General features: G+C 44.8%; 54 protein-coding genes (2 of these 54 running past the window's edge). 14 read left to right on the top strand and 40 right to left on the bottom strand.

The genetic code is table 11. The features are described 5' to 3' along the window. A protein-coding gene (locus MHB63_12970) for a hypothetical protein (protein ID MEK3807449.1) crosses the window boundary here: on the bottom strand, positions 1-34 show its 5' portion. The gene continues 185 nt to the left of window position 1, outside the view; 34 of the gene's 219 nt are visible here — the first part of the coding sequence; the start codon lies at positions 32-34; its stop codon lies beyond the left edge, outside the window. A 250-nt stretch (positions 35-284) separates the two neighbouring features. Here MHB63_12970 and MHB63_12965 point away from each other — a divergent pair, with 250 nt between their 5' ends. Next, positions 285-689 (top strand): hypothetical protein, encoded by a 405-nt coding sequence (locus tag MHB63_12965; GenBank protein MEK3807448.1) that lies wholly within the window; start codon positions 285-287, stop codon positions 687-689. Positions 690-817: 128 nt separating this feature from the next. Here the strand turns inward: MHB63_12965 and MHB63_12960 are convergent, their stop codons facing one another. Both MHB63_12960 and MHB63_12955 read right to left on the bottom strand, forming a co-directional pair. Next, on the bottom strand, positions 818-1,288 hold the full coding sequence (locus tag MHB63_12960) for a CBO0543 family protein (protein MEK3807447.1): 471 nt from the start codon (positions 1,286-1,288) through the stop codon (positions 818-820). After that, positions 1,281-1,823, bottom strand: coding sequence for a CBO0543 family protein (locus tag MHB63_12955; protein MEK3807446.1), 543 nt, complete (start codon positions 1,821-1,823; stop codon positions 1,281-1,283). Before MHB63_12955 ends, MHB63_12960 begins: the two co-directional genes overlap by 8 nt. 153 nt (positions 1,824-1,976) lie before the next feature. On the opposite strand from MHB63_12955, the gene MHB63_12950 reads away from it, so the two are divergent. Next, complete coding sequence (locus MHB63_12950) at positions 1,977-2,804, top strand: STAS domain-containing protein (GenBank protein ID MEK3807445.1); 828 nt, start codon at positions 1,977-1,979, stop codon at positions 2,802-2,804. A gap of 106 nt (positions 2,805-2,910) precedes the next feature. After that, positions 2,911-3,801 carry an exonuclease domain-containing protein gene (locus tag MHB63_12945; GenBank protein ID MEK3807444.1) on the top strand — a complete coding sequence of 297 codons (891 nt, stop codon included), beginning with the start codon at positions 2,911-2,913 and terminating at the stop codon, positions 3,799-3,801. A gap of 682 nt (positions 3,802-4,483) precedes the next feature. Here the strand turns inward: MHB63_12945 and MHB63_12940 are convergent. The 4 genes from MHB63_12940 to MHB63_12925 all read right to left on the bottom strand — a co-directional run bounded on the left by MHB63_12940 (position 4,484) and on the right by MHB63_12925 (position 10,038). Then, on the bottom strand, positions 4,484-4,849 hold the full coding sequence (locus tag MHB63_12940; GenBank protein ID MEK3807443.1) for a helix-turn-helix domain-containing protein: 366 nt from the start codon (positions 4,847-4,849) through the stop codon (positions 4,484-4,486). A gap of 18 nt (positions 4,850-4,867) precedes the next feature. Continuing rightward, entirely contained in the window at positions 4,868-5,857 is a 990-nt protein-coding gene (locus MHB63_12935) for a Gfo/Idh/MocA family oxidoreductase (protein ID MEK3807442.1), read from the bottom strand. Positions 5,858-5,932: 75 nt separating this feature from the next. Further along, positions 5,933-6,619 (bottom strand): MgtC/SapB family protein, encoded by a 687-nt coding sequence (locus tag MHB63_12930; GenBank protein MEK3807441.1) that lies wholly within the window; start codon positions 6,617-6,619, stop codon positions 5,933-5,935. 170 nt (positions 6,620-6,789) lie between these two features. Continuing rightward, positions 6,790-10,038, bottom strand: coding sequence for an efflux RND transporter permease subunit (locus MHB63_12925; GenBank protein MEK3807440.1), 3,249 nt, complete (start codon positions 10,036-10,038; stop codon positions 6,790-6,792). A gap of 304 nt (positions 10,039-10,342) precedes the next feature. Between MHB63_12925 and MHB63_12920 the strand changes: the two genes are divergently transcribed. Further along, on the top strand, positions 10,343-11,185 hold the full coding sequence (locus MHB63_12920) for a TetR/AcrR family transcriptional regulator (protein MEK3807439.1): 843 nt from the start codon (positions 10,343-10,345) through the stop codon (positions 11,183-11,185). A gap of 41 nt (positions 11,186-11,226) precedes the next feature. On the opposite strand, the gene MHB63_12915 is transcribed toward MHB63_12920, so the two are convergent. The 7 genes from MHB63_12915 to MHB63_12885 form a co-directional block, all read right to left on the bottom strand. Continuing rightward, positions 11,227-11,841, bottom strand: a complete 615-nt coding sequence (locus MHB63_12915) for a protein kinase family protein (GenBank protein MEK3807438.1) — start codon at positions 11,839-11,841, stop codon at positions 11,227-11,229. 36 nt (positions 11,842-11,877) lie between these two features. Then, positions 11,878-12,315, bottom strand: a complete 438-nt coding sequence (locus MHB63_12910; protein ID MEK3807437.1) for a DUF6376 family protein — start codon at positions 12,313-12,315, stop codon at positions 11,878-11,880. Between the two features lie 286 nt (positions 12,316-12,601). Then, positions 12,602-12,904 carry a hypothetical protein gene (locus tag MHB63_12905; GenBank protein ID MEK3807436.1) on the bottom strand — a complete coding sequence of 101 codons (303 nt, stop codon included), beginning with the start codon at positions 12,902-12,904 and terminating at the stop codon, positions 12,602-12,604. A 100-nt stretch (positions 12,905-13,004) separates the two neighbouring features. Further along, positions 13,005-14,873: a fructose-specific PTS transporter subunit EIIC gene (locus MHB63_12900; protein ID MEK3807435.1), complete on the bottom strand. Its 1,869-nt coding sequence runs from the start codon at positions 14,871-14,873 to the stop codon at positions 13,005-13,007. 21 nt (positions 14,874-14,894) lie between these two features. Then, a complete protein-coding gene (pfkB, locus tag MHB63_12895) occupies positions 14,895-15,806 on the bottom strand; it encodes a 1-phosphofructokinase (GenBank protein MEK3807434.1) in 912 nt (303 codons plus the stop codon). Then, a complete protein-coding gene (locus tag MHB63_12890; protein ID MEK3807433.1) occupies positions 15,803-16,555 on the bottom strand; it encodes a DeoR/GlpR family DNA-binding transcription regulator in 753 nt (250 codons plus the stop codon). The genes pfkB and MHB63_12890 overlap by 4 nt, the downstream gene beginning before the upstream one ends. 147 nt (positions 16,556-16,702) lie before the next feature. Continuing rightward, positions 16,703-18,463, bottom strand: coding sequence for an ABC transporter ATP-binding protein (locus MHB63_12885; GenBank protein MEK3807432.1), 1,761 nt, complete (start codon positions 18,461-18,463; stop codon positions 16,703-16,705). A 150-nt stretch (positions 18,464-18,613) separates the two neighbouring features. Here MHB63_12885 and MHB63_12880 point away from each other — a divergent pair, with 150 nt between their 5' ends. Continuing rightward, the gene (locus MHB63_12880) at positions 18,614-19,393 is read left to right on the top strand and encodes a hypothetical protein (protein MEK3807431.1); all 780 of its coding nucleotides are present in this window, start codon (positions 18,614-18,616) and stop codon (positions 19,391-19,393) included. A gap of 13 nt (positions 19,394-19,406) precedes the next feature. Continuing rightward, the gene (locus MHB63_12875) at positions 19,407-19,871 is read left to right on the top strand and encodes a hypothetical protein (protein ID MEK3807430.1); all 465 of its coding nucleotides are present in this window, start codon (positions 19,407-19,409) and stop codon (positions 19,869-19,871) included. A 65-nt stretch (positions 19,872-19,936) separates the two neighbouring features. Here the strand turns inward: MHB63_12875 and MHB63_12870 are convergent, their stop codons facing one another. Then, complete coding sequence (locus tag MHB63_12870; GenBank protein ID MEK3807429.1) at positions 19,937-21,328, bottom strand: L-cystine transporter; 1,392 nt, start codon at positions 21,326-21,328, stop codon at positions 19,937-19,939. Between the two features lie 195 nt (positions 21,329-21,523). On the opposite strand from MHB63_12870, the gene MHB63_12865 reads away from it, so the two are divergent. Continuing rightward, the gene (locus MHB63_12865; GenBank protein MEK3807428.1) at positions 21,524-22,351 is read left to right on the top strand and encodes a protein-glutamine gamma-glutamyltransferase; all 828 of its coding nucleotides are present in this window, start codon (positions 21,524-21,526) and stop codon (positions 22,349-22,351) included. A 25-nt stretch (positions 22,352-22,376) separates the two neighbouring features. On the opposite strand, the gene MHB63_12860 is transcribed toward MHB63_12865, so the two are convergent. Genes MHB63_12860 through MHB63_12845 form a run of 4 tightly spaced genes read right to left on the bottom strand, consistent with a single transcriptional unit; the run spans position 22,377 to position 25,656 of the window. Beyond that, positions 22,377-22,637 carry a hypothetical protein gene (locus MHB63_12860; protein ID MEK3807427.1) on the bottom strand — a complete coding sequence of 87 codons (261 nt, stop codon included), beginning with the start codon at positions 22,635-22,637 and terminating at the stop codon, positions 22,377-22,379. A 49-nt stretch (positions 22,638-22,686) separates the two neighbouring features. Continuing rightward, positions 22,687-23,316 (bottom strand): arylformamidase, encoded by a 630-nt coding sequence (gene kynB / locus MHB63_12855; protein MEK3807426.1) that lies wholly within the window; start codon positions 23,314-23,316, stop codon positions 22,687-22,689. Continuing rightward, complete coding sequence (gene kynU / locus MHB63_12850; protein ID MEK3807425.1) at positions 23,313-24,581, bottom strand: kynureninase; 1,269 nt, start codon at positions 24,579-24,581, stop codon at positions 23,313-23,315. Before kynU ends, kynB begins: the two co-directional genes overlap by 4 nt. Continuing rightward, complete coding sequence (locus tag MHB63_12845) at positions 24,568-25,656, bottom strand: nitronate monooxygenase (protein MEK3807424.1); 1,089 nt, start codon at positions 25,654-25,656, stop codon at positions 24,568-24,570. Before MHB63_12845 ends, kynU begins: the two co-directional genes overlap by 14 nt. Before the next feature lie 200 nt (positions 25,657-25,856). Here MHB63_12845 and MHB63_12840 point away from each other — a divergent pair, with 200 nt between their 5' ends. Continuing rightward, on the top strand, positions 25,857-26,228 hold the full coding sequence (locus tag MHB63_12840) for an HIT family protein (protein MEK3807423.1): 372 nt from the start codon (positions 25,857-25,859) through the stop codon (positions 26,226-26,228). A 56-nt stretch (positions 26,229-26,284) separates the two neighbouring features. After that, entirely contained in the window at positions 26,285-26,617 is a 333-nt protein-coding gene (locus MHB63_12835) for a DUF948 domain-containing protein (GenBank protein ID MEK3807422.1), read from the top strand. A gap of 942 nt (positions 26,618-27,559) precedes the next feature. On the opposite strand, the gene MHB63_12830 is transcribed toward MHB63_12835, so the two are convergent. From MHB63_12830 to MHB63_12775, 12 genes are all read right to left on the bottom strand, one after another. Then, entirely contained in the window at positions 27,560-28,477 is a 918-nt protein-coding gene (locus MHB63_12830) for an MBL fold metallo-hydrolase (GenBank protein ID MEK3807421.1), read from the bottom strand. Beyond that, the gene (locus MHB63_12825; GenBank protein ID MEK3807420.1) at positions 28,458-28,874 is read right to left on the bottom strand and encodes a secondary thiamine-phosphate synthase enzyme YjbQ; all 417 of its coding nucleotides are present in this window, start codon (positions 28,872-28,874) and stop codon (positions 28,458-28,460) included. Before MHB63_12825 ends, MHB63_12830 begins: the two co-directional genes overlap by 20 nt. 84 nt (positions 28,875-28,958) lie before the next feature. Further along, a complete protein-coding gene (locus MHB63_12820) occupies positions 28,959-31,817 on the bottom strand; it encodes an ATP-binding protein (GenBank protein MEK3807419.1) in 2,859 nt (952 codons plus the stop codon). Next, entirely contained in the window at positions 31,810-32,178 is a 369-nt protein-coding gene (locus MHB63_12815; GenBank protein MEK3807418.1) for a response regulator, read from the bottom strand. Before MHB63_12815 ends, MHB63_12820 begins: the two co-directional genes overlap by 8 nt. 23 nt (positions 32,179-32,201) lie before the next feature. Further along, positions 32,202-35,417, bottom strand: coding sequence for a hypothetical protein (locus MHB63_12810; GenBank protein ID MEK3807417.1), 3,216 nt, complete (start codon positions 35,415-35,417; stop codon positions 32,202-32,204). After that, positions 35,410-36,762, bottom strand: coding sequence for a glycosyltransferase (locus MHB63_12805; protein ID MEK3807416.1), 1,353 nt, complete (start codon positions 36,760-36,762; stop codon positions 35,410-35,412). The genes MHB63_12810 and MHB63_12805 overlap by 8 nt, the downstream gene beginning before the upstream one ends. A gap of 28 nt (positions 36,763-36,790) precedes the next feature. Next, the gene (locus tag MHB63_12800) at positions 36,791-37,843 is read right to left on the bottom strand and encodes a HEAT repeat domain-containing protein (protein MEK3807415.1); all 1,053 of its coding nucleotides are present in this window, start codon (positions 37,841-37,843) and stop codon (positions 36,791-36,793) included. Further along, a complete protein-coding gene (locus MHB63_12795) occupies positions 37,843-39,468 on the bottom strand; it encodes a diguanylate cyclase (protein MEK3807414.1) in 1,626 nt (541 codons plus the stop codon). Before MHB63_12795 ends, MHB63_12800 begins: the two co-directional genes overlap by 1 nt. 196 nt (positions 39,469-39,664) lie before the next feature. Next, complete coding sequence (locus MHB63_12790; GenBank protein ID MEK3807413.1) at positions 39,665-41,326, bottom strand: alpha-glucosidase; 1,662 nt, start codon at positions 41,324-41,326, stop codon at positions 39,665-39,667. Between the two features lie 245 nt (positions 41,327-41,571). Further along, on the bottom strand, positions 41,572-42,807 hold the full coding sequence (locus MHB63_12785; protein MEK3807412.1) for a dicarboxylate/amino acid:cation symporter: 1,236 nt from the start codon (positions 42,805-42,807) through the stop codon (positions 41,572-41,574). A gap of 108 nt (positions 42,808-42,915) precedes the next feature. After that, positions 42,916-44,229, bottom strand: coding sequence for a hemolysin family protein (locus tag MHB63_12780; GenBank protein MEK3807411.1), 1,314 nt, complete (start codon positions 44,227-44,229; stop codon positions 42,916-42,918). 112 nt (positions 44,230-44,341) lie between these two features. Continuing rightward, a complete protein-coding gene (locus MHB63_12775; protein ID MEK3807410.1) occupies positions 44,342-45,586 on the bottom strand; it encodes a glycosyltransferase family 2 protein in 1,245 nt (414 codons plus the stop codon). 201 nt (positions 45,587-45,787) lie between these two features. On the opposite strand from MHB63_12775, the gene MHB63_12770 reads away from it, so the two are divergent. Then, a complete protein-coding gene (locus MHB63_12770; protein MEK3807409.1) occupies positions 45,788-46,030 on the top strand; it encodes an atypical membrane-integrating protein (Mistic protein) in 243 nt (80 codons plus the stop codon). A gap of 14 nt (positions 46,031-46,044) precedes the next feature. Beyond that, entirely contained in the window at positions 46,045-47,037 is a 993-nt protein-coding gene (locus tag MHB63_12765; protein MEK3807408.1) for a potassium channel protein, read from the top strand. Here the strand turns inward: MHB63_12765 and MHB63_12760 are convergent. The 3 genes from MHB63_12760 to MHB63_12750 form a co-directional block, all read right to left on the bottom strand. Next, positions 47,034-47,438, bottom strand: coding sequence for a YugN-like family protein (locus MHB63_12760; protein ID MEK3807407.1), 405 nt, complete (start codon positions 47,436-47,438; stop codon positions 47,034-47,036). The genes MHB63_12765 and MHB63_12760 overlap by 4 nt on opposite strands. A gap of 379 nt (positions 47,439-47,817) precedes the next feature. Further along, the gene (locus MHB63_12755) at positions 47,818-49,167 is read right to left on the bottom strand and encodes a glucose-6-phosphate isomerase (protein ID MEK3807406.1); all 1,350 of its coding nucleotides are present in this window, start codon (positions 49,165-49,167) and stop codon (positions 47,818-47,820) included. A gap of 143 nt (positions 49,168-49,310) precedes the next feature. Beyond that, positions 49,311-50,474 carry an iron-containing alcohol dehydrogenase gene (locus MHB63_12750; GenBank protein ID MEK3807405.1) on the bottom strand — a complete coding sequence of 388 codons (1,164 nt, stop codon included), beginning with the start codon at positions 50,472-50,474 and terminating at the stop codon, positions 49,311-49,313. Positions 50,475-50,633: 159 nt separating this feature from the next. Between MHB63_12750 and MHB63_12745 the strand changes: the two genes are divergently transcribed. Next, positions 50,634-50,867, top strand: a complete 234-nt coding sequence (locus MHB63_12745; GenBank protein ID MEK3807404.1) for a DUF378 domain-containing protein — start codon at positions 50,634-50,636, stop codon at positions 50,865-50,867. Between the two features lie 259 nt (positions 50,868-51,126). Here MHB63_12745 and yugI read toward each other — a convergent pair whose 3' ends face one another. The 5 genes from yugI to MHB63_12720 all read right to left on the bottom strand — a co-directional run bounded on the left by yugI (position 51,127) and on the right by MHB63_12720 (position 55,782). Further along, complete coding sequence (gene yugI / locus MHB63_12740; protein ID MEK3807403.1) at positions 51,127-51,525, bottom strand: S1 domain-containing post-transcriptional regulator GSP13; 399 nt, start codon at positions 51,523-51,525, stop codon at positions 51,127-51,129. Between the two features lie 203 nt (positions 51,526-51,728). Further along, positions 51,729-53,369, bottom strand: a complete 1,641-nt coding sequence (locus tag MHB63_12735; protein ID MEK3807402.1) for a hypothetical protein — start codon at positions 53,367-53,369, stop codon at positions 51,729-51,731. Next, positions 53,362-53,919: an RNA polymerase sigma factor gene (locus tag MHB63_12730; GenBank protein MEK3807401.1), complete on the bottom strand. Its 558-nt coding sequence runs from the start codon at positions 53,917-53,919 to the stop codon at positions 53,362-53,364. Before MHB63_12730 ends, MHB63_12735 begins: the two co-directional genes overlap by 8 nt. Before the next feature lie 196 nt (positions 53,920-54,115). Next, complete coding sequence (locus tag MHB63_12725; protein ID MEK3807400.1) at positions 54,116-55,285, bottom strand: aminotransferase; 1,170 nt, start codon at positions 55,283-55,285, stop codon at positions 54,116-54,118. Beyond that, complete coding sequence (locus MHB63_12720; protein ID MEK3807399.1) at positions 55,282-55,782, bottom strand: Lrp/AsnC family transcriptional regulator; 501 nt, start codon at positions 55,780-55,782, stop codon at positions 55,282-55,284. The genes MHB63_12725 and MHB63_12720 overlap by 4 nt, the downstream gene beginning before the upstream one ends. Positions 55,783-56,017: 235 nt before the next feature. Here MHB63_12720 and MHB63_12715 point away from each other — a divergent pair, with 235 nt between their 5' ends. Beyond that, a complete protein-coding gene (locus MHB63_12715) occupies positions 56,018-56,845 on the top strand; it encodes an alpha/beta hydrolase (protein MEK3807398.1) in 828 nt (275 codons plus the stop codon). A 37-nt stretch (positions 56,846-56,882) separates the two neighbouring features. On the opposite strand, the gene MHB63_12710 is transcribed toward MHB63_12715, so the two are convergent. Beyond that, a complete protein-coding gene (locus MHB63_12710; GenBank protein MEK3807397.1) occupies positions 56,883-57,137 on the bottom strand; it encodes a DUF1871 family protein in 255 nt (84 codons plus the stop codon). 112 nt (positions 57,138-57,249) lie between these two features. Between MHB63_12710 and MHB63_12705 the strand changes: the two genes are divergently transcribed. Beyond that, positions 57,250-57,671 carry the start of a MalY/PatB family protein gene (locus MHB63_12705; protein ID MEK3807396.1) on the top strand. 745 nt of this gene lie beyond the right edge of the window, so only the first 422 of its 1,167 coding nucleotides appear in the window; the start codon lies at positions 57,250-57,252; its stop codon lies beyond the right edge, outside the window.

Raw genomic sequence — 57,671 nt, 5'->3', positions numbered from 1 at the left:
TCAATTCATTTGACTCTTTTTTCGTATATCTCACAGTTCTCCATTCCCTTCTGATAATAGTGCTATTTCATCTATTTTACTTTGAATGGCGCCTTAAATCTACAACGTTTTAAACCACTAAAGCGTCAAATGGATTATTTACTATACTCCTATATTTTCTGGAGGCAGCCCTTTATGGAAAAAATTAATAAGCTAATGCTATGAACAGATTTGACAGAATCAGGTATAATAGGTTCATCACAAACAGAAATGGGTGACAGATTCTGAAAGAATTTATTCTTCTCATGGCAGAAGCTGTGAATAATATACACGACCTTATCAATTCAATGGCCTATCAGACGTTTGGATTAAATGTGACGGACAAAGACCTTCACTTCTGGATTATGGGCTTCATTGGAATGGCTGTGTTTCTCTTTGTCTACCTTCTTTCGAAATGGCTGTCAAAGCTTCCTTTTGGAATAACAGCTCTTTCCTTTCTATACACTATGACGTTTATGTTCGTTCTTGTTTTTGGCATAGAAATTCAGCAGGCTCTTACAAGACGCGGGAACATGGAATTTATTGATGCCATTGTCGGACTGTGGGGCTTTGTCGCACTATTTTTAGTTTATATAGCGCTGATCCTTGTTGTGTTGGTGATTAGAAGTCTTTTCAGAAAAATAACCAGTAAAGAAGATATAGACGTATAATCAGGAGCTCTCTAATGAGGGCTCTTTTTGTATGGAGATTTATCCGAATACTCACAAAGAGAACCACACGGAGTTTGACAAACTGAAAGAAAAAGGCGCATCTATGCCGGTCCTGCCTGAGCAAAGCACTACTTCTTTGTCAGGCCCTTTCGGAACCAGACATGGAATATGCGGATAATGATGATGATGGAAAGGTTAATGAAGAAGGTCAGGAACCAATGATACTTCCTGTACTCCATTAAATCTGTATACTCTGCAATAAGCCAGGCCATGAGCTGGATGCCGAATGCACTGGCAATGAAATAAGCTGCTTTCAGCAGAAGCCTTTTTTGTTCCGGATAGTTCAGGTTAAACCAAACGGCAATGGCAGGATAAAATAAGTAGTACAGGGTCAAGCTCATCTTTGTCGCATCCGGAAACTCCCTGAACGGAAAAACCATTCTGCCAGACAGGGTTTGTATATACACATACAGCCAGCCCACAGACTGTGCAAACAGGAAGATCACTTGAGCCTCTCTCCGTTTTTCTTTTGGAACCTTCAGCAGCAGATACAATATTGCAGCTCCCCAAAGAGCAGCAAGGACAATAATTTCACGCATGGCTGTCACCTTTTGAAACCATTCCCTTTTTGTACCATTTTACGTACTGATGGTTAACCATCAGGACCAGCATGACGGAAAAAAAAGTCCAGTGCCATTTCCATTCGTCATATCTGACTAGGTTCGTATAGGCTTCCAATATGACTTCTGCAACGGTAAATACCCCGGAAAAGACAATAGCGTACACCCATTTTACAATCAGGCTTTTCCGTGATGGATAATGGATGCTGAAAAGAATGGCCAGCACGGGAAATAGGAAAAACTCAAATGTAAAGCTTGATTCGTTCACTTTGTTTTCAATGCTGAAAAGCTGCACCGGGTAATGGATCCAGCCCATTTCAACAACAAAAAGGCCTGCAATCCACGTAATGGAGCCAAGGGAAAGAAACGGAACCCATGCTTCCCTTGCCCTCTCTTTCGGTACAAACTTTCCTATTAATAGGATGCTGAGCACAATGGCTCCGGCAATAATCCATCTCTCATGTATCATAGCGGCCCTGTCCATTTCTGTTTTTGTTGAATCTTCTTTAACCATCTGTCATTTCAGGAGGATTCTGGCATTTCTCCTGTTTTATTACTATTGGTTCATCTTTTGCCAATTATGTGAGAATACAATAGGATGTTGAAATTTTTTATGATAAAGTGAGGATACAAAGGGTATTTACTATTTGATACGGGAGAGAAGTTGATGAAGACTAAGGCTTTGTGCCAATTTTTAAGAGAGCAGTCTGAATCCATGACAGACAAATGGCTCAGTTCAAGAACCGTTGAACCAGTATCTGTTTATTCCATTGATGTACCTGATAAAGTCACAGCAGATCTTCGCGATCAAAATCAGCATTTTATTCACACTCTTATCAATCTGCTTGAGAACCCCACAGCTGACCGGCTGAGCAGCTGGGCTCAGGAAATCGCTGTAAAACGCGCCGCTTCAGAAACTCCTCTATACCGTACCATTCAGCAATTCAGGCGCTTCAGGCTGATTTTTCTGGAAACGGCCGAAGCCTATATCTTAAGCCATGAAGATGAATTTACCATCCATGACCTTCTGTTTTTCAGCAAACAAGTACACTCAGCCTTTGATCACGCCATTGAACTCTTTACCCGCTATTATCATCAAGTATCAGACGCAAGAATGGAAGCCCATAAAACCATGATTTACAAGCAGACAACGCCCGTTATTCCAATCTCAGATGAAATCGGGGTTTTGCCGATTGTCGGTGATCTTGACATGCACCGCGCAGCAATGATTACAGAAAGTGCCATCTCAAAAGCGGAACAGCTTAACTTGAGCCACATTGTGATCGACCTCTCCGGCGTTTTGGTCATTGACACGATGGTTGCCGGACAGCTTTTTAAAATGATGCAGATGCTGAAGCTGCTCGGAATTCAAGTAACCATTACGGGCATCCGTCCCGAAATCGCTCAAACTTCCATCCAGCTTGGAATTGATTTTGGAGATCTCGCTACATTTGGACAGCTTAAACATGCACTGAGATACCTATATAAGAAATGAGCCCTTTCTAAACTGCAGCCCCATAACTCCACCTGCTAAAGCAGATTCTTCACGCTGTTCCCTTCTCCCGAAAAGTGATAGATTAATAGGAAAGGAGGAGAACCGAATGATTCTTACTGGAATGATCCTTGATACTGAAACGACAGGCCTGTCCCCTGTTAATGATGAAATAATTGAGATTGGCTATATCCTTTTCACTTATGATGATGAGCGGGACCTTTACTTAGATACACTGGAAGAAGGCACTTATCTAAGAGAACCGCTCTCTGCCTCTGCCAGAAAAAACTACCCATTTGCTTTCCGCATTCATTCCATTCCGTTTGAAGACGTGAAAGGCAAGTCGTTTGATGATGACAAAGTAAAAGCGGCCATAAAAAAAGCAGATTTTATCATTGCCCACAATGCTTCGTTTGACAAAAGCTTTACGGTCAAAATGTACCCTGAGCTTTTTTCAAAAAAGTGGTACTGTTCCGCTCGGAACATCCCTTGGAAAACATACGGATACTACAGCGCGAAGCTTATCAGCCTGCTGCACAGCCATAAGCTTGCATCTTCGCAGACTCACCGTGCTCTTGATGATGTCAGACAGCTGAAACAGCTGCTCATGAGTTCCAATTATGAGGGGAAATCCTATTTGAAGGTTGCCCTTTCCTCTGCATCGCCTGTGAAAAAGACGGTTATGTGCCCTCTCTCAGGCGTTAAACAAAAACAGGCAGACGGGACGAGCCCCCAGACTTACATTCCTTCTCTTTCCGCAAAAGACATTCTGTCTCTGCTTAAAGAGGAAGGGAAAGACCGGTATCTTGTCTACACAGAAACAGGCCGCTATATCGGCTTTATCGGCGCAGCAAAAACCAGACAAATAGAAGCCTCTCTTCGTGAAGGTTTGGGGATGAAGGCAGAAGTATCAGAGCTCTCGGTGAATGAAAAAGGAGAGCATCACTGCACCGTATCAGTGACAATTGAACCGGTTAAGAAAAAGCAGACTGCACGGTAATTGGACAGCACATCCCAACGTTGACTCCGCCTGACAGAATCGTGAAAAAAAGGCGGGACAAAACATAAGAGCGTATTCTTACGCTAAATTGATGCCGCCGATGATTATACCGTACGAAAACGGTTGAATCGTACGCTATTCGAACACCGGCTGGGATTATACCGTACGAAAGAGCGTGAATCTTATGCTATCTGAACATCGGGTGAAGATTATACCGTACGAAAGAGCGTGAATCTTATGCTATCTGACCAACGGGTGAAGATTATAACGTACGATAACACGTGAATCTTATGCTATCTGACCACCGGGTGAAGATTATAACGTACGAAAGAGCGCGAATCTTATGCTATCTGAACATCGGGTGGAGAGTATAACGTACGAAAGAGCGCGAATCTTATGCTATCTGAACATCGGGTGGAGAGTATAACGAACGAAAGAGAGCGAATCTTATGCTATCTGAACATCGGCTGGGATTATACCATACGAAAGAGCGTGAATCTTATGCTATCTGACCAACGGGTGAAGATTATAGCGTACGATAACACTTGAATCTTATGCCATCTGACCAACGGCAGCTGATTATACCGTAAAAAAGATATAAAAACCCGACAACAGAAGAGAAAATAGAAAAAGGGTGAATTTGAACGAATCAAATTCACCCTTTTTCTATTTCCCACTCTTTTTACTTATCATTCAGAATGCTCTCTTCAAGTACAGCCGACTTGTCGCCATACACCTTTTCAATATGCTGGAGTCCCCATGCAGACAGCGATTCGAGAACGCCGGTTACGGACCAGCCGTATTCTGTAAGCTCATATTCGACTTTTGGCGGAACCTGATTGTAGATGATCCGCTTGACGATTCCGTCCTCTTCAAGCTCCCTGAGCTGCTGAGTCAGCATTTTCTGGGTAATGCCGGGCATCAGTTTTTTCAATTCGCCTGTCCGCTTTTTACCCCGCATTAAATGGCAGAGAATCACGCATTTCCATTTTCCGCCAATCACTTCAAGAGCAGCTTCTACGGGAATGTTGTACCGCTTTGCTTTCACCTGATCCTGCCTCCGCATTCACTTATTTTTGTCAGCCGGGTAAACAACGCCAATCTGTTTTCTGGCTTCATCCATCACGTTCATCACCGCAATGGAACGGTTATAGGTGTTAATAGACGATTCATAAAGGTCATTTTGAATCAGATCAATGAATTCCTTCATTTCATAGTACATCGTTTCTTCTTTTTGCGGTCGCGTAATATCTTCGATTCTGCCGTCGCGGTAGTGTATTTCCACTTTTCCGATTGTACTGATTCTGTCAATGACGATCGTCCCGTCCTCTCCCTGTATTTCGGAAGGCAGGGCGGAATCAGAAATTTTCGAGTACATCATAACAGCGTCCATGTCCTTGTATTGAAGAAGGATGCTTCCTTCTCCGTCAACGCCTGAATCAAGCATCAGCCCGCTTGCTTTAATTGTCTCCGGCTCACCGAACAGGACAAGGGAAGGATACAGTGCATAGACACCAATGTCCATGAGAGAGCCGTTTGAAAATTCGGGTTTAAATGCATTCAGAACCGTTCCAGAGCGGTATGCGTCGTACCTTGAAGAGTACTGGCAGTAGCTTGCCGTGTATCTTCTGACTGTACCAATCTTATGAAGGTTTTCCTGGATGGCTTTAAAGTTTGGCAGGAAAGTGGATTTCATTGCTTCCATGAGCAGGACGCGGTTTTCTTTTGCAGCCTCAATCATTTTTGTCACTTCTGCTGTGTTGGAAGCGAGCGGCTTTTCACAGAGAACATGTTTTTTATGGTTCATAAATAAAATCGCCTGCTCTGCATGCAGCGAATTTGGACTTGCTATGTAAACGGCATCGATCTCATCGCTTTTTGCCATGTTTTCTAAATCTGTAAATGTTGTCTTCACGTTATATTTAGCAGCAAATTCTTCCGCTTTCTCGCTTGATCTTGAGTAGACGGCTGTAAGCGAAAAATCTTCAACCTGCATAGCGGCCTGAAGCAGGCGGTCTGTAATCCAGTTGGTTCCAATAATTCCAAAGCGTATCAACAGTAGTTCCTCCCAAAAATCAATTTCTGTAATACCTTACCATATACAGGGGCAAACGTCTCAAGTGACGCTTGCTTAAATTAGTTCAACCTCTACAGATTCAATGCCGTGAACGTTTTTTATATCTTCGTACACATCAGACGTATAGCGGTCATTTTTTATCAGCAGGATTAAGTCAACGGTTCTCATTTCCCGGTCAACAACATCCTTGATTTTGACATATTTGATTTTCATATCGTAATCACGGAGAATTTTCAGCACGTCAGATATACTCACGTTTACTGGAACCGTCAATTTTACTTTCAGTTCTTTAAGACGGAGCGTGCGGGGTCCGATTTTTTTTACAAGCGGCGCAATGATTTCAATTGATCCGATCATGAAAACAAGGGCAATCAAAGCCTCCTGATAAAAGCCTGCACCAATGGCAATACCAAGACCTGCAGCTCCCCAGATCATCGCTGCTGTTGTCAGGCCGCTGATGACATCATTGCTTCTCCGGAGGATTGCACCTGCACCAAGAAAACCTACTCCTGATACAATTTGAGCAGCAAGTCTCAGCGGGTCCATCGGCCGGTTGTAATCATTTGAAAAGGTATAGGCTGCCTCTATTGAAATAACGGTCAATAGACACGAGCTCACTGCGATAATAATGGTGGTCTTAAGTCCGAGAGGCTTTTTCTTAATCTCGCGCTCAAGCCCGATGATAATTCCGACAAGCAAAGATAAAAACAACTTAAGAATCGTATGTTGATGAACGATGATATCCTCCAACTCTGTTCCCCCTTTCTCTTTTTATAGTGTACTCATTTGATGTTTGAAACATTATACCATTCGCAGGCATGTGAATATATGTGATTTTGCAAATAAGACCCTGCATTCTCCTGATGCACGGCAAAAAGACACCCTGCATCGCAGGGTGCCTTGCGTACCGCTTATTCTTCTTCAGCGATTGCTGCTTTTTTGCGTTTAAATTTGCTCATGATTTCATAAACGATCGGCACGATGATGAGAGTAAGAAGCGTTGAACTTGTCAGTCCGCCGATGACCGTTACTCCAAGTCCTTTGGAGATAATGCCGCTTCCGCCTTCAATGCCGATGGCAAGAGGGATGAGCGCTCCGATTGTAGCGATGGCGGTCATCAGAATCGGGCGCAGACGCGTTGTTCCTGCTTCAAGCAGAGCTTCTCTCGTTGAAAGTCCCTCGTGTTCTTTGTGAATGACGCGGTCAATCAGCACAATTGCGTTCGTGACAACAATTCCAATCAGCATAAGCGCTCCAATCATGGAGTTGATGCTGATCGTTTCTCCCGCAATCCAAAGTCCAACAAGAGCTCCGATTACTGTAAACGGAAGAGAGAACAGGATTGCGAACGGTGCAAGTCCTCCTCCAAACGTAATGACAAGCACAAGATAAACAATGGCAACAGCTGCAAGCATCGCCAGTCCAAGCTGAGTAAAGGATTCCTGAATATCTTCTGTTACCCCGCCTGTATCAATATCGACTCCTGAAGGCAATGAGAGTTTATCCACTTCCTTCTGAACCTCACCGGATGCTTTGGCCACATCATCTGTTGTCAGTTCTCCGGAAACCTGAACGTAAATTCGACCGTCGCGGCGTGTCACTGTATCAGAGGTTTTCCCCTCTTCAACTGATACAACATCTCCGATTTTCACTTCCTGGCCAAGCGGGGACGTGATTGTTTTTTCAGTCAGATCGTCCACATTATCAAATGTTTCTTTTTCTGTCTGAAGGTAGACGCTGACTTCTTCTCCGTCTCTTTCAACCTGTGTAAGCACTGGACGTTCTCGCTGCGGCATCAGTTCCATGCCGATTTGTCCAGCAGTCAAACCAAGCTTGCTCAATTCCTCCTGGTTTGCGACAAGTGTAAATTCATCGTATGTCTCAGCAAGGCTTGAGCTCACATTTTTGAAGCTTCCGTTGTCATTCATGACTTTTTCGATTTCTCCGACAGTCGGCTCAATGTCTTTCAGTTCGTTGCCGTACACAAAAAACTGAACTTCATTGCTTCCTGCACTTTGGGTAAAGTCCTGTGCAGCCCATTCGCCCTGATCAGTATCTGCCTGAAGGTCCTCAATGACTTTTTCTTTCTCTTTTTCAAAGTTTTCTGTGTCATCTTCATATTCTATAAAGAAGATTGCACTGTTTGTGTCCCCCGGATTCATCGGGTTTTCGCTTCCCAGAGAGAATTGGACAAGCGAGACATTCTCGCGGTCTAATAGCATGCTTTCGGCTATTGTAACAAGTTCTTCTACCTGCTCTTCTGTTTCACCAGGGGCTGGCTTATACGTCGCATATACGAGCTTCTGTTCTTCAGAAGGCAGGAAGCTGACACCGATGACAGGTACAAGGAACAAGCTTCCGACAAGCAGCAGAACAGCAAGTATGGATGTGATCCATTTATGATTCAGCGTCCAGTTCAAAATATTTCTGTAGGCAGCTGTCATTTTTCCCGGCTTATGCTCATCATGCTTTTTAGCCGTTTCTCCGTAAAGGCCTTTCTTAAAGAAACTGTGTGCAAGCATCGGGACGATTGTGACTGCTACAACAAGAGATGCGAGCAGCGCAAAAACGATTGTTAATGCAAATGGAAGGAACAATTCTCCAATCACTCCATTGACAAGTGCAAGCGGAAGGAAGACCGCAATTGTTACGATTGTCGATGACATGATCGGCACAAACATTTCTTTGGTTGCTTCTCTTACCAGCGCCATGCCTCTAAGCTTTTCGCCCTGAAGTGACATTCTGCGGTAAATGTTTTCAATGACTACAATGGAGTCATCGACGACACGTCCGATGGCAACCGTCATTGCTCCAAGAGTCATAATGTTTAAGGTAATGTCCATTTGCTTCAGTAAAAGGACCGCAATCAATAATGAAAGAGGAATGGATACAACTGAAATGAGTGTTGATTTAATATCCCTCAGGAACAAAAGAATGATAATGATGGCAAACAACGCGCCAAAGGCCGCTTTGCTCAGCATCGTGCTTACAGATTCTTCAATAGGCTCTGCCTGGTCCAGCGTCATCTGCACATCAAGGTTTTTGTATTCTTTTTCGTAAGCATCAAGCTCTTTTTTTACAGCATTTGCAACATCAACTGTATTCGCATCGGCAGATTTTACAACCTGCAGACCGATTGCTTCCTTGCCGTTTGTGCGTGAAATGGATTCAGCCTGCCCGACGGACTTGATATCTGCAATCTCTGACAGTTTTACTGTCGGAAGCTCTGCTGCCTGAGGGGCCTGTGCTCCGGGAGCTGTCTGCGTCTGTCCTGCAGGAGGCGCTCCTTCTGTTCCTCCAGGCTGCGCACCTGGATTCTGTCCGGCATCGGGAGCTCCTTCCGCTCCTCCAGGCTGCGCGCCTGGATTCTGTCCAGCACCAGGTGTTCCCTGCTCCATGCCCGATCCTGCTCCATTAGGCACAACAGGAATTTCAAGATTTTTCAGATCATCCATGGACAAGATATTTCCATCAACAACAACAGACTGCTCTTTCTCGCCGAACGTATAAAGTCCAAGAGGGAAGTTTACATCTGCGCCCTTGATGATATTCTGTACCGTCTCCTGATCCAAGCCGTATTCTTCAAGTTTATCTTCTTTAAACGTAAACTGTACCTCTTCTACCTGCTGGCCGGATACCTGAACGGAAGAAACTCCATCAAGGCCTTTTAATGCCGGAACGATGTCATCCTCTGTAAGTTTGGTTAATTCACTGAGAGACTGACCGTCCTCTGAAATGCTTAATGCTAAAATAGGAAAAGCGTTAATGCTCAGTCTTGAAATATCCGAATCATTGACTCCGTCAGGAAAAGACAAGTCTGCTACCGTGCTTTTCACTTCTTCTTCAGCTTCGCCCATATCTTTTTCAAAATCATATTCGATTTGAATGGAAGAGGCGTTCTGGAAGGATGTAGAGCTCACTACATTCACCCCGCCAAGATTCTGAACCGCCTGTTCAATAGGTTCGGTTACTTTTTCGGCAACCTCTTCCGGAGTAGCTCCAGGGTAAACCGTAGTAACTGTCACGATAGGGGTTGTGATATTCGGAATGGTCTCAAGCTTCATGTTCAAGCCCGAATAGAGCCCCGCCGCTGTCACAATAATCGTCAGCAGCCATACAGCAAATTTGTTCTTAAGGACAAAATTAATAATGGAATTCATGTGATCCTCCGCAGGTGAAATTTTTTTTAAGAAAAGCGCAATTACTAGCCAAGTTCCAGGAGACAAACAGGAAATTTGCTTAAGATTCCCGTTTGCGGTTCAGCCATTCCGCATTTTCATTGACTGACTGGTCATAATAATTAATAATATAAATGACCAGTCGTTTACAGTCAAATATAATTAGCTTGTTCCAGTATGAATTTTATGTAAATGTGAACATTCAGTCATAAATCTGCTGTCCATCAGGAACATTATGATGAGTGCAAAACGAGGCGGCAAATGCACGTGTAAGGAGAATCAGCGAATGAAGGAAAAAGAAAAACGGATCATTGAAGCGGCGATGAGCCTTTTTGCAAAAAAAGGGGTCACTTCAACGTCCATTCAGGATATCGTCAATGAATGCGGGATTTCTAAAGGTGCTTTTTACCTTTATTTCAAATCAAAGGATGCTCTTTTGCTTGAGACATTCAAATATCATTTCGAACTTATCCATACGAAGATGCAGTCTGTCCGGGAAGAGGAACTCGAGCCCCGTGAACTTCTAATCAGGCAGCTATCCTGCCAGTTCAGTGAAATTAATAAACATAAAGATTTCATCATCATGCAGATGCGTGAAAATGCCGTGCCGAACAACCCTGCCGTTGCAGCCTTTCTCCAAAAAATGAATGCCGAAGCGAGCCTTCTTGTCAAAAATTCTCTCTCCTCTATTTACGGAGAAGAGATTCATTCTTTTATCTGGGATCTTACGGCCATTCTTCAGGGAATGATTCATTCATATTTGAAGTACATCATTCTTGATCAGACAGAGCTTGATTTTGACGCACTTTCTGTCTTTATCGTGAACCGGATCGATGATGTAGTGTCAGGCCTGATCCGCTCAAATGAAAAGCCGATCCTAACAGGCGAAGTGCTGACCAAGTTTTCACCATGTTCCGGCATCAGCCTTGATGATCTTCTTGAAGCTATTTCCCGCCATAAAGAAAAAGTGTCGGGAGACCTGCTTGTGACACTCGAGGTTCTCGAGTCTGAACTGCAGGAACCGCAGCCAAGAACAGCAGTCATTCAGGGAATGCTTGCCAACTTCAGCCGGGATTCGGCTTTATCTGATTTAAAGGACAGCATTGCTCATTATTTCAAATTAGAATAGAAAAAAGAGAGGTCCCTTTCGTTCGGGAGATCTCTCTTTTTCTATGAGGCTAACGGAATCAGTTTCTTTTTATAGAGGGCAGCGATAACGTTCATCAATGCCGCGGGGATTCTTTTAGGAAAATAGGCTTTCCTGTAATATTTATGAAAAGCTGTTTTCAGATCGTTCCACTGTGTACAATGTTTCGTCTGCCGAAACCTTGCTACATCAATCATCATGATTCGCCCTTCCGATGTAATAAAGATGTTGCGAAGGTGAATATCCGAAGGGTTCAATCCTCTCATTTTAGCGGATAACAGCGCACTGTCCACTTCCGCAATGTGTTCGTCTGTAATGGAAATTCCGCTGCTGACACATTCAAACAGGGTGCTGCCTTCAATGTAATCGATGACCAGAAAGTTATCACCTGCTTCATACAAAGAAGGATAATACTTAATCCCCTTAAGGGTCCTGTAAATGTCAGCTTCCTCTTTTGCGACATGTGTAAAATCAGGAAAGAACACTTTTAACGCTTTTTCTTCGCCGCTGAGCTTAAAGACGAATGCACTCCTGCCTGCTCCAATGAACGTCAGGGACGGATTGTGGCCCAAAAGCCTTGCCTTCGTTCCTCTGCCGCCTATTTTCACGCTGTCAGCGAGCTTGCTCCAGACTGTCATAGGAAAACCTCCATTCGTTTTAAACGTCTTTTACTATTACGAGCCAAGCTGCTCGATCTGATCCAGAATCTGTTTCATTTCATTTATATTTTTCATCATCTCTGAGTCTTCCAGCATCTGTAGGGTGTATTCTCCATTCTCCAGCTGCTTAAGAGCCGAATCAATGCCGCTTTCGAGCGATTCACTGTACGTTATGAGCTGACTATGGGCATCCTGAGCTGCACCAGGTGCCTCAATCTCTTTAAAGGCTTGAATTTCTTCTTTCATCGTAAGCAGGCTTTGCTCTAATTCCGCTCTTGCCTGCCCGCTACCGGCAGCTTTTTCCGCAAGAGCAGGCGCTTCCTCAGCAAATGCCGCTGCTTTGTTCATATAATCTTTTGCATCATTGGCATATTCAAGTGTCGAATTAACCTCCTGCAGAAAAGAACATCCGCTAAGAAACACGATGGTTAAAACAGCAATTAGTTTCATCATCCATTTCAATTAAACCGCTCCCTTCCATTTTCCACCTGCTATTCCCTCTGTAATATGCAAAAAGACGCTGCGGCCAATGAATTGGCCGCAGCGTCTTTTTTAGAAAGAGACTTCACCAATAAATCGGCAAAGGTCTCGCTAACAGCGGATTGCTGCCAGCAAAGCCGGGGAAACGGTCCCGTAATGACGACTTTGCTGTTAAAGCTACTCCCCTTTAAGGAATAGATATGATGTTATTTCTATTATACCCCGGTTGATGTGCAACGGTCAATTACAGCGCCCCGGGTTACACCGTCATTTTTTCACCCATGACAAAATAAAAACCTGAAGACCGGATGTCACTTGCTACACTGTGAAGTCCTTCTTCCTCAAGCTTTGTACAAAGCTGCTCAGGATTCTGAAGACTGAAAGCAAGCATTTCTTCTTTGCCGAGCCCTGATATCCGCACATCATCAAGCAGATGCATAAATTCCTCATCAGCAAACACATTAATTCCAACCTCATAAGCAACGGCTCCAGTGTCAGTGCCGTCAAGATTGATTTCTTCTGATTTTAAATACCAGAAATCGTAATAGATAATGTCAGACATAATCGCATTCCTCCATGAATTGTTGGTGAATGCATTGTACCAGAAAAATGGCCGGCGTGTAAAAAAACGGGCGCCCATTCGTTCAGCGCCCGTTTCAAGATTATTCTTTTGCGTCCTTCTTGAGGATTCCCACCATAACCGCTGTGATGACGGCTCCTGTTAAAATAGCCGCGATGTAAAGCAATGGATTTCCATCAACAATCGGAATAACAAATGCTCCTCCGTGCGGGGCACGAAGTCCGATGCCAAAGATCATTGTCAGTGCTCCTGCAGCAGCCGAACCAATGACAGCTGCCGGAATGACTCTGGCAGGATCTGAGGCTGCAAACGGGATCGCTCCTTCTGTAATAAAGGTTGCTCCCATCACATAATTTGTTTTCCCTGCTTCTCTTTCAGCTTTTGTAAACTTCTTTTTAAAGAATGTCGTAGAAAGGGCAAGCCCAAGCGGAGGCACCATTCCCCCTGCCATAATAGCGGCATGAGGAGCAAAGTTGCCGGCATCGATCATGGCGATTCCAAAGGTGAAGGCCGCTTTGTTGATTGGGCCTCCCATATCTACTGCCATCATGCCTCCAAGAATCAGTCCAAGCAATACGAGGTTGCCTGTTCCCATGCCTTTCAGCCAGACAGTCAGCCCGTCATTAATGGCCTTGACCGGCTCAACGACAACAAACATCATAATCAGTCCGGTCAAAAGGATGCCAAACAGCGGATACAGCAGCACCGGTTTAATTCCTTCAAGTGAACCCGGCAGACCGCTGAACGCCTTTTTAAGTCCGACAACAAGATAACCTGCAAGAAATCCGGCAATCAAGCCTCCAAGGAACCCGGCTCCGCCAGTTGCCGCCATCAGCCCGCCGACCATACCTGGTGCAAATCCCGGCCTGTCGGCAATACTCATCGCGATGAATCCTGCAAGAACAGGAATCATGAGATAAAAGGCGTTGCCTCCGCCAATCGTGCTGAGCGCTTCTGCAATCGGATGATAAGAAGGATCATCAGGCTTGGCAGCGTTGATTCCAAAGACGAATGACAGGGCAATTAAGATCCCGCCTCCGACTACAAACGGGAGCATGTTGGACACACCGCTCATTAAATGCTTGTAAAAACCGGATCTTCCGGACTTGCCTTCTGCAGATTTTTTTGGTTCTCCGCTTGCTTTATAGATTGGAGCATCCTGGTCAAGAGCTTTTTGAATGAGCTCCTGCGGCTTGCGGATACCTTGTGCGACAGGAACCTGTATCACATGCTTGCCTGCAAACCGGTCCATCTCCACCTGCTTGTCGGCAGCGACAATAATGGCTGCAGCTTCTGCAATGTCTTCCTCTGTCAGCGCATTTTTAATGCCGCCTGAACCGTTTGTCTCCACTTTGATGGGGACATTCATTTCTTTTGCTTTCGCTTTGAGGGCATCAGCTGCCATGTACGTGTGGGCAATTCCTGTAGGACAGGCAGTGACGGCAAGAATCATTTTACCTGAAGCAGCCGGTTCTGAAGCCTCCTCCTCTTCCATTTCCTTTTCTTTTTCGTTTATTGCGTTCAAAATCTCATCTGCTGTTCCGGCATTCTCAAGCTTCTTTTTAAAAGCAGGATCCATCAGAAAGCCGGACAGTCTGGAAAGCGTTTGCAAATGCTCGTTATTTGCGCCCTCAGAAGCAGCAATCATAAAGAACAAATGGGCAGGCTGACCGTCGAGAGATTCATAGTCTGCTCCCTGCCTGGACCGGCCAAAGGCAATAGCAGGTTCTGCCACTGCATTCGTCTTGGCGTGAGGAATGGCAATCCCTTCGCCGATTCCTGTTGTACTTTGTTCCTCTCTGGCCAGAATTGCTTTTTTATACCCTTCTTTATCTTTAAGCTTTCCGGATTTGTGAAGAATCTCAATTAATTCATCTATCACTGCCGGTTTAGTGCTGGCGCGCAAATCCAGAATGATTGTATCCCGCGTCAATAAATCCGTAATTTTCATTGTTTCTTCCCCTTTCCCTCTTTAAATCTCTTCAACTGTTATCTCTTTAATGAGCTCCTGGACGAGTTCTTTTTGTGCAAGATCCTCTGAAAAGGCAGTTGCGCTGCCCGCTGCAACCCCCTGACGGAATGATTTTTTCACATCGCCGTGCATCGTATATCCTGCGAGAAATCCGGCTACAACTGAGTCTCCCGCTCCTACTGAATTCCTGATCTCTCCAGCTGGAACATTTGCAATAAACGCCGATTCCTGATTGATAAATACAGCACCGTCTCCCGCCATGGATACAATGACATTCTGGACACCCTCATCAAGAAGCTTTCGTCCGTACACTACAGCCTCATCTGCACTGCGTATGTCTGTGCCGAACAATTCTCCAAGCTCATGATGATTCGGCTTAATCAGAAACGGTTTCATGCTGAACGTGTTCTTTAATGCATTGCCGAAGGCATCGATCACCGTTTTCACACCTGCATCCCGGGCAATTTGGGCTGCCTCTCTGTAAAAATCTTCTCCGAGACTTTTTGGTATGCTGCCTGCAAGGACTAGAATGTCACCCTCCTGCAAGGCAGATATTTTCTTCAGCAGCTGCTGCTTCTGGGTTTCCCGGATTTCCGGACCCTGCCCGTTTATTTCCGTTTCAGTGCTGGATTTGAGTTTAATATTTATCCGTGAATAACCATCTGCAGGGATAAAATGGCTTGTGATTTGTTCTTCAGCCAGAAAATCCTCTATAAAGCTGCCGGTAAATCCTGCGGTAAAGCCGATAGCCTTGCTGTCTGCCCCAAGGCGCTTTAAAACTCTTGACACGTTGATGCCTTTTCCGCCCGGAAACATATTCTCGTTTTTTGTGCGGTTAATTTGACCTTCCTTAAAATCATCGACCCCTATCACGTAATCGATGGAGGGATTCAGCGTACATGTATAAATCATGGTGCCACAACCTTTATCACTGTTTTTTCCATATATTCATAAGCGGCATCTTCTTCAAGTTCATTAGTGAGAATGACAGCCTCACTGAGGTCTGCAATTTTTGCAAAAGACCATTCATTGAACTTCGACTCATCTGCCAGTACATATGCCTCCTGAGACAGAGAAACAGCAAGCCTCTTCATTGCCGCTTCTTCCGGGTCTGGAGTCGTAAACCCCGCTTCGGCGTGAATGCCGTTCACGCCCATGAAACATTTATCAAAACGGTACGAACTTAACCCTTTCTGAGCTTCACTGCCAATCAATGCCCTTGTCTTAGGCTTAACCATTCCTCCTGTCAAGAAAGTCGGAATGCCCTGTTCAAGCAGCGGTTCGAGATGGGTAACGCCATTTGTCACAACCGTTATCTCTTTACCCTTCAGGTAGGGAATCATCTGCATCGTCGTCGTTCCCGCGTCTATATAAATACTGTCGCCGTTCTTCACAATCGCCGCGGCTGCTTTGGCAATCCGCTCTTTTTCTTCCGAATGTCTCAGGGCCTTTTCGCTTACACTGAGTTCTTCGCCCTTTTGATGGAGGAGAGATGCCCCCCCATGGACACGCTTAAGCTTCTTTTCCTTCTGCAGCTGGCTTAAATCTCTTCTGATGGTTGATTCTGATGAATCCGTTGCATCTACCAGCTCCTGTATAGTCGCTACTTGCTTTTCCTGCAAAACCGACAGGATCAAGCGGTGCCGTTCTTGTGTAATCATAGCGCCCCTCCGTCTGTTTCAACTTTATGACCTAATAGTAACGTAAGCCCTTTCAAAAATCAATCAAAAACATCCAAAAACAATCAAAAATGTTCATAAAACTCATAAACACAGTCAAAATCAATCAAAAAAAAACTGTCCGATCTCTCAGACAGTTCCGTTTAATCCTATATTCTGAAGCTTCAGCTGCTGCACAGCAAACTCTCTGTACATCGCATGCGATTCGAGCAATTGTTCATGTGTTCCAGAACCCGTGACTTTTCCTTTGTCCAAAAAGATGATTTTATCAGCATCGATGACCGTTGACAGTCTGTGGGCAATAACGAGCGTTGTTCTGCCCTTCATCAAATTGCCGAGTGCTTTTTGAACGACAATTTCTGAGTGGCTGTCAAGGCTTGATGTTGCTTCGTCAAGGAGCAGCAGCTTCGGATCGCGCAGCAGCGCTCTTGCAATTCCGATCCGCTGCCGCTGTCCGCCTGAGAGCTTGACGCCTCTTTCTCCGACCTGTGTATGATACCCCTCCGGAAATTCTTCAATAAATTGGTGGGCATACGCCATTTCAGCAGCCCGGACAATCTCATCGTCTTTGGGATCACGGGTTAATCCGTAGCAAATATTTTCTTTGACAGTCCCAGATGTGATGGGACTTTCCTGCGGAACATACCCGATTTGCTCTCTCCATGACTGAAGGGAAAACTCTTCAATTCCATCTTCACCAAGCAAGATTGCTCCGCCGGTTGGCTTGTAGTAGCGTTCCATCAATGAAAATAACGTTGTTTTGCCGCTTCCGCTCGGACCTACAATGGCAGTCGTTTTACCCGGTTCAATTTCCATCGCCACTTTGGTTAGTATCGGGTCATTTTTATAGGCAAAATCAACCTCATGAAAGATGATCGGTTTTGCAATGCTCTTCACTTCTTTTCCTGCAGATAAGCTTTCCTCTTCTTCCCCAAGGATCTCAATCATGCGCTCTGAGGCTCCCATTGCTTTTTGAAGCTGAGTAAAGAACGCCGTAAACTGGGTCATCGGGATGACGATCTGAAACAAGTACAGAATAAATGCGACGAGATCTCCAGATGAGATGGCGCCGGACTGCACTCTTAGTCCGCCGTATCCAAGGATGATGACTAATAGCGACATAATGACAAAAGAGATCAGCGGTCCGATCAGCGCATGAATCTTTGCTTCCGAAAGGCCAAAGGAAAACAAGCGGAAAGCCCCCTCTTTACCTGATTCATATTCTTTTTTTTCAGCGTTCGATGATTTCACGAGGCGTACATGGGACAGCACTTCACTCAATAGAGAAGTAAACCGTGCTGTTTCATCCTGAAGTCCTTTTGAAACCTTGTACATTCTTCTTCCAAGAGGAAGCAGAATCATGATTGAAAGAGGAATCAGGGCAAGCATAATCAGCGTCATCTGCCAGTCTAGGTAAAGCAGAATTCCGAACGAGCCGATTATGGCGATGATGCCTGTAAAAAAATTGGTGATGTGATCAGTGATCAGCCCTTTTAAAATGGCTGTATCATTTGTCATCCGGCTGATCATTTCACCTGTCTTGTGATGATCGTAAAATGAAACCGGAAGATGAATATGCTTCTTCCATAAACGTTCTCTAAGCTTGGCAACCACATGCTGCCCGACATAATTCAAAAGATAAATGGAAATTCCGCTCGTAACCGCCTGTGCGACAAAGGCTGATAATAAGAGCACAATATGGAAGGCTCCAATTTTCTCAAAACTAAAATCGTCAATAAGATTTTTTGTGAAAAGCGGAATAACAAGACCTGCAAGCGTGGAAATGACGCTTAGAATGCCTGCAGCCGCCAATCTCGCTTTAGACGGTTTTGTGTCGCGAATCAGTTCATAAAAAAGCCGCAGTCTGTCTCCGTATCCTTGTTCTTTCATTGTTTTTTCCCCCATCATGCATACTCATCATCTATTATACAGATATCTCCAGAAAAGAATAAATACAAGCCCTCTGCCTCCCTGCATGTATTCCATAAATAAGGAAATGATAGTACTCAAGAATAACTAACCAAGAAAGCAGCGTAAAAGATGGAAAATTTCACTGGATCCAATCAGCACAGGCGGTATAAAGCTCATTTGAGCATGTTTGGGACAACTCAATTCCACTTAAGAAACCCATACATTATTGCATGGTGGTCCGCGGCATTTCCCGGATTCGGCCATCTCCTTCTGTCCAAATATTTCAGGGGACTGCTCCTTTTCGTATGGGAAGTCTTTATTAATATGCAATCTCACTTGAACATCGCAATGGTTTATTCGTTCTGCGGAGAAATTGATAAAGCGCGCGAAGCCCTTGATTACCGGTGGACCCTCTTATATATTCCCGTCTACATATTTGCCATCTGGGACAGCTACCGCACAACGGTCGATTCCAACCGGGTCTATCTGCTTGCCGAACGTGAAAACGCACCCTTTAACACCTTTACAATCGGAGCCATGGAAATCAACTATTTAGACAAGCGCAATCCCCGGATGGCTGTCGTCTGGTCCTTTCTGATGCCTGGAACCGGTCAGCTGTATATTCACCGCCTTATTACCGGATTTTTCGCCCTGATCTGGACGGTTGTTTTCGTCTATTATTCCAAGTGCCTTCTCGCTGTTCATTTTCTGTTTTTGGGAGAGATTGAGCAGGCAACGAACATTCTGAATCCATCATGGCTGATGTTTGTTCCTTCAGTATACGGATTCGCTGTTTATGACTCATACATCAATACAGTCGAGAACAACAAGCTGTTTATAGATGAACAAAGAAATTTTTTGATGACTAATTACCAGAAATACCGGGTCAGCTTTCCTGACAGAGTTTGAGGGGTGATTTCCATTGCAAGTATTTGCTGCGTTTGATCACTGCACATATCTGGAGCTTGCGATTTCCAAAATCGAGCAAGAAGGTATACATAAAGAAAGAATTCTTGCTGTGCCTTTAAAAGCGAATGACGATTCCGTCAAATTGATGGATTCTATCCATCATTCAGATGGCATCAGTCTTTTTGATACAGGTGCAGCCCTTGCTACTGCATTTGCCGTCATTGGCGTCAGCATCGGGTTTAAGCTGGCATGGGGACCTGTTTACTGGGGTCTGATCGGGGCAGGCAGCGGTCTGCTTTTAGGGTTTTCCATCAATTTGTTCTACTATACGGTCATAAAAAAAAGAAAACTTAAAATTGGCGGAAGCGCCAAAAAAACCGAAGTCGTCCTTGTTATTGAATGCCGTGAGGAAGTGTTTTCACGCGTGGAAAAAATATTGAAGGAACACTATGCACTGGGAATTGGCTATATAAAATAAAACAGGCAGCCGCATGAATCCGGCTGCCTTTCTGTATGTTCTAATTTGTTAAAACGGCTGCTGCATCAGGCTTCAAGTTCAACTTGAGAAGAATCGCCGTTATACACATCCGTATCAAGTTCATTTGTCGCCTTTCCGGTAAGCACTCCGGCTGTCATGCTTCCGCTGACATTCAGCGCCGTACGGCCCATGTCAATTAAAGGTTCAACTGAAATTAAAAGACCTGCCAGAGCAATCGGCATGTTCATGGTTGAAAGAACGAGAATGGCCGCAAATGTAGCCCCTCCCCCAACGCCTGCAACACCGAATGAACTGATGGCAACAACTGCAATAAGGGTGAAAATAAATGACGGGCTGAGCGGATCAATCCCGACTGTCGGCGCAATCATAACCGCCAGCATGGCCGGATAAATGCCGGCACATCCATTTTGCCCGATTGTAAGACCAAATGAACCTGCAAAGTTTGCAATTCCTTCAGGCACACCAAGCTTTTTCGTCTGTGTGCTGATATTAAGCGGCAGCGTGCCTGCACTTGTACGTGAAGTAAACGCAAATGTAAGGACAGGAAATACTTTTCTTACATACGTAACCGGGTTTAACCCTGCAAGTGTAAGCAGCAGCAAGTGAATAATAAACATAACGAGAAGTGCGACATATGAAGCGATAACAAATTTTCCAAGCTTCAAGATGGAATCAAGGTCGCTTGAAGCAACTGTTTTTGTCATAATTGCAAGCACACCATACGGAGTCAGACGCAGAATCAACGTAACGACGCGCATAATCACGGCATAAAAAGCATCAACTATTTTAGCAAACAGCTCCGCATGCTGGGGCTCTTTTCGCTTAACCCCAAGAAACGCAAGGCCAAGAATAGCTGCAAAGATCACAACTGCAATGGTTGAAGTCGGACGGGCACCTGTGAGGTCAAGGAACGGATTGCCCGGAAGAAGTTCAAGAACCTTCTGCGGGAAGGTCTGATCCTGAATTTCCGTATATGTAGCGTCAAGAGCTTCTCCTCTGGCTGTTTCAGCCTCTCCCTGCTCAATTTGAACCGCTTCTAAATTAAATCCAAGCGACGTTCCAATGCCGATTGCGGCGGAAATGGCTGTTGTTCCAACCAGAATCCCCAAAATCAGGATGCTGATTTTTCCGATATTTCCTGAAAGCTTCAGTTTCGTAAACGCACTGAGGATTGATATGAATACAAGAGGCATGACGATCATTTGAAGCAGCTTGACATAACCGCTCCCCACGATGCTGTACCAGCCGATTGATTCAAGAAGAACCTCGTTTTCCGGCCCGTAAATAAATTGAAGGGCAAAGCCCAGGACAATCCCGAGACCAAGGGCTGCAAACACCCTTTTAGAAAACGAAACGTGTTTCTTTTGCATATAAAAAAGCAAGAATATGAGTCCAAGAAGAACAGCAATATTCACAATTAACAAAAATGCTGACATAGCATTTCCCCCTAACATTTTCCTGTAGTATTAGAAAAATATAAATCAATTAAACCAATCAGTCAAGTAGGAATTACCGGCGGCCAACACTCAGACTTTATGTCCGCTTTTAATGAATTATGCCTTAATGGTTCCGCTTGCGCCCGCAATCTCATAATTTATGAGAGCAGCTTTAAAAGGAGGAGCGTGTCTGACGTGATAAAAATTAAAAATGCCTATCAAAATGAAAATATCTTAAATACGAGTGTATTAACCGCCGAGCAGAAAGAGATTCTTGATCTGATGGTAAAGTATGAAGAGGTTTATTCATATGAGCATTTCAGCCAGTTCAAATTCGAAATGGATCTGCGGACCGAAATTGTAAAAGCATCCTCCGCCCTCTATCAGAGCGGGGTCAAGTTCACGACGTTTGAGTATTCCAAATGCAATCCGGTTTTTTGGGACCTGACGAGCCAGGGAGCCATAGTCATTAAGCCCGGCGTTCCTCCTTCAGTCGCCTTGATGGACGTTTACAACAATGGCGCCCTATATGCATTTGAATGTGCGACTGCAATGGTAGCCGTTTTTTACAGAGCCGTGCTGGAAATGATTGAAGAGTCCTATTTCAACCGCCTGTTTGACGGGATGATTCTATATGACTGGCACTATGATGACGATCTAGGGGTTTTTACGAGAAGAGGAAATGATTTTCTTCCAGGTGACTGCCTGTACTTTAAAAATCCTGATTTTGATCCTGAAAAGCCGCAGTGGCGCGGTGAAAATACAATCGATCTTGGCTATGACCTATACTACGGACACGGAATCGGCATTAAAGATTCTGAGGGCATCATAACCTCCCTGAACAAATACAGAAAGCAAGGTGCTGTGAGATCAGCCTACCTTCTTTCTCAGGTTACACGGCTTGATTACAGATACTTGTATCCGTATAAACGGAGTGACAGAGAGGAAACAGGCGCCTATCCGCTTGCAGATGGAACCATTACGGCAACGAGACTAGGGGACGTATTTTATTTAAAAGCCTGATTTTCCCGCAAAAAAAAAGCCGCCCTTATTTCGGCAGCTTCAGCTGATCATTATGAAAATATTTGCGCTGCAAGTAGTACTGTTCACGCCCAAGATATTTATTTACCATCAGCTCCATTTCGCCAAGGTCATTTCTTGTCACGAGCGGATCGAGCTGATTCCACTTAACAACTCTAATAAAGTAGTAATCTTTAATGGGGGTGAACAAAACGGGGGAATTCGGCCATTGATCAAACCAGAATTCGATTCTTCCCCTTTTCTTGTACGAATAATGAATAATCTTCATTTTCATCACCTGTTTTAAGAATACATGTTCTCCTTTGAAAAAGAAAGCTTTAATCGGCTGACCCGCCTCTTAAAATCGCTCTGACAGGACTCCCGTCACCGTCCGTAAGTTTTAGCGGCAGAGCTATCAGCTCATAGGTCCCTTCTTCAGCCGAAGTCAGATCCAGCCCCTCTAAAATAAAGATGGACTGCTGAAAAAACGAGTGATGGGCAGGCAATTCTTTGCTTTTCATAAAATCGACCGAAGGGACATCGACTCCAATCAGCTTAATGCCAAGGCTTCCAAGGTACTCTGCAGCATCAGGGTGAAAATAAGTGAACTCTTCGGGAAACCGGTTTGAATCCTCCCAGGAATCAGTCCGGATCAGCAGACGTTCTGTTCCCGCAAGATCCATTTTCTTCAGAATGTGAGCAGTAATGACCTCCTGGCCGCGAATGTGAATGACTTTTGCCGTGCCGCAGTAAATGGAGAGATCAAGTTCATGAATCCGCTTCCCTTCCGAGTCAAAATGATAGGGGGCATCTACATGAGTTCCCGTATGGGTGCTCATCTCCACCTTCCCGACATTAACGGACCCGCTCGCTTCTTTCGTCCACATCAGTTCAAAATCAAACGGAGTATCCCCCGGCCAGACAGGCGTGCTGTTTTGCAGCGGTCTTGAAATATCAATGATTTTCATGCAATCACCTCCCGAATATTTTCAAACTGCTCATATCGTTTTTCCCTCATTATCGTTTTTAAAAACTGCACGGTCTTCCAAATCTCTCCATAAGAAGTGTAAAAAGGTGCAGGGGCCAGTCTGATAATATTCGGAGACCTGTAGTCAGGAATCACTCCATCCTGTTTCAGCGCTTTGCAGATTCTTGCAGCCTCAGGATGCATGAGAGCAACATGACCTCCGCGCCGTGCATCTTCCTTCGGGTTTACAATCTCAAATGAAAAACCTGATAGCTCTTCTTCGATTAAATCCATCATCACTCTGGTCATACTCAGAGATTTCCTGCGGATGGCAGCCATCGTTGCTTCCCTGAACATCTCTAGAGATGCAGATAAGGGCGCTGAACTGAAGATATGCGGAGTTCCAATTTGATAGGCCCCTGCAGAGTCTGCAGGAGTAAAAGTATGCTCCATATCAAACTGCTGCTCTTTATTTGAGCCAAACCATCCGCTCAGCCCGGGTCTCTTTCTGCCAAGATGCTTTTCATGGACAAACAGTCCTGCTGCGGCACCCGGTCCTCCATTGACATATTTATAGTTGCACCAGTAAGCAAAATCAGTCCCCCATTTGTGCATCTCATGAGGAATGGCCCCCACTGAATGGCAGCCGTCAAAGCCGATGATAATCCCCCGCTCGTGAGCGGCCTTCGTAAGCCTTTCAATATCAAGCAGCTGGCCGCTTCTGTACAGAACAGTCGGCAGAACAGCCATCGCCACATCTTCTGTCATGCAGGCAATAATCTCGTCTTCATCAAGCGTCTGACCGTCTTTGCTTTTCACCTTGACTAAGTGTGTATCAGGATTTAATCCTTTTAAAGACAGCTGACTTTGAAGAGCGTAAATGTCAGAAGGAAAATTCAGTTCATCCGCAAGAATTTTCGTCCTTTTTCCTTCTGGCTTGAAAAAACTGGCTGCAAGCTGATGAAGGTTTACCGTAGTAGAACCTGTCACAATGACTTCATGCGGCTTTGCCCCCACTAAAAAAGCCGATTGCCCGCCAAGTGTTTCAGACAGGTAGTACCAAGGTTTATCGCCTTTCGTCCAGCCGTCTATTCCGTGCTCCTTCCAGGCCTCAAGCATTTGGAGCAATGCAGCTTCAGTCCGCTTTGATGGCAGTCCGAGCGAATTGCCATCCATATAGATGATGCCTTCTTTCAAGTAAAATTCCTGTCTGTAGCAGGCCAGATCATCCTGCTTATCAAGTGCTGCCGCTTTATCTGGATCCATAGCGGGAAGCCTCCTTCATCCGGATTTCTGTTTGACTGATTAACTGATTTAAAAGGACGTCTGCCGGCACTTTTTCATGAATCAACCTTAGCCCCTGACCGGCCCAGACTGACATATTTTCAGTATTGCCTGTCTCAGAAGCCTCGCTTCTCAGCCGCTTGGTCAGATTGTTTTGCAGAGGATAAGGGAGGACATCTGATTCATAAGGCTCCATTTTTCGGATAAAGTCATTTGAAATTCCCCGCGCATATTTTCCTGAGAATGCTTTCGTCAGTACCGTCTGAGCTTCTGTGCTTGAGACTATTTTGTCTTTATATGCTTCCGCTGCACCGCTTTCAGTACATGGAATAAACGCGCTCCCCATCTGCACTCCCTCTGCACCGAGCATAAATGCCGCTGCAATACCTCTTCCATCCGCTATGCCACCGGCAGCAATCACCGGCACCCGAAGCGCATCTGCTGCCTGCGGAATAAGTGCCATGGTTCCGACCCCTGCATCCCGAGAGTGATGGAAGGTTCCGCGGTGTCCTCCTGCTTCACTGCCCTGCATGACAATCAGATTTGCTCCAAGTTCTTCAAACATAAGCGCCTCGTCAACGGATGTCGCCGTGCCAATTACAGTCCTGCCTGCTTTTTTCAGTTCTGCTGCAGCTTCTTTTGAAGGCAGCCCGAATGTAAATGAACAGACAGGCACCTCCTGCTGAAGAATGACTTCAAGCTGCTGTTCATAATTATGGCGGTTTTCTTCATCTGAATAAGAAAGGTCTTCCACGGGGAGTCCCCATTGCTTAAATCGGTCCGTCATCCTTTTTACCTCTGCCTCACTGGCATAGACCTCTTTTTCAGGCACAAAAAGATTGACGCTGAACGGTTTCCTCGTCAAGCCTTTTATTTTTACAACCTGCTCCTTAAGCTGTTCCGCAGTTAAATAACCTGCTCCGACAGATCCCATCGCTCCGAAGCCGCTGACCGCAGCCGCCAGTTCAGGTGAAGTAATTCCTCCCGCCATCGGTGCCTGAATAACCGGATAAGTGATGCAAAGCTTGCGGCTTACAGCTGTTTCGTTCCATCCCATACATATTCCTCCTCATCCAGAACTGAACTGCCTACCTTCTTCTACATGCATGCAGCCGTTCCCTGCCGGATCCAGGAGGAATGATCCGGAGCAAAATCCGTTCTCCTTTTACCCGGTTGTGCTAAAATGGTAAAAAATAGACACTCAAAGATAGGAGCTGTTTGAAGTTGGATGAGCTGTGTCCCCTTTGCAACCCCCAAATGATAGAAGATCAGAAAATTGTCCTGTCCAACGACCATTGTCTCTTTCTTCAGATGCCCCAAAACATCCTTATTGGATCAGGCCTGATCGTCCCTAGAGAGCACCGCCCTACTATGTTTGATTTAACCCAGGATGAATGGAATGCAACATACAGTCTGCTTCAGGAAGTGAAAGAGCTGCTCGATCAAGAGCACGAGCCTGATGGCTATACGATCGGCTGGAATACAAATGAGGCCGGAGGGCAGCACATTTTTCACACCCACCTTCATATCATCCCCCGCTTCAAAGACGAACCGTATGCCGGAAAAGGCATCAGGTACTGGCTGAAGGGCAGGGAGAATCTGCGGCCTTCCCTCTCGGACGAAGATTAAAATCGGTCAAACTTGGGTAAAAAAAGAGAAAGACCGCTGACAAAGGAGTGTTACCGATGATCATTGTATACATAAGCATTGCGCTTGTTGTCCTGGCCCTTATCTATCTAGGTGTCTCATCCATCCGCACCTTCAAAAAATCCCAGCCTGTCATTCAGGATCTCCAGGAAACGGCAAACCGCCTTCAAAAACAAACCGAAAGCATTCAAAATGAAACTACCAGACTCTCCGCCACTCAGGAAAAAATTATGTCTGACGTAGAGTATAAGAAGAAAACCGTTCAGGAAACAATCGAAATTGCGAAAGAAACACCGGAAACTCTAAAGAGCTTTAAAGAATTTATTCCTTCTAAAAAAGAAGAACGCGCCGCACACAGGGTTCGGGGCTGAGAGGAGCAGATCACTTTGGTGGTCTGTTTTTTTGTGTGGAGGAGGAGCTGCTGGGGATGTGATTAAAACATTTACTCAGATTAGTTCTATCAAATAGAAGATTTTTTCTTTTGGTGGTTCTTATCATGCTGTTGGGTTCCATCAAGCACGAGATTTTTTCTGTTGATGGTTCTTATCAGGCTGTTCGGTTCCATCAGGCACAAGATCTTTTCTGTTGATGGTTCTTATCAGGCTGTTCGGTTCCATCAGGCACAAGATCTTTTCTGTTGATGGTCCTTATCAGGCTGTTGGGTTCCATCAAGCACAAGATCTTTTCTGTTGATGGTTCTTATCACACTTATTAGTGCCAGCAAGCACGAGATCTTTTCTGTTGGTGGTCCTTATCATACCTATCAGGACCAGCAAGCACGAGATTTTTTCTTTTGGTGGTTCTTATAATGCTGTTGGGTCCATCAAACGCACGATTTTTTCTGTTGATGGTTCTTATCACGCCTATCAGGACCAGCAAGCTTGTGATTTTTTCTGTTCGTGGTTCTTATCACCCTATCAGGACCATCATGCTTGTGATTTTTTCTGTTGGTGGTTCTTATCACGCCTATCAGGACCATCATGCTTGTGATTTTTTCTGTTGATGGTTCTTATCACGCCTATCAGGACCATCATGCTTGTGATTTTTTCTGTTGGTGGTTCTTATCACGCCTATCAGGACCATCATGCTTGTGATTTTTTCTGTTGGTGGTTCTTATCAGGCTGTTGGGTTCCATCAAGCACGAGGTCTTTCCTGTTGGTGGTTCTTATCTTGCTGTTCGGTTCCATCAAACGCAAGATTTTTTCTGTTGATGGTTCTTATCACGCTTCGCTTTTTGTGCCATCAAGCTCAGGCTCCTTCCCAGCTGATGTTCTTATTTCACAACAAAAAAAAGCACTGATTTTCATCAATGCTCACATCCACCATGTTTCTCCGATTTTCATGACGTTAAGCTTATCAGGGTCAAGTGCACGCTTCTCCCATTCTGCAAGCAGCCTCTCCAAAGCTTCAGGTCCTGTATCGTCGGCCAGCCTGAATGCACCGTAATGCATGGGAACAAACGGTCCTTTCGCGTTCAAATCAAGGTACGCTGTGACTGCATCCTCGGGATTGATGTGCGATACCTTCATAAACCACTCAGGCTCGTAAGCTCCAATGGGCATCAGAACGGCATCGACAGACATTTTTTCTCCAATTTCTTTAAAGCCGCGGAAGTATCCGGAGTCACCGGCAAAATAAATAGAGTGGCCCCTGTGTTCAATGACCCATCCTCCCCAGTGGGAAGTATTTGTATCCCACAGGGTTCTGCGCGTCCAGTGCTGAGCAGGAACGAATGTAAATCTGACGTCCTCTTTGTCATAGGCTTCCCACCACGCAGCTTCTTTCACGTTCTTATACCCTCTTCTTCTGAAGGAAGCACCAAGACCTTCGGGCACGTAAAAAACCGGGTCCCCCTTGAGCTTTCTGATCGATGCAAAATCCAGGTGATCATAATGTCCGTGAGATATCAGGACAGCGTCAATTTCCGGAAGTGCCCGGATTGGCATGCCCGGTTTCGTCAATCTCCTCTGCATGCCCATCCGCTCCGCCCAGACCGGGTCAGTAAGGATATTGATGCCGCCAGTCTGAATCAAGAACGTAGAATGGCCAATCCAGGTCACACTGTTTTTTGAAAGGTTAGCCGACACTTCTTCCGACTGAGGATTATCCAGCCTTTCAATGGAGACCGACAAATCCTTCTTTTTCGCTTTTCTCTCTTTCATCCATTTTCTGAAATCAGAGAAGCTTTTCGTATTTTCCACTCCGTCTAAGTTACGATATCTTTTCCCCATCTGCCTGCACCTTTACATAAAATGTCCGGGTTCTCGGCCCGTCGAATTCACAGAAGTAGACTCCCTGCCAAGTTCCGAGCAACAGGCGCCCTTCTGTAATAATCACATGCTGCGAAGAGCCGACTGTACTCGCTTTCATATGAGCAGCGGTGTTCCCTTCGGCATGCCTGTCCTTTTCTTCAAACCACGGATAGACTTCGTCAAAGCGTTTGATCATGTCTGTTTTCACATCAGGATCCGCATTTTCATTGATTGTGATTCCTGCAGTGGTGTGCGGACAATAGATGACAGCAGTTCCTTCCTTGAAGCCGTATTCCTGAATCAAGTCCTCAACTTGTACAGTGATATCAATCATTTGATCTCTGCTTTTCGTTTCCAGTTTAAATGATTTAAGCACGTTCATCCTCCCTTTCTTTTTAATGCTTCCTTTTCTAAAGGATAGCTTATTTCCAAAGGATGATACAAGAAACGAACCCTGTACTCAGGGTTCCATCTCGGAAAGACTGCTCTTTCGGTCCAGAATCGTTTTTATGACAAGCTTTATTAGTTCACCGGGCTGATACGGTTTAATCAAACAGCCTGCTGCGCCAAGGTCTGCTGCTTTATCCTTTTCATTAAGAGCTGTTGATATAAAAACTGGAATTTCTGCAAGATGCGGGACCTGTTTTAATCGGTCCAGAACATCCCACCCGTTTAAATCATCATCAGAAAGCAAAATATCAAGAACGACAGCATCCGGCCTCAGTGAAACCGCCTCTTCCAGAGCCTGGTCGCCCCTCAGCATCACGGCTGTGCTTAGTCCCATTTCCTCAAACTCTGCTTTAAGCAGACTTGCAAAGTTTTCGTCATTTTCAATAATCAGGATATTGGCAGATGACGATCCATCAGTTTCAGGGGCAGGTGAATGACCTGAGGCATCATGCAATGGCAATGAAACAGTAAACGTGCTTCCTTCCCCAATCTTTGAATGAACGGAAATCTCGCCGCTGTGTGCTTTTATGATTTCTTTCACGATTGAGAGCCCAAGGCCTGTTCCGCCAATTTTTCTGCGGTCGGAATTGTCTGCGCGGTAAAATTTCGTAAACAATTTGTCCTTTGCATCTTCAGGAATTCCAAGCCCTTCATCTTTTATCTCCACTTTCAGCCAACCATTCTCTTCAAACAGAATAACCGAGATATTTCCGCCGTCCGGAGAATATTTGACGGCGTTTCCGGCAAGATTCTGAAAGGCCTGCTTTAACATATCTCTGTCTCCGAGAACCATGGCGTTTTTGGCGCTTGTATGAAAATAAAACCGGTGATCTGATGTCAGGATCTGCTGTTCTTCAACGACTTCCCCGAGAATGACGGAAAGATCGCCAAGCCTCTTTTCATAGGTCTGTTTCCCTGATTCCAGCCTCTGAACATCAAGAAAATTGTTAATTAGATTGGTCAGACGCTTACCTTCCTGATAAATGGTCGATAAGTATTTTTTCCTTCTTTCCGGTTTCAGGTCTTTATACAGCAGCAATTCCGTAAAGCCAAGGACGCTTGCAAGCGGGGTCCTGAGCTCATGGCTGACCGTGCTGACAAATTCAGACTTCATTTGATCCACTTCGTACTCTTTCGTAATATCGCGGTGGACCATTACCGTTCCAAGGCGCCGTCCATTCCTGTATAACGGTTCTGCATAAAGGTTTACTACGGTTCCATTATTCATTCTATAGGTAAAGCTGTCCTGCACAGGTTCACGCGAAAAAATGACCCTTTCCAAAAATCTCCCAAGCTCCACAGGATCTGACACGACAGAAGAGAAATGGCTGAACCATTCATCAAATGAGGCAAAAGCCAAATCCTCGCCTCTGCATAAAAGCATGCTGCTCATGGTTGTGTTAACTTGCAGACTTACTCCGTTCAGATCAACCAGCTGAATGCCCTCATGGATGGTATTCAGAATGTGTCTGACCATTTCCCTGTCCTGTTCAGCCTGCTCGTAAAGCTTCAGCTTGTCCAATGAAAGAGCAATGTTTTTGGTCATTGATGTGTATTCAGCTATCTCTTTTTCACCGAACTCCTCATTAAACTTCGTGAAGATCATGATCGCTTCCGTACGTTCACCGGATGAGAGAACCGGCAGATAAAGATCATAGGAATACTGCGGTGATTCGTGGTATCCGGTTTCCTCAGGATCTGCAAGACGCTTATAGACTTTTGCCTGCTTTGTCTTTTTCACTCCATCTATGAGCCCTGAATTCATATTGCCAAGAATGGTTCTGACCGCCGTTTCTGACAGTGATACCGCTGCATAGTGTTCAGGCTGGTCAGCCATGACGACAATGCCCCTATCTGCTTTTGAAATACGGCACATGGCAGTGATTATGCTTGTCAAAAGCTTTTGCTTATCAAGTGTATTTGCTATGCTGTTGCTTAGTTCATTACGGAGTGTGAGCTGCGACTCTCTTTCCCACATTTTTTCAAGAGCTGAACGCAGTTCATCCTGCTGAACCTGAAGTTCGTCCTGCTGGGCGATCAGTTCTTCATTCTGAGCTGTTAAATCCTGTTCTTTTTCAGCAATGCTTTTGCTCATTTTTGAAAAAGCAACATGCAAAAGCCCCAGCTCATCCTGCCGGTTTGAGCTGCTGTCAAAAATGACATCCTTGCCTGCTGCAATTTCACCCGCTGCAGCTGTAAGGATCTGAAGAGGCTCCTGCATTTTTCTCAAATACCTTCTGATCATCGCAATCAGCGTGCCAATCATGAAAACAAGCACGATAAGAAACAAAATCTGACTGGTAAACAGGCTGCCGGTAAACTGCTCCCTGTTTTCATTGATTTCCCGCTCAATTTTGGCACTGTAATCTTCAAGTCCTGTCTGAAAAACTCTTACTCTTTCAGATCCTCCTTCAACAGCTGTTCTGGTTACTTCGGATGTATTTCCCCGTTCATATGCTGCTACCGTTTTCGGAAGAAGATCCAGAAAATAGAGTTGATAAAAGGTGCTTGCCTGCTGAAGAAAGGCAAGATCATAGTCATTTTCAGCAAGTGCTTCCAGATCTTCGTATGCCTTCAGGACGGTCTCTTTTTGTTCCATTCCCCTGTTGTAATAAAGTTTGTTTTTGCCGTTCTGACCATAGGCGAAGTAGGCCCTGAATTCGGAAATCGCCTTATTGTAGGAATCGTTCAGGACAATCGTTGCATTTTCTTTCAAATCAAGCTGACGGTTGCGTTCTTTAAATTCTTCAGTTATGGCATTTTGCCAGAAGACATAAACGCCAATTACTATGGAAAACAGAATAATTGCCGCTGCTGCCATCAGCCCAAATTGCCTCGTGACACTCTTCTTTACCAATCTATTAATCACTGCTTAAAATCTCCTCCACTTTGTCCATAAGCATGAGCGGACTGAATGGTTTGGAAACAAATTCATCCGCTCCTGCCTTGAGGACGCTCTGCTGATCGGCAGCCTGGCTTTTGGCGCTCAGCATCATCACTTTCGCTCCGGACTGTTTTGGATGCTTCTTGATTTTCTTAATGAGCTCCATACCCGTGTACACCGGCATCATATAATCGAGGATGATCAGCTCATATTCATGCTGCTGAATAAGCCTGTATGCTTCTTCCCCGTCTGATGCTTCATCTATCTGGTGCCCGTTATCCTCAAGTGTATCTGTTATAAGCATGCGAAGAACTTCCTCATCTTCTGCAAGAAGAATTCTGGCCATTGTCTGTGCCTCCTTGTCCCGGTTCACTCTATTTCTTTAAACGTTTTCTGCACAATTGGATAGGATTTCTTCAGTCGTTCATGATAGGATGGGCCGTTCCATTCCTCCCATGTATAGAAGAGCCATTTTTCCTTTGGGAGATCTTCATTTTTAATCTCCGGAACAGTTCCCTCAATGTTCCCCGTTCTTTTATCTATTAAAAGAAACGCAAGGTGAATGCCTTTTGTGTTGACGCTGCTTGCTGTTCCGCCTCTCCATATATCCCCCATCGCCTCGCGCGTGCTTGGGTCTTTCATGTTAAGCAGGAGCCAGGGAATTCTGATTTCGGCTGTGTTTGTTTTTTCGTCTATTTGATAGTCTGCAAGGGAAAGATAGTCAGGGTCATCAGGATTGGCATTTCCTTTTTCAAGAAGCCCTGTTTCGTAGAAAGAAAAAGGAATTTCCCGTCTGCCTTCTGCTGTATTTATCGTCAGTTTTTTATTCAATGTTAGTCTGATCGGGTGATAAATGCCGTTGTTTTTACTGTTTGCATAAGGCACCTCGGGAATCATCTTCAGCTGCTGGCCGTAATGGTAGTAAAACGTGTCATAATAGCTGTCAATCAAAAGCCTTGATTCTCCTTCCGGATCTATGGCGGCGGAAAAATCCGTTCCTGCAGCACTTATGTACTCCTGCTCAGGAGGATGATCCTGACCCTGATCCGGAACTGTGTCAAAGAGGATATTCAGGCTGTGGCGTCCCGCGTTCCACTTTCCCTTTTGAAGGTCCATCCGGATAATGAGTCCCTGCTCGTCACTTGTCAGATAGATATCTTTTACCCAGCCGGATGAATCTGAGTATACGGGGGAATGGCTGCCTGCCTCCCAGTCACCGGTCTTCCCGTCAGGCTTGATCATTGTATCCTGCATTCCCGGGCTGAAGTCCAGCAGCCCGAAATTCTGTTCATTCGTCTGCACATTGTCCCACATCGGCCGTCTGTCGGGGTTGTCATAATCCATCGTATTCCACGTCCGTTTGAACCACTCATCCTGCCAGGAAAAAATCAGCCCGCCTGCAAGATTTTCATGAACGATATCCTCGAAAAGAGCACTTACCATTTCACCCTGCTCTTGCTCGCTGTGGAATCCCTGATGTTTCCCGTGAACATTTTTATGCGTCATTCCCCTTGATGAAGGGATGCCGAATTCTGCAGCCAGAAGCGGCATATCATGCCGTGTCTTTAAATCTGCCAAATAACCTGCGTAATTGTTCTTTTCTCCCCTGTGATCAATGTAGGAAACATATTTTTTTTCCAAATTTAAAAAATCCGGATAATAGGGATAGATGTGATAGGAAGCAAAAAGTCCCGCCGGTCCCGAAGACTTCATGACATTGGGATCTACAGAGACCATATCCTCTTTTTTAAGAGGTTCTGACGGATGGCTCAATAGATCCGTTGTCACCCAGTTCGTAAAGCTCACGGGCCTCGTCCAGTGATAGGTTTCTTTTTCATAGGCGATTGTGTCATTCATGATCTCTGAAAGCCAGACTTCAAAGGGCTGAGCTTCTGCTGTCTTTATGTATGCACCATGAAAGGATGTCTTATCAGGATGCTTCGCATTGGTTGATGCAACCACATCAGGATCCCATTCCACTCCAAGAATCCAGCCGAGAACATAGGGCGACAAATCGGCCGTATATTCTCCCGAAGCATGTCCGGGCCGTTCTGCGAGTTTCGCATTTCCATGGATCAGATCCACAATTCTCTTCATCTCTTTTTTAAAGTCTTCTGTCACTTCTGTATCAAATACATCTTTCTTTTCCAGTAGCTGTTCTTCTTCTGCCCAGACTCCATGAAAAAGATAAATCGGCTCCTCCGCCTTCTGATTGTATTCATATAATGCTTCGTAGAATGCGGGAGGATGAATGGTGTAGATCCGGATGGCATTGGCGTTCAACTCTCCGATCTGCCGGATCCAGCGGGCATATTCGCTTTTTGAAATCGCTGCTTCGCCGGGAAATGATCCGGGTTTTGCAATTCCCATGTTCACTCCTTTTATGAGAATGTCCTGCCAGCGTCCTTCCTTAAAGACCTGCAGACGTTCTTTCCCAGCCCTGGCAGTGAGCTTCGTCCCATCAGCTTCCGAAACATCGTGATTGATCGTTCGGTTCTTTTCCTCATGTCTGTCTTTTTCAAGAATGGTTTTCATCATAGGTACATATGCTTTCCAGAAAAATCCGTCCGTTCTCCCCTTTTTATCGGAAGAGGTAAGTTTTTTCCAGTCTGTTATTCCCGATGCCTGATAAAAGTCAGGTATATCATTCGCATCTGCGTAGTCCCCTGCAAAATAATAGGCATCATAGCCCCGGCCTGAATGATGAAGCACTGCCGGCATAGAGAGGGGAACTCCTTTTTCCGAGAGCTTCGCCTCTGTTTGAGCATTCACATGCAGATGATAGGAGGCAAGAACTTTTGCTCCTGCAGGCTCCATGATGTCAAACCAGTAGTTGTACTTCAGTTCAGCATCAAGCCCAAGTTCCTTTTTCCCTTGCTTTGTAAAAGAAAAGCTCAAAGGATGCTTTCCGCCAAAGTCTTCCTCAGGAACGATCATGAGCTCTTCTTTTTCACTGACGAGTATCAGCCCCTGCCCGCTGAAGCGATACGTTTTGCTGTGCTGCGTTTCATAGGATCTTTTAACCCATTCCGGCACCTCGTCGCTTCCAAGGTCCAAAAAATACCGCCCCGTCCAGCCGGTCCACTCCAATCCAAATAAGTCTTCAAGTTTCCTTCTCGCTTCTGGCTCTGTGGGCTCGGCAAACGTATTAAATTCCGCAAAAATGGTCTGGCCGTTTGTTTTGACCGACTGCTGGATTCTGTCTGCTTCCTCAAGGGTCATCCCTCCGTAGATCAACTCTCCGGACTTATTTGAACGCACCCCGTATGAGTCTGCCAGGTAAAGATGCGAATAATGGCTGAGGTCACCTGGAAGTTCGCGGATCTTTTTTGAAGCAGGCACATAGCCTGAATAATCACCCGCCAGGCTGTAGCTTGTTCCGTCTTCCTTCGTTTTTTTCAGATGATTTAACAGCCAGGTGATTCCTTTATGCTCTCTGAGGGTATCATCCTCCGCTGTTTTGTTGAGAATCAGCATTGGAAGTTTTTCCGTATCCTTCAGGAAAAGCCAGTGCCAGAGGGGTGCCGAGAGCAGGACAGAGGCAGCAAGACACGCACAAACAAGTACTCCGATTTTTTTATTCACTTGAAACTCCTTTTCTGACCATGTCTCCCCAGCCCTTTCTTCCGGTTATGACATCAATTATTCCTTCTATTCTCCAGAACACTGTCAGCGGCCTGTACCAGAAAGATTCTGTCATGGCGTAGACAAACAGCACGAAAAGCTGGCTGACATGGGGGTATTTTTCCATGCTCCATTCTTCCAGCAGAACAGCCGCAACAGAGAAGAGAGAACCGTAAATCACAGACAAAAGGAAGAACATTAGAGCCACGTCCACATAAACATCGCCTCTGAACCAGGCAACAATCAAGAGGAGATAACCCGCCAGTTCCACAATCGGCCCTAAAAATTCAACGAAAAAATAATAGGGCATCGAAATCAGTCCTATTGATTTGTATTTTGGGTTCAATAGAAGCTTCCTGTGTATCCAGATGCTTTCAAACAGGCCTCTGTGCCACCGCTTTCGCTGTCTTCTTAAAAATCTTGCCGATTCAGGCGCCTCTGTCCAGCAAACGGGATCAGGGACATAGACAATCTTTTTATTAAGCTTTCTTTCCTTGATCATTCTGTGAAGCCTGACGACAAGCTCCATATCTTCTCCGACTGTATGGGAATATCCTCCGGCTTCAATGACCCACCGTTTTGAAAAAACGCCAAAAGCACCGGATACAATCAGCAGCAGATTTGTCCTGCTTAAGCCGATTCTTCCAGCCAGAAACGCCCGTAAATATTCGATGACCTGCATGACAACCAGGGGTTTGTCAGACAGGCCGACCGCAGTCAGCTCACCGTTTCGGATTGTACATCCATTTGCAATCCGGATGCTTCCTCCTGTGGCAATGACGTCATCCCCAGATTCAATTATCGGCTTTAGCACCTTCAGAAACGCATTTCTTTCAATGACGGAGTCACCATCAAGGGAACAGAAGTAAGGGAAACGGGAAAAGTTAATCCCTGCATTCAGAGCGTCTGCTTTTCCGCCGTTCTCCTTATCAATTACATACAGATTGGGATAAAGATCTGATTGATATACTGCTTTGATTTCCTTTGTACTCAGCTGTTTTCTCACAACCCGGCTTATTTTCTTTAACTGAAAACGCACAATTAATTTCTCGAGTGTGTCATCTGTTGATCCGTCGTTAATGACAAGCATTTCATATTCAGGATATTCAATACTGATAAGAGACCGGATCGTTCCGTATATTCCCGCTGACTCATTATAGGCAGGGACAAGAATGGAAACGGGCTTTGTATAAACCGAATGCAGAAGCTCCTCATATGGTTCGGTTTTATTCAGGTTGAACTGTTTTCTCACCGTTAAAAGCGAGACGATGAGCATTCCGCCATATACAGCAACGACAAAGCACATATAGCCGAGCAGAACCCAGGCTGACGTCTCAAGAATTGTATCGAACAGACTCATTTCTGCCGCCTCCTTTTGTAATCCACTCAAGGGCCATGTCTCTTGCAAAAAGATCATCCGAATGATGAATGACTTCCTCAAGCAGCTGTTTTCCGTTTTTAAATGTAAAGATGGTTTTGGCTGCTTCCAGCCTGACCATATATTCTTTATCAGAAAGGAGATCCTTCGCAGCTTCTAAAAAGACTTCCGCTCTCAATGAGCCAATCACTTTCAGCGCCATCATTCTTTCAAGCCAGTTAGGCGAATAGATAAAAGGTGCAATGATGGCCGGTTTTACTGGAAGGACCATATCAGCAGCTGCTTTTAAAGACCTCAATTTTTCTTCCTCGTCACCTTTCATAAGCAGCTTTTCAATCAGGCTTTTCTGTTCAAACAGCTGCATATCGCCTATTAGAGTAATCAGATTGTACCTTAAGCGTTCAGGAAGGTCCCCGTATGTTTGATAAAAGATGCGGAGATGATCAGGCCCGCAGTTCTGCAGGATGCTCACGATGGTAAAATCCGATAAATGCCTGCTGCTGTTTATCATTTGTTCAAGAAAGCCCTCATCCCCGGACGAGGCAAGAATTCTTGAAATCACCGCTTCTTCCTCAGTCGTCAAATGACGTTTTCCGGCAAGCTGCTTTACTTCTTCAAGCAAATGATAGAGTCTTATATTTTCAATGATATAGAGTGCATTCATTCTTGAGCTCCAGCTAAAAGACTTCAATTCTTTTTTCAGCCATCCTGTCAAATGTTTTTTTGCAAGAGCTGTCATTCTTATTTGCATGTTTTCATCCTGAAGAACATTGCTGTATTCAAGCAGCAGGTCACTCAGCGCATGCCTGCCCGGATACTGAAATTCGGCTGAATCATCTCTTAGATAATTGAAAAGGGCAAGTCTGCACGCTTCTTTAGATTCGATCAGGCGTTTTTGTTTTCTTTTTCTGATGGTTTTCGCTGCAGATAAATAGACAAGCAGAACTGTCAGCAGAAGAAACGACCAGACCAGAAGCAAAAAAAGCTGACGGGGCGTCAGGACATCCATTATTTCGTCATCCTTTTTGCAAGATGATAAAGACGGGTTTCAAGCTCTTCAAGTCTGAACGGTTTTGTCATATAATCATCCGCGCCAAGCTGCAGGGCTCTCGCCGCATCTCTTCCGCTTTTGCGGGATGTCAGCATCATGACCGTGAACAAATGCTGGTTGGGCAGAGATCTTATTTTCTGCAGGACCTCTGTGCCATCCATTTTGGGCATCATTCCATCCAGAACGACAAAGTGATTTTCCCTTTTGCTGAAAGGGTGCGCTTCAAGAAATTCCATGCCGTCTGCATACAATCCGATATTCAGACAGTACTGATCAAGCAGAGGACTCTTCCGGAACACATCTTCAAGAATGGTTCTTATAATCGGATCATCATCAACAACAGCAACATTCAGCACTTTTTCAACTGGCTCTGTCACAGTTGACCGGTAAACCGCGATTGCGTTTCTTCCATTTTCTTTTGCCTGATAGAGCGCGGCATCCGCACATTCAATTGCATGTTCGACACTCATAGCCTGTTCAGGTGGGACGGCCATTAACCCTGCCGAAAATGTGCAGGAGTATGAGGTATGATCCGGACGCTTAAAAACGTGGGCTGAGAACGATTCCTTAATTCTCCCGATGACTTCCATTGCTTCTTTTTGACCGGCATTGGGAAGCAGGATAATAAATTCCTCCCCGCCGTACCGGATGACCGTATCACTGTTTCTCAAGTTGTCTCTCAGGCACTGGGAGAATTCTCTTAATACTTCGTCGCCTTCAAGGTGACCGTATGTATCATTGATTTTTTTAAAATAATCAAGATCAAGCATAGCAAGCGTGAAGAAGCTCCCCTCCCGCTTCATGCGCGCTGCAAGCCTTGTGTAGGCTGGATTCAGAAATTTTCTGTTATACACCTTTGTCAGTTCATCAACGACAATCAATTCTTCCAGCTGCTTTTTCCGTTCGATCTGGCGTCTGACCCTGACTAAAAATTCTTCCAGATCAAATGGCTTTAGGATGAAATCGTCAGCACCGTATCTATAGCTGTCAAGTCTCGTTTCCCTTGATGCATCTGCGCTGATCATAATGGCAGGTACATACTTTTTCTGCATCAGTTCTTTCAGCTGCACAACAACCTCAAACCCGTTTTCCTGTTTCATATGTCTGTCAATCACCACACAGTCAGGAGCGAGATCGTAATAGGCTTTCATGGCACGGTCTGAGTCTGTAAATATAGCCGCCGTAAATCCATGCAGTTCCAGTTCTTCCTTTAAATACATTAAGAGGGTAATGTCATCATCTATGAGCAGAATAAGTTCGTCTCCTGAAGAAATGCGTTTTTCCCTGTTTGGCACAGTCCCTTCCTCAATGTCCATTTCTGCTTCATAGCATGCTGATATCAGCGGAAAAAGAAGGTTTTGCAGTTCGGACAGCCTCCATGTGTCTCTCTTCCGCTTTTCCGCCAGAAGCAGCTGTGCCGCTGCAGCCTTTCCCACCTGCTCCATTCCGATCGTTGGAGCTGTTCCTGCAAGCGAGTGCAGAAAACGTATGACCTCATCCTGTTCAACTGCGTGCTGGTATCCATACCATCTGTCAATCTGCTCTCTTATTTTTTTCAGCAGGCGCTGTTTGTACTTCTTCAATTAGACCTCTCCTGACACTTATAAGTTCAACTTCATCATTTTACTATTGCAAGAAACATTTGGAAACATCCAGAAGTCCCCGTTAAGAAAAGCGCAGGCACAACAGATCAGAAAGCACCCGAAAAGCCCGGATTCCTCCTTTTTCATCCTAAAAAAAACTGCCTAAAGGAATCATCCTTATAGGCAGTTTTTAACATTAAAAGATATATACACGTGTCTCAAACGGTTTTAATGTAAATGAAGTTGTGTGGTTGTGCTTATCTGTTTTATAGTTTTGAAGCACTAGGTTATCGCTTGAAAGCGGCAGACCGCTGTACTGATAAAATGCGTTCTTGTTGCTGATATTCGAAATAATCAACGCTGTTTTACCTTCAAACGTACGGGTATAAGCGTAAATTTGTTTATCCTTTGGAAGGATTAAGTCATAGGTTCCATAAACAAGGACATCATTTTCTTTTCGCAGATCAATCATCTTTTTGTAGAAATGGTAGACAGAGTTTTCATCTTTCAGCTGCTTTTCAACGTTTGTTTCCTTGTAGTTTTCATTGGCGCCGAACCAAGGAGTTCCTGTTGAGAAGCCGCCGTTTTTCTCATCATTCCATTGCATTGGCGTACGTGAATTGTCACGGCCTTTATGCCAGATGATTTCCATGATTTCTTCGTGTGAGCGTCCTTTTGCCGTTTCAATGCGGTAAAGGTTTTTCATGGCTACATCGTCGTAATCATCGATGGATGGAAGGTGAACATTTTTCATGCCGAGCTCCTGTCCCTGGTAAATGAACGGTGTACCCTGCATCATAAAGTACATAGCGCCAAGTGCTTTTGCGCTTTCTACAAGATACTCTTTGTCATCGCCCCATGTTGAAACAGAACGCGGCTGATCATGATTTTCAAGGAAAAGAGCATTCCAGCCGTTTCCATCAAGGCCCTTCTGCCATTTAGTAAGAGTTTCTTTCAGTTTGACAAGATCAACTGATCCTTCAAGTCCATTGTCCCAAAGGCCAAGGTGCTCAAACTGGAAGATCATGTTGAAGATTCCGTTTGTATCGCCGACCCAGTCCTCTGCCTGTTCAAGCTTAACGCCGTTCGCTTCGCCGACTGTCATGATGTCATAACGTGCAAACGTTTGCGCTTTCAGCTCGCTCAAATGCTCCATAATGCCCTCAACATTCATGTGGTAATCAAATGATGAAACAAAATCAAGACCGTTTGGATTTGGAAGATCCGGGAACCCTTCTTTTTTGTTGATGTGGGAAATCGCATCTACACGGAAGCCGTCGATTCCTTTATCAAGCCACCAGTTGATCATTTCATAAACAGCCTGTCTCATGTCCTGGTTTTTCCAGTTTAAATCCGGCTGCTTTGTTGCAAAAACGTGCATGTAGTACTGATCTGTTTTTTCATCATACTCCCAGGCAGAACCGCTGAAAATACTTTCCCAGTTGTTTGGCTCTTTGCCGTTTTTGCCGTCGCGCCAGATGTACCAGTCGCGCTTTTCATTGTCTTTTGACTCGCGTGATTCAATGAACCATGGATGCTCATCACTTGTATGATTAACAACAAGATCCAAAATCAGCTTCATGTCTCTTTTATGGACCTCTGCCAGGAGTTCATCGAAGTCTTCCATTGTTCCAAAATCAGCCATGATATCCTGATAATCGCTGATATCGTACCCATTATCTGCATTTGGAGAAGAGAAAATCGGACAAATCCAGATGACATCGATTCCAAAGTCCTTCAAATAATCGAGTTTAGAAATAATTCCGCGGATATCGCCGATACCGTCCCCATTCGAATCCATAAAGCTTCTTGGATAGATCTGGTAGGCAACCGCTTCTTTCCACCACATTTTTTTCATATACAGCACTCCTTTATTTCAACCTTAACGTCCAGTAAGACGAACGGGAAAGTGTTTCAAGTAAAAAGTATTCGCTTACATTTATGCTAAGTTTTCATTACTAAAAAGTATTATACTCTAATTGTGTTAAAGATTGAACAATTTCCTTTGAATTCCTTAAAAAACGCTGAGTGCAGAGGAGAAACTGCCTGTATTACCGAATCAAAAGAAAAAAGCTATCCTCTCTGGATAGCTTTCTCCTCTATTCACGCAATTTTAGAGCTGACTTCAGCTGTTTTCTTCTTCAGCCAGTTCTTGCCTTCGACCATGCGGGACACCATCATGCTGCTGACGTTATCGCCTGTAGCATTCAGCATGGTTGCAGGAGGATCAATGATCGTTGAGATCGCCGCAATAATAGGCAGCGCTTCAGGCGGGAACCCGTAAAGCGTCAGAATGAGCATTTCGCCGATCATTCCCCCGCTCGGGATCGCTCCCATGACCGTTCCGACAAGGATGGCTACTAGTATCACGCTTGTGATCGTGCCAAATCCTGAAAAGCTCATGTCAAAAATACCGAACAAGAACACAATTTTCAGAACTCCTCCAAGAACGGAACCATCTTTATGAAGAGCGGCCCCAAGAGGTACGGTCGTTTCCCTGATATCTGCACTGACACCCATTTTTTTCGTCGCCTCAAGGTTGACCGGGATGGATGCTGCACTGCTGCACGTTGCAAGAGAAGTGATTGTCGGAGACAGCATGTTTTTCCAGAAGACTGTCACTCCCTGTTTTCTGCCCGCAATAAATGCGTAAACCGTAAACGCAATGATAAAGTAAATAAAGGCTGCTGCATAATACATCACACCTGCTCTGAAATAGGTGCCGAGAAGCATCGGCCCGTATTCTCCGACAAGAGTTGCAAAATAAGCGCCAAGTCCGATCGGTGCATAGTACATAATGATGGAGACAAGTTTCATCAGCACTTCAGAACCGGACGCGAGAAAGCTTGCAAACGGCTTTCCTTTTTCCCCGATCATGGAAACGGAAAGACCGACCAATACGGAGAAAACGATCATCGCAAGCATGTTGTTTCTTGAGAACAGTTCGACAAAATCAGGAACCGTAAACGTGCTGACAATCTGATCAGCCAGTGTTACATCCTCCATCGCCTCCGGCTTTTCAAGCTGCAGCGTCACACCTTGTGCAGGAGGGATGATTTTTACGACAGCCGTCATGTAAATGGCTGCAATCAATCCTGTAAACAGGAACACAGCGAGCATGCTGCCCATAATCTTTCCAAGCCGCTTCGTTCCTCCCATATTTGCAATGGATGAAGCAATCGTAAAGAAGACAAGCGGTACAACAACCGTAAACATGGCATTTAAAAACAAATCGCCGAACGGCTTTAAAAACACAGCTTTTTCGCCAAACATCAGTCCGATAATACCGCCAATCACGACTGATGAAAGCAAAATAAGCGGAAAACGGTAAGCTTTCATGTTAAAATCCCTCTTTCATATCAATAAGAACCAACTAATGCTATCAGAGGAATGGACTTTTTTCAAGAATGGTTTACTGGAATTTTCATCGGCACAAAAAACAGGCAATCACTCAGGATCGCCTGCGGCTGCTTCTATTTTCTTTTTGGCTTCAAGTGTTATGATGTGATGGCCTTCCATATCCGTTACAGTAAATTCATAGCCTTCTGCGGTGATTTTATCTCCTTTTTGAACGTCAATCATTTCAGTAAGCACCCATCCGCCGATTGTATCCACATCTTCGGAATCAATGTTTGTCTGAAGAAGATCATTCACTTCCTCAATAAGCGCTTTTCCGTCAAAAATATAGTGGGTTTCGCTTTTCTTCTGCACATTCGGGAGTTCATCGATGTCAAATTCATCGCGGATCTCGCCGACAATTTCTTCAAGAATATCCTCAACTGTCACAAGTCCGGCTGTTCCGCCGTATTCATCAACAAGAATGGCCATATGGATCCGGTCCTTTTGCATTCTCAGGAGCAGATCCTGAATCGGAATGGTCTCAATAACTTTAATCACCGGCCGGATGTAATTTTTAAGGAGCACGCCGTCTTTTGACATATAAAGCGCATCAAGCACTTCCTTAATGTTCACAAGACCGATGATGTTGTCTTTGTCTTCGTGTTCAAGCGGATACCTGGTGTATCTTTCGCTTCTCATGATTTCAAGGTTTTCTTCGAATGAATCTTCCAGTGCAACAGTAACCATTTCTGTTCTTGGGATCATGATTTCTTTCGCAATCCGGTTATCAAATTCAAATATTTTATTTACATACTTATACTCGGACTGATTGATCTCCCCGCTTTTCAAGCTTTCTGACAAGATGATGCGGAGCTCTTCTTCCGTATGGGCCATCTCGTGTTCAGATGCCGGATGCAGGCCAAACATTTTGACAATCATCTGGGCAGACCCATTCAGCGTTTTAATAAAGGGAAACATGATTTTATAAAAAAGAATAAGCGGCCTCGAAAGATTCATCGTGACCCATTCCGCTTTCTGAATGGCAAGGGTCTTTGGGGCAAGCTCCCCAATAACCACATGAAGATACGTGATCGTCACAAACGCCAGGACGAACGATAAAATTCCTGACAGCGACGGATTGACTCCCCATGAATCAAACAGTGGATGAAGAAGCCTTTCAATGGTCGGCTCCCCGAGCCACCCCAGACCGAGAGCTGTAATTGTAATCCCAAGCTGGCAGGCTGAAAGATATTCATCAAGACTTCCCGTTACTTTTTTGGCAGCAATCGCTTTTTTATTTCCTTCTCCTACGAGCTGATCAATTCTTGAGCTTCTTACCTTTACAATGGCAAATTCTGCAGCGACAAAAAAGCCTGTAGCTGCAATTAAAAAAGCGACTAGAATTAGATTTGTGGCGATCAAAGAGTTCCCTCATCCTGCATGGACAAGGGTCACCTCCTTTCATAAGGTGAAACCCGGATTCCGTTTTATTTGATTTTATTCTTTGCTTTTTCGCGTTACTTTAGCATTTTATTTATTTCCAGGTTCTTTTCAGCCTGAAAACCTCCTGAAAGTATCCCCAGACGGAAACAGGAGCCATGATCAGCTGGTAGCTTAAAACGAAGAAAAAGAAGCCTGTGATATTTTTTCTTACTTTTAAATCAAGTTCCCTGAACACTTTTTTCTGATAGGTATAGATGCTCAAATAGCTGATCAGGGTAAGAGGCAGAACAAAAAGGGTCATCGGCCCGACAATCCAGTAATGACCGAAAAAAGCGAGAATCAGGCCGGGAATCCAGAAAACGGTATACGTAAAATCAAGATACGGCATGATGAAATTAATGCCCGTCAGGAATTTCGCAAAAATGGCCGGCTGATGCCACGGCTTCATTTCCTTCAGCGCTTCAATCATCCCCCTTGCCCACCTCGACCGCTGCCTGGCAAAGTGACGGAAGGAAGCCGGAACTTCTGTAAACGCAACAGACAAAGGCTCAAAGTACACTCTGTACCCGTGATGAAGAAATCGCCAGGTCAGAACAATGTCCTCCCCTATCGCTTCCGGCCATCCGCCGATTTCCCTTACAGCAGACGTTTTGTACAAACTGAATGCCCCCTGTGCAACGAGCGTTCCCTGATATAATCCCTGAAGCCTTTTGATGGCTGCAATGCCGAGGAAGTAGTCCCACTCCTGCATTTTTGTCAGAAGATTTTCCCTGCTGTTTCTGACAAGAATCGTTCCTGCTACAGCACAAACATCCTCCGGGGAACTGATCATCCTTGAAACAATGCGCCGGACAGCACTTTTGTGCAGCAGCGTATCTGCATCAAGAGTAAGAACGAAATCCGTCATTGTTTCATTAATGCCTTTGTTCAGCGCATGATATTTCCCCGGATTTTCTTCATGGAGGAGACGCACAGGAATGCCATAGGAAGTCCCTGCTTCTATGGCTTCTGATGTGGTGGAGTCCTCAGATCCGTTATCCACTACAATCACTTCAAGACTTCCCATGTAATCCTGATTGGCCAAATACCTGATTGTCGTCCCGATATTCTTCTCTTCATTCTTAGCCGCAATCAAAATGGTGACCGGAATCGCAGGACTGCTGTTTTTATATGGAGGCTGCCTGTCAATCAGCAGGCTGGTGATCAAAAAGGCATTCAAAAATCCCGGTATGTAGGCAATGCCGCCAATAATGAAGATGGCTAGCGGCAGCCCGGTCAGCTCAGCAAGCTCCCTCAGCCATGGAAGAGAAAGGAAGACAGAGAAGAGCATCCACATAAAAGCCGCAGTCTGGCTGATCCAAAATTTCTTTTTTACGCTCACGTATCGCTTTATCACCATGTCTCAACCTTTTCACTTGAGTTTTCTTTTATCTTCCGCAATCCCTGACTATGCATACATAAACGAAACAAGTAGAAAAAATGGGAGAAACTTGCACATACTACATAAAAGCATGTTTGAAATCAAGGAAGTGATGAGATGAAACTGTCTGATGAGGAAAAGACTGCACTTAGCGAGGCCATCGACAAAATGAATGAGGGGCTTGATGTATTCATTCAATTCTACAATGATGCTGAAGAAGAAAAGCCGGTGATTGAATTTAAAGAGGATACAGTTGCTGCAATTGAAAAAGCAATTGAAGCCTATGGAACAGAAACTGTTTCGGAGAAAATAAATGCCATTATCCGTGAGGTCCTATCATTTTTACCAAACAAAAAATAAGGCAGGTGTGAGCTTTGAGATCGAATAAACTGCTTGTAGACTGGCTGAGATGGCCTCTATATGTGCGCATTATTTTAATCGTGATGCTGATTGTCCTTCTCTTTGGACAAGTGATAGCCCTAATAGAACCAGACGTATTCCCGACCGTTTTTGACGGAATCTGGTGGGCACTTGTCACCGTATCCACCGTCGGGTTCGGCGATTATGTTCCAGAAACGGTTGCCGGAAGATCAGTAGGCATTGTACTCATCCTTATTGGTGCCGGATTTGTTACGACCTACTTTGCCACATTGTCGGCGGCAGCTTTTCAGAAGCAGCATTCTTACCTAAAGGGAGAAACGGCCTACAAATATGGTAATCATGTCGTGATTATTGGATGGAATGAAAAATCAAATGAGCTTATTGAGACTCTGCAAAAGGTAAAGCCCTATAAAAACATCGTGCTGATTGATGACACGCTCGAGGAGTCTCCATTAATTGAAAATCTGCATTTCATTAAAGGCAATCCCACTATTGACCGGACACTGATCAAAGCAAACATTGAAAAAGCTGATGCAGCAATCATCACGGCCGACCAGTATAAAAGTGAAACGGATGCCGACATGCAGTCGATTTTAATCCTGCTTGCCTTAAAAGGCATGAACCCTGACCTTTATACGGTTGTCGAGCTTGTTACCGGGATGCATGTGAATAATGCCAAAAGAGCGGGAGCTGATGAAATAATCAAATCCTATCAGCTTTCAAGCCACTTGATGATGAACAGCTACCTGGCCAAGTACGGGTTGTCGAGTGTATATTCAGAACTGAATCCCGCCAACGGAAACTACTTTAAAATCATTCCGATTCCTCCTGAGCTAGTGGGAAAAACCTTTCACGATGCCAGCCACTCTATGCTTGAAAAAGAATACTTGCTAATTGGCATCAAAAAAGGAGATCAGACGAAACTTAATCCGCCGATCTCCCAGATTCTTAAAGAAGAGGATCTTCTGATTATGATTACTCATTAATCAAGCAGCAGATCCTCAAGCTCTTTAACCAACTCCCTGCCTGCATCTATATATTTCTCCGGAAAATCGGCATCTTTGTCCTGCGGCTCCTGAAACTGGTCAAACGATGCCTTTACATTTCCAATATGAACATTGTCATCAAGACCTATCTGATATTTGTGCGAAAGCAAGTAGGGACTTGAGAGCGTGACGGTTGTATTCGGCGAATCCAGCTGGCCGTCAGCTGCCGTAAACGGAACACGCAAAAACTGATAGCCCACCTCATCATCAATCTTATAATCAAACGATCCGTGATCATAGTCCCAGCCCCCGCCGATAGCATACCCAAGCGGCTTTAATTGTGTTTCAAGATGATACAGCTTGAACGATTTCCCTTCCAGTTTCGATGGAATTTCAATCATGAGATTCGACCTCCTTTTTAAAGTAGGTTCTCCTGATAACTGTTTTTTATGAGGAAGGGAAGCGGAGGGAATGACATATTTCGGAAGGTTTGCTTACCCTCTCATGCCGTTTTTTGCTTTTAGCTGGGTACGATTCTTCCCTTTGCTTACCCTGACCATGCCGTTTTTCGCTCTTGCTGGGTACGATTCTTCCCTTTGCTTACCCTGTCCATGCTATTTTGCGCTCTTGCTGGGTACGATTCATCCTTTTGCTTACCCTGTCCTGCCCAAGCTTACCCACCGAAATCAATTTTTGGCTTCACAGGCCCTGCTTTTATTTCCCCGTATTTCCCCGCAAAAAAAGCAGCCCGGTTAAATTACTCCGGGCTGCCAGTTACTTTTATTTCAAACGCTTTTCAAGCTCAGCTTTAACCTCTTCAAATCCTGGTTTGCCAAGCAAAGCAAACATGTTTACTTTGTAAGCTTCAACACCCGGCTGGTCAAATGGATTTACGCCAAGCAGGTATCCGCTCATCGCACAGGCTTTTTCGAAGAAATAGACAAGATAGCCGAATGTGTACTCGTTCATTTCCGGAAGGTTCACAATCAGGTTTGGAACGCCTCCGTCTGTGTGAGCAAGCATCGTACCCTGGAAAGCTTTCTTGTTGACGAAGTCAACTGTTTCGCCTGCAAGGTAGTTCAAGCCGTCAAGATCGTTTTCTTCTGATTCGATTGTAATCTCGTGACGCGGTTTTTCAACGTTAAGGACGGTTTCAAAAAGATCACGGCGTCCCTCCTGCACGTATTGGCCCATTGAGTGCAGGTCTGTTGAGAAGTTTGCTGAAGCAGGGAAAATGCCTTTTTGGTCTTTTCCTTCACTTTCGCCAAACAGCTGTTTCCACCACTCTGAGAAATATTGAAGACCCGGCTCGTAGTTAATGAGCATTTCAATCGTTTTGCCGCGGTTATACAGCGCGTTGCGAACGGCTGCATATTGGTAAGCAGCATTTTCTTCAAGCTCAGATGTTGAGAAATCGTTCATGGCAGCGGCTGCGCCTTTCATCATTTCTTCAATATCCGCTCCTGCAGCAGCGATTGGAAGCAAGCCGACAGCAGTGAGAACAGAGTAGCGTCCGCCAACATCATCAGGGATGATGAAGGACTCGTACCCTTCTTCTGAAGCAAGTGTTTTTAAAGCACCGCGGGCTTTGTCTGTTGTCGCATAGATGCGTGTTTTTGCTTCTTCTTTTCCGTACTTTTCTTCAAGCAGCTTGCGGAAAATACGGAAAGCAAGAGCAGGCTCAGTTGTTGTGCCTGATTTTGAAATGACGTTGATTGAGAAGTCGCGTCCTTCAATCAGGTCCATCAGGTCTTTCATGTAAGTAGAGCTGATGTTGTTGCCGACAAAAATGATTTGCGGCGTTTTGCGCTGTTCTTTAGACAATGCATTGTAGAAAGAGTGGTTCAGCATTTCAAGGGCAGCACGCGCGCCAAGATAAGATCCGCCGATTCCAACGACTAAAAGAACATCTGAATCAGATTTGATTTTTTCTGCACTTTTTTGAATGCGTGCAAATTCCTCTTTATCGTATGCCTCAGGAAGGTCAACCCAGCCAAGGAAGTCGCTTCCCGCTCCTGTTTTTTCATGAATTGAGTGATGCGCAACTTTTACGAAATCGCGCAGGTATGTAAGCTCATGCTCACCAAAAAATGACAGCGCTTTTGAGTAATCAAAACGAACATGTGTCATTGCAGTTCCTCCATCGTTCCTAAAATTTTAATCCTCTTTCACTTTAACGAAACTGTGTTTGTAAATCAAGCGGACCAAAAAATGAAAACGCGATCATTTAAAAATAAATGAAAACACCCTGCAGATGCAGGGTGCCTGTGCCATTAAAGTGAAGCTTTCAAGATGGCAAGAACATCTTCTTTGTTCAGCTTTTTAAAGTTGCCGAACTCGCCGTTCGCCATTGCTTTATCTGCAATTAGATCAAGTTTCTCGTCTGTGATGTCGTAGTCAGCCAGGCGGCTTGGTGCTCCAAGGCTGCTCCAGAATGCGCTGAGCTTGTCGATTCCTTCAAGCGCAACATCGCGGTCTGATTTGCCTTCTGTATCCACTTCAAACACGCGGACAGCAAGCTGTTTGAAGCGGTCAAGGTTCTCATCAAGCGTATGTCTCATCCAGTTAGGGAACAGGATGGCAAGGCCTCCGGCATGAGGAATATCATAAACAGCTGAGACAGCGTGCTCGATATTGTGTGTTGCCCAGTCGCCGCGGTAGCCCATCTGAAGAGATCCGTTCAATGCGATCGTTCCTGAATAAAGGATCGTTTCGCGGAGCTCATAATTTTCAAGGTCTTTCATCAATTTTGGTGCTGTTTCGATGACTGTTTTCAGAGTCGATTCACAGAAACGGTCCTGAAGCGGCGTGTTTTTTGTATGATGGAAATATTGCTCAAATACGTGAGACATCATGTCAACCATGCCGTACACGGTTTGATCCTGAGGAACTGTGTACGTGTTGACAGGATCAAGGATTGAGAATTTCGGGAATGTCAGCGGACTTCCCCAGCCGTATTTCTCCTGTGTTTCCCAGTTTGTAATAACGGAACCTGCGTTCATTTCTGAACCTGTCGCAGCAAGCGTCAGAACAGTTCCAAACGGAAGAGCCTCTGAAGGAGTATGCTTTTTGGTCACGATGTCCCACGCATCTCCATCATATTTAGCTCCGGCCGCAATGGCTTTTGTACAGTCAATGACACTTCCGCCGCCTACAGCAAGCAGGAAGTCAATGTTTTCGCTTTTGCAGATATTTACGCCGCGGTGAACGGTTGAAAGTCTTGGATTCGGTTCTACACCGGAAAGTTCAAAGACGTTTGATCCGGTTTTCTCAAGTTCAGCAAGTACTTTGTCGTACAGTCCGTTTCGTTTAATGCTTCCTCCGCCATAAACCAGGAGAACATTTTTGCCGTACTTTGTCACCTCGGTCTGAAGCTGCTGTAGCTGGTCTTTTCCAAAAATTAATTTCGTTGGATTATGGTATGTAAAGTTTTCCACAATCAATCGCCTCCTTATTTTTTATAAAGTAAGTATGACCTGTTTGGAATGTTTTTTGCAAGAAATGCGCTTGTAAAAGCTTTTTTTTAGCATGTGTATAATTTCGATGACATCTCCGCATTCTATTAGTGAATTCTTACATCCAAGGAGGTTATCAGCATGAGCGCATTACAGCGTATTGCACTTGTACTTACGATTATCGGAGCAATCAACTGGGGGCTAATCGGCTTCTTTCAATTTGATTTAGTGGCAGCAATTTTTGGCGGCCAGGATGCTGCCCTTTCAAGAATTATTTATGGACTTGTCGGAATCGCAGGTTTAATCAACCTTGCCATTCTCTTCAAGCCGGCAGCTGAGCTCGGCCGTACAGAACCAAAACCGGAAGCACGCTAAGATCAAAAGCGGAAGCGCCTTGGTTAAATCCGTTCGGCAGATAAGAATCCGACGGAAAAGTCCGGTTTTGACTTTTCCGTCGGATTTGTTCTGACTGAGGATTTAGGCGCTTCCGCTTACCGAAGATACCTTTATCATGTATTCCGCAACCTTGAACAAATTATATTTTTAAGCACAGAAAAAGCACCGGATCCTGATCCGGTGCTTTTTTCATGCAAAAAAAAGAATCCATCCAGCCGGATGCATTCTTTTCACGTGCTTATTTGTTTGTTTGTTTTGATTGCTCGATCCACTCTTCAAGCTTCTCTTTAAGCGTGTTGAAGCCTTGTGGAGTTTCGTTTGTGTAAGCTGGAGTAGCTTTTACTGTAGCCTGGCGCTTTTTAGGCTTCTTTGGAGCTTCTGTTTGTGCAGGAGCTTCTTGAGTTGCGCGGATAGAAAGGCTGATTTTGCCTGCTGCTTCGTCAACAGAAAGTACTTTTACTTGTACTTCGTCTCCTACTTTCAGCTGTTCGTTAATGTCTTTAACAAAACCGTGTGCGATCTCAGAAATGTGAACTAGTCCTTGTGTAGACTCATCTAATGCAACAAACGCACCGTAGCGCTGGATTCCTGTTACTTTGCCTGTGTAAACAGAACCTGTTTCGAATTTTGTACTCATGGTAACACTCCTATATAAGTTGATTTTTCTCGTTTAATATACGCAATTTAAAACTATATCATATCCGGCCTGTTTTTACAATAACAATTTAGTTACTGTCAAGTAATAAGCTGTTGGCTTTCATGATGTTAACAAAATCACCGTTTACTTAAAAACGCCAAAAAACCCCAAAAAAACCGGGCAGAATCCCGCCCGGTTTCTCATTAGTTATACACAACCTTAGATGTATAGTCACTTATATTTATCTTTACGGTCATCTTCATTGACGAACCATCCCTGTGAATCAGTTCAAATACGGCTGAGCTGCCATCTTCGCTGTATGTTTCATTCAGTTTAACCGTATTTGCAGAAAGAGCCCGGAACTGTTTGGCTTTCTCTTCTAGACCTGCTTTAAATTCTTCTTCTGAAGGTGCAGATTCGTCTTTTGCCATAAGATCATAAGCAGTCCCCTCATCTCCGGTAACTGTGGCGTACAAATAAAGGCGGAGCACGTCAGCCGGCTGCAGCTCGTTCAATGCTGTGCTGTCCCCGTCAGTATAGGCGCGATAGGCAGTTTGGATGCTGCTTGATACTGGCAGGAGCTGAATCTCTCTTCCCCTGAAGAAAGATACCTCAGGCTTCAGGCTCTCGGGCACGTTCACCTTATACTGCCAATATTCCTCCTGTGATTTGAAGGCGAAATTCTGCGCTTTCAAAAACTCATAGTATGCCGATACAGCTGATGTCGTCTCACGATTCGGATAGTCTTTCATGAGCTGTTCGAAGGCGGATTTCCATTCCTCTTTCAGTCTGAGCTGCTCATCCACAGCCATAGTATTGTTGAGGCCTTTAAGCAGGACGGTGAGCCAGAACTCATAGCGCTCTTTTAATTTTTCACGGTATTTAAAGTTTGGGTTCTGCAGAATGAACTCTTCAAGAGCAGCAGTCCGCTCTGCCAGTTCATTAACGGGAACAGCGAGAGCTGCATCCATGGCAACCTGTGCCTGGTTTTCCGTTTCAAAATACTTCTTCATTTGCGGGCTAGGGTCAAGTTCGTTTTCAAGGAGTTCTAGATCCGGCTGGAAATTGATCATGCCTTCCCCTTCGTGATAAAAACGGTAGCCGCTGTTTCTGATCTCCTCAATAACCGGCCCTGCTTCAGGATGATCGGAGCCTTTTTGGTTCAATTGTTCAGCGAAGGCAATTACATCCGTATACTGAAGAGTGCTTGAAACAGTCAGCCACTTTTCAAAGAAATACTCCTCCATCATCCTCTGTTTTTCAAGAAGGCTGATGATCTCTGCATCCCTTATCTCTTCTCCTTCTTCTGCCTTTGTTCTTAAAGCAGAGAGCTGTGCTGCAGGAGATGAGACGTTCTGTTCAACTGTCAGCTTGACTGTCTTAAAATAGTTGTCAAGTTCCTGAATGGACTGATAGGAATTTCTGCCGTCAAATTCCCGGACTGCATCTTCTGCTTCCTGAATAAATGGATACAGCTCTGCGTCAGGCATCTGAATCTCTGCCTTGAAAGCAGCAAGTCTTTCCTTAAACAGGAGGTCAAGCTCGCTTCGTTTAGCTTCAATTTCTTCAGCAGAAGGCGGCACCTGCACAGCAGGAGGCTGTTCACCTGTTCCGCCATTTCTCTCATTATTCTGCACAAGCAGCTGTGCACCAAGCAGCCCCGCTATCAGCATGACACCCGCAAAGCTTGCAGCATATAGCGTTTTGGCTTTGAAGAAAGGATTATTCTTCTGCTTTTCAAGCTTGATGCGGTCCATTATATGATCAGCCGATGTTTGCACTGGAAGCTTTTCATAGGATTGCTTTAAGCTCGATAGCCGTTTCTCAAAAAGCTGATCATCCATGTGTTTCACCTTCTTTCTTTTCGTGCTCCTCCACAATTTTTTTCAGCATCGTTTTCCCTCTGAGGATGCGTGTTTTAACAGCAGAAAGCGTTATTGACATAATTTCAGCGATTTCTTCATATTTCATTTCGTGGAAAAAATACAGAACAATCGGGATCCGGTATTTTTCATCCAGTTTCTGAAGGCACATGTGAAGAACCCTGTCTTCCTCATTTTGAATAACACTCGATTCCACCTCAGGATAATCCATCGGAGGTTCATTTTGAATTTTGAACACTTTCTGCATGTTTGACATGCGCTTTCTGGCTGCATCCCTTGACACATTGAGAGTAATTTTATAAAGCCATGTAGAAAATTTTGCCTTTGAAAATTGGTCCAAAAACCGGTATACCCGGATAAATACTTCCTGGGTAATGTCATCTATATCATCACGCCGGTTTCCAAGCTGATACGCAAACCGCTCGACTGTCGGCGTATATTTTTCAACCAGTTCCCTGAATGCACTCATATTCCCCTTCTTTGCCCGCCGCACTAATTCATCATCGTTCATAATCTGCCCTCCTTCTTACACCTGTGAAACGGGAGATGCATGCAGTTTGTTTCACGCTGATGGACGCAAAATACAAATTTTTTCAAAAAAACAGGTTTAACTCAAATTTAAGGGGGGAATACTATCAGCGTATAAGCTTTCTAGTATTCCCCCCTTTTGTTTTTAGGACAAGACCTTCTGAGGTTTTGTCCATTTTTTATTTTCTGAAGTTTTCCATAAATACAGCCATTCTTCTAAGCGCTTCCTGAAGCTGCTCAAGAGATGAGGCATACGAACAGCGTACAAATCCTTCACCACTTTCACCGAATACATTCCCTGGAACCACAGCCACTTTTTGTTCAATCAGCAGCTTTTCAGCAAACTCTTCTGAACTGAGTCCTGTTTCTTTTATTGAGGGGAAGGCGTAAAATGCGCCCCCGGGCAGATGGCAGGACAAACCGATTTCATTCAGTGTTTCTACAAAAAAGTTTCGTCTGCGGCGATAGCTTTTTTTCATTTGCTCAACATCCTGCATGCCGTTTTTCAAAGCTTCAATGGCCCCATATTGAGCCATCGTCGGTGCGCACATCATAGCGTACTGATGGATTTTCAGCATGGCTCCTGAAAGCTCAGCGGGCGCAGCGATAAAGCCGAGTCTCCAACCTGTCATGGCAAACCCTTTTGAAAAGCCGGAAATCAAAAGGGTGCGTTCGCGCATTCCGCTCAAGCTTGGAAAGCTCGTATAAGCTTCATCATATGTAAGTTCCGCATAAATCTCATCAGCCAGCACCAACAGGTCGTGCAATTCAGCCTGCTCGGCGATCAACTCAAGTTCATGCTTTGATAAGACCGCTCCTGTCGGATTGCTAGGCGAGCATAACAGAAGTGCTTTTGTCCGCTCCGTCAATGCTTCTTCAATTAACTCAGGCCGAAGTTTAAACTGATCATCTGCCCGCGTATGCAAAGGCACCGGCACTCCTCCCGCGAGCGATACAAGCGGTGCATAGGAAACAAAGCAAGGTTCAGGAATGAGCACCTCATCAAGCGGATTCACAATGGCTCTTAATGCGATATCCAGCGCCTGGCTCGCCCCCACCGTCACAATGATTTCATCTTCATGCCGGTAAGATACATCAAATTTCTCGTGAAGATATCGGGAAATTTCCTGGCGCAATTCCAAAAGACCGGCATTGGCGGTGTATGATGTAAACCCCTGTTCAAGCGACAGGATGCATGCTTCTCTTACATTCCAGGATGTAACAAAATCCGGTTCCCCGACTCCAAGCGAAATAACACCTTCCATGCTTGCCGCAAGATCAAAGAACTTGCGGATGCCGGAAGGCTTCAGGGCTGAAACCGTATATGATAAATACTTGGATTGTGTCATGGAGACACCACAATCCGTTTGTCTTCATCGTCCTGTTCGTAAATCTTCCCGTCATGTTTATATTTTTTTAAGATGAAGTGTGTCGTTGTTGAAAGGACGGAGTCAAGAGTTGACAGCTTGTCTGAAACAAAGTGTGCAACCTCTGACATCGATCTTCCTTCTATAACAACGGACAGATCATATGCCCCTGACATGAGATAAACCGATTTCACCTCATTGAACCTGTAGATTCTTTCAGCAATCGCATCAAATCCTGTCCCTCTTTTTGGCGCGACTTTTACGTCAATCATCGCCGTTACTCCCTCATGCCCATCCACTTTCCGCCAGTTGACAGTTGTCGAGTAGTCGATAATGACCTTCTGCTCTTCCAGGCGTTTAATTGTGAGGATGGTTTCTTCAACGCTTAGCTGAACCATTTTTGAGATGTCCTGCGGAGTGAGCCTGCTGTTTTCTTCAAGGAGCTCAAGAATTTCTGTTTCTTTTTGGGTAAGCTTCATGTTCTTTTCCTCCCTTTTCATTAAGAATGTTCTGATAATTATAGCATGAACATCTGAAAACAAACACGCATTGTTCCGTTTTTTTTCGGGAAAAACCGGGTAGATTTTACAAGAGTTATTTTCGGACGGCAGGTTAAAATAGTAAAAACTTTCGCTGCCGGCACTTCATCGCCGTCAGCTTTTGCAAATCATGTCTTTTTCAAGGAATTAAGAATAAATGCTGGAGTGAATGATTATGGTGATATTGGATAACAAGCAGGAGTTTAAGATGCATGTTCAGGGGATAGGGATCCACTATGAGGTGTATGAAAATCCCGGCAAACCTGTGATGGTTTTAATACACGGATTTCTTTCTTCCACATTCAGCTACCGCCGGCTGATTCCATTTCTCCGCCATGAGTATCATCTCATTGCTGTTGATCTTCCGCCGTTCGGCCGGTCGGAAAAATCGATCGCGTTCGTTTACTCATACCGGAACATGGCTAAAGTTGTGATTGAGCTTTTGAAAAACCTGCAAGTGGAACAAGCAATCCTCGTAGGGCATTCCATGGGAGGGCAAATTTCCCTGTACGCATCAAAAGAAATGCCTGAGATGGTTAAAAAAGTGGTGCTTCTATGCAGCTCAGGCTATATGAAAAGGTCGCATCCTTCGCTCATATTCGGCTCTTATTTTCCTTACTTTTACCTCTGCATCAAGCACATCATGAGCAGACAGGGAGTCTGGAAAAACTTATGCAACGTCGTACATGACCGCTCAATGATTGATCAGGAAATGATGGATGGCTATATTCAGCCATTTTACGACGACCGTATCTTCATGGCGCTCTCGCGGATGATCAGGGACAGAGAAGGTGATTTGCCTGCAGAAGATCTGCGGAAAATCGAAACACCAAGCCTTCTTATTTGGGGACAGGAAGACCGGGTTGTACCCGTCCATATCGGAGAGAGAATGAACAGGGATCTTCCAAATTCTCATTTTTTCTCATTAAAGAACACGGGTCATTTAGTTCCCGAAGAACGCCCTGATTTTGTATCTGAACGCATTTTTGAATTTTGCGTGTAAGTGAAGGAACAGAAAAAATGCAGCTTAGAACGGCGCATCATCGTTCACAAGCTGCATTGTTTTTGATCAGCAAAAGCTGTACAGCCATTTTTTCACACTCTTTTAAAGGAATAATCTCCTCAAAAGAGAACTCATAAACAGCCTGTATTTTTCGGGAAAGCTGTGCCGGTGTTTCAGAGACGTGCACCGCCTGAAGGACATCAAATACTTCCGTTTCATATGCTTCCGCGCCGTACTTCAGCGGATCCCATTTATATAACAGCCCGAGCATCTGCTCATTCGCTTCTCTCATTTCCACTGCGCATCACCCAAACCTTTTTCTTTTGCATAACGTTCCATACATATTTTATCATAAGGTTTTAAAGGAGCAACATCCGGAGAAATCAAACTGGAGAGTGATAATCATGAGCATGTTTGATCAGGAAATCAACAGATACAGGACTCACTCAGTAAAATGGGATTATTCCGAGGAGATTTTCGGCGTGAAAGATGTCCTCCCCATGTGGGTGGCAGATATGGATTTCCGTGCACCTGATGAAGTAATTTCCGCCCTGCAGGAACGAGCATCGCACGGTATTTTCGGCTATACTTCAGCAGGTCCAGAAGCGAAGAAAGCCGTTCAGTCATGGATGAAAGCGCGGCACGGCTGGGATGTAACCCAGGAATCCATCATTTTCAGCTCAGGAGTGGTTACTGCCCTGAGTATGGCCATTCAGTCCCTAACAGACCCTGGAGACGCAGTGCTGATTCAGTCTCCTGTTTACCACCCTTTTTTCGACATGACAGAGAAAAACGGCCGCACACTTGTAAACAATCAATTGAAACT

The organism is Bacillus sp. FSL H8-0547 (genome assembly GCA_038002745.1).
GTDB lineage: Bacteria > Bacillota > Bacilli > Bacillales > Bacillaceae > Bacillus_P.
The sequence above is the reverse complement of the archived record's forward strand: the minus strand, read 5'-3'. Positions and strand labels throughout refer to the sequence as shown.

What these genes read in the sequence shown, in the direction of transcription:
- kynB (MEK3807426.1), bottom strand. Translation starts at nt 23,316, where the DNA reads ATGAAAATCATTGATATTTCAAGACCGCTGCAAAACAGCACGCCTGTC.
- MHB63_12760 (MEK3807407.1), bottom strand. Translation starts at nt 47,438, where the DNA reads ATGATTGAAATTCCATCGAAACTGGAAGGGAAATCGTTCAAGCTGTAT.
- MHB63_12770 (MEK3807409.1), top strand. Translation starts at nt 45,788, where the DNA reads ATGAAACTGTCTGATGAGGAAAAGACTGCACTTAGCGAGGCCATCGAC.
- MHB63_12905 (MEK3807436.1), bottom strand. Translation starts at nt 12,904, where the DNA reads ATGTCTGACATTATCTATTACGATTTCTGGTATTTAAAATCAGAAGAA.
- MHB63_12720 (MEK3807399.1), bottom strand. Translation starts at nt 55,782, where the DNA reads ATGAAGCTTACCCAAAAAGAAACAGAAATTCTTGAGCTCCTTGAAGAA.
- MHB63_12880 (MEK3807431.1), top strand. Translation starts at nt 18,614, where the DNA reads ATGGAAAATTTCACTGGATCCAATCAGCACAGGCGGTATAAAGCTCAT.
- MHB63_12755 (MEK3807406.1), bottom strand. Translation starts at nt 49,167, where the DNA reads ATGACACATGTTCGTTTTGATTACTCAAAAGCGCTGTCATTTTTTGGT.
- MHB63_12745 (MEK3807404.1), top strand. Translation starts at nt 50,634, where the DNA reads ATGAGCGCATTACAGCGTATTGCACTTGTACTTACGATTATCGGAGCA.
- MHB63_12785 (MEK3807412.1), bottom strand. Translation starts at nt 42,807, where the DNA reads ATGAAAGCTTACCGTTTTCCGCTTATTTTGCTTTCATCAGTCGTGATT.
- MHB63_12860 (MEK3807427.1), bottom strand. Translation starts at nt 22,637, where the DNA reads ATGAAGATTATTCATTATTCGTACAAGAAAAGGGGAAGAATCGAATTC.
- MHB63_12800 (MEK3807415.1), bottom strand. Translation starts at nt 37,843, where the DNA reads ATGGATGTCCTGACGCCCCGTCAGCTTTTTTTGCTTCTGGTCTGGTCG.
- MHB63_12870 (MEK3807429.1), bottom strand. Translation starts at nt 21,328, where the DNA reads ATGTCAGCATTTTTGTTAATTGTGAATATTGCTGTTCTTCTTGGACTC.
- MHB63_12915 (MEK3807438.1), bottom strand. Translation starts at nt 11,841, where the DNA reads ATGACAGTCTGGAGCAAGCTCGCTGACAGCGTGAAAATAGGCGGCAGA.
- MHB63_12730 (MEK3807401.1), bottom strand. Translation starts at nt 53,919, where the DNA reads ATGAACGATGATGAATTAGTGCGGCGGGCAAAGAAGGGGAATATGAGT.
- MHB63_12885 (MEK3807432.1), bottom strand. Translation starts at nt 18,463, where the DNA reads ATGAAAGAACAAGGATACGGAGACAGACTGCGGCTTTTTTATGAACTG.
- MHB63_12815 (MEK3807418.1), bottom strand. Translation starts at nt 32,178, where the DNA reads ATGGCCAGAATTCTTCTTGCAGAAGATGAGGAAGTTCTTCGCATGCTT.
- pfkB (MEK3807434.1), bottom strand. Translation starts at nt 15,806, where the DNA reads ATGATTTATACATGTACGCTGAATCCCTCCATCGATTACGTGATAGGG.
- MHB63_12735 (MEK3807402.1), bottom strand. Translation starts at nt 53,369, where the DNA reads ATGGATGATCAGCTTTTTGAGAAACGGCTATCGAGCTTAAAGCAATCC.
- MHB63_12965 (MEK3807448.1), top strand. Translation starts at nt 285, where the DNA reads ATGGCAGAAGCTGTGAATAATATACACGACCTTATCAATTCAATGGCC.
- MHB63_12920 (MEK3807439.1), top strand. Translation starts at nt 10,343, where the DNA reads ATGAAGGAAAAAGAAAAACGGATCATTGAAGCGGCGATGAGCCTTTTT.
- MHB63_12960 (MEK3807447.1), bottom strand. Translation starts at nt 1,288, where the DNA reads ATGCGTGAAATTATTGTCCTTGCTGCTCTTTGGGGAGCTGCAATATTG.
- kynU (MEK3807425.1), bottom strand. Translation starts at nt 24,581, where the DNA reads ATGGATCCAGATAAAGCGGCAGCACTTGATAAGCAGGATGATCTGGCC.
- MHB63_12845 (MEK3807424.1), bottom strand. Translation starts at nt 25,656, where the DNA reads ATGGGATGGAACGAAACAGCTGTAAGCCGCAAGCTTTGCATCACTTAT.
- MHB63_12835 (MEK3807422.1), top strand. Translation starts at nt 26,285, where the DNA reads ATGATCATTGTATACATAAGCATTGCGCTTGTTGTCCTGGCCCTTATC.
- MHB63_12715 (MEK3807398.1), top strand. Translation starts at nt 56,018, where the DNA reads ATGGTGATATTGGATAACAAGCAGGAGTTTAAGATGCATGTTCAGGGG.
- MHB63_12890 (MEK3807433.1), bottom strand. Translation starts at nt 16,555, where the DNA reads ATGATTACACAAGAACGGCACCGCTTGATCCTGTCGGTTTTGCAGGAA.
- MHB63_12945 (MEK3807444.1), top strand. Translation starts at nt 2,911, where the DNA reads ATGATTCTTACTGGAATGATCCTTGATACTGAAACGACAGGCCTGTCC.
- MHB63_12840 (MEK3807423.1), top strand. Translation starts at nt 25,857, where the DNA reads ATGATAGAAGATCAGAAAATTGTCCTGTCCAACGACCATTGTCTCTTT.
- MHB63_12955 (MEK3807446.1), bottom strand. Translation starts at nt 1,823, where the DNA reads ATGGTTAAAGAAGATTCAACAAAAACAGAAATGGACAGGGCCGCTATG.
- MHB63_12900 (MEK3807435.1), bottom strand. Translation starts at nt 14,873, where the DNA reads ATGAAAATTACGGATTTATTGACGCGGGATACAATCATTCTGGATTTG.
- MHB63_12925 (MEK3807440.1), bottom strand. Translation starts at nt 10,038, where the DNA reads ATGAATTCCATTATTAATTTTGTCCTTAAGAACAAATTTGCTGTATGG.
- MHB63_12725 (MEK3807400.1), bottom strand. Translation starts at nt 55,285, where the DNA reads ATGACACAATCCAAGTATTTATCATATACGGTTTCAGCCCTGAAGCCT.
- yugI (MEK3807403.1), bottom strand. Translation starts at nt 51,525, where the DNA reads ATGAGTACAAAATTCGAAACAGGTTCTGTTTACACAGGCAAAGTAACA.
- MHB63_12710 (MEK3807397.1), bottom strand. Translation starts at nt 57,137, where the DNA reads ATGAGAGAAGCGAATGAGCAGATGCTCGGGCTGTTATATAAATGGGAT.
- MHB63_12910 (MEK3807437.1), bottom strand. Translation starts at nt 12,315, where the DNA reads ATGATGAAACTAATTGCTGTTTTAACCATCGTGTTTCTTAGCGGATGT.
- MHB63_12805 (MEK3807416.1), bottom strand. Translation starts at nt 36,762, where the DNA reads ATGTGCTTTGTCGTTGCTGTATATGGCGGAATGCTCATCGTCTCGCTT.
- MHB63_12775 (MEK3807410.1), bottom strand. Translation starts at nt 45,586, where the DNA reads ATGTGGATGCTCTTCTCTGTCTTCCTTTCTCTTCCATGGCTGAGGGAG.
- MHB63_12830 (MEK3807421.1), bottom strand. Translation starts at nt 28,477, where the DNA reads ATGGGGAAAAGATATCGTAACTTAGACGGAGTGGAAAATACGAAAAGC.
- MHB63_12790 (MEK3807413.1), bottom strand. Translation starts at nt 41,326, where the DNA reads ATGAAAAAAATGTGGTGGAAAGAAGCGGTTGCCTACCAGATCTATCCA.
- MHB63_12950 (MEK3807445.1), top strand. Translation starts at nt 1,977, where the DNA reads ATGAAGACTAAGGCTTTGTGCCAATTTTTAAGAGAGCAGTCTGAATCC.